General features: G+C 70.3%; 46 protein-coding genes (2 of these 46 only partly in view). 21 read left to right on the top strand and 25 right to left on the bottom strand.

What is annotated here, in order from left to right; all coding sequences use genetic code 11:
• Window positions 1-968, bottom strand: partial view of an adenylosuccinate lyase gene (gene purB, locus ASE76_RS14415; protein WP_055840743.1) — the 5' portion only. Its footprint begins 427 nt before the window's first position; 968 of the gene's 1,395 nt are visible here — the first part of the coding sequence; it begins with the start codon at window positions 966-968; the stop codon falls past the left edge of the window.
• A gap of 120 nt (window positions 969-1,088) precedes the next feature.
• Here purB and ASE76_RS14410 point away from each other — a divergent pair, with 120 nt between their 5' ends.
• The gene (locus ASE76_RS14410) at window positions 1,089-1,706 is read left to right on the top strand and encodes a glutathione S-transferase family protein (protein ID WP_055840740.1); all 618 of its coding nucleotides are present in this window, start codon (window positions 1,089-1,091) and stop codon (window positions 1,704-1,706) included.
• A 468-nt stretch (window positions 1,707-2,174) separates the two neighbouring features.
• On the opposite strand, the gene ASE76_RS14405 is transcribed toward ASE76_RS14410, so the two are convergent.
• Entirely contained in the window at window positions 2,175-2,798 is a 624-nt protein-coding gene (locus ASE76_RS14405) for a glutathione peroxidase (protein ID WP_082448556.1), read from the bottom strand.
• A 200-nt stretch (window positions 2,799-2,998) separates the two neighbouring features.
• Between ASE76_RS14405 and ASE76_RS14400 the strand changes: the two genes are divergently transcribed.
• Complete coding sequence (locus ASE76_RS14400) at window positions 2,999-3,877, top strand: hypothetical protein (RefSeq protein WP_055840737.1); 879 nt, start codon at window positions 2,999-3,001, stop codon at window positions 3,875-3,877.
• Window positions 3,878-4,020: 143 nt separating this feature from the next.
• Here the strand turns inward: ASE76_RS14400 and ASE76_RS14395 are convergent, their stop codons facing one another.
• The 8 genes from ASE76_RS14395 to ASE76_RS14360 form a co-directional block, all read right to left on the bottom strand.
• Window positions 4,021-5,241, bottom strand: coding sequence for an HD-GYP domain-containing protein (locus ASE76_RS14395; RefSeq protein ID WP_055840734.1), 1,221 nt, complete (start codon window positions 5,239-5,241; stop codon window positions 4,021-4,023).
• Window positions 5,242-5,345: 104 nt separating this feature from the next.
• The gene (locus tag ASE76_RS14390) at window positions 5,346-7,574 is read right to left on the bottom strand and encodes a TonB-dependent siderophore receptor (protein ID WP_055841395.1); all 2,229 of its coding nucleotides are present in this window, start codon (window positions 7,572-7,574) and stop codon (window positions 5,346-5,348) included.
• Window positions 7,575-7,818: 244 nt separating this feature from the next.
• Window positions 7,819-8,418: a Uma2 family endonuclease gene (locus ASE76_RS14385; RefSeq protein WP_055840731.1), complete on the bottom strand. Its 600-nt coding sequence runs from the start codon at window positions 8,416-8,418 to the stop codon at window positions 7,819-7,821.
• A 36-nt stretch (window positions 8,419-8,454) separates the two neighbouring features.
• Window positions 8,455-11,571 carry an efflux RND transporter permease subunit gene (locus tag ASE76_RS14380; RefSeq protein ID WP_055840728.1) on the bottom strand — a complete coding sequence of 1,039 codons (3,117 nt, stop codon included), beginning with the start codon at window positions 11,569-11,571 and terminating at the stop codon, window positions 8,455-8,457.
• A gap of 48 nt (window positions 11,572-11,619) precedes the next feature.
• Window positions 11,620-12,846, bottom strand: coding sequence for an efflux RND transporter periplasmic adaptor subunit (locus ASE76_RS14375; RefSeq protein WP_082448621.1), 1,227 nt, complete (start codon window positions 12,844-12,846; stop codon window positions 11,620-11,622).
• Between the two features lie 77 nt (window positions 12,847-12,923).
• Window positions 12,924-14,588 (bottom strand): efflux transporter outer membrane subunit, encoded by a 1,665-nt coding sequence (locus ASE76_RS14370; protein WP_082448619.1) that lies wholly within the window; start codon window positions 14,586-14,588, stop codon window positions 12,924-12,926.
• A 5-nt stretch (window positions 14,589-14,593) separates the two neighbouring features.
• On the bottom strand, window positions 14,594-15,415 hold the full coding sequence (locus ASE76_RS14365) for a CerR family C-terminal domain-containing protein (protein WP_082448554.1): 822 nt from the start codon (window positions 15,413-15,415) through the stop codon (window positions 14,594-14,596).
• A gap of 81 nt (window positions 15,416-15,496) precedes the next feature.
• Window positions 15,497-16,387, bottom strand: a complete 891-nt coding sequence (locus ASE76_RS14360) for a LysR family transcriptional regulator (protein WP_055840725.1) — start codon at window positions 16,385-16,387, stop codon at window positions 15,497-15,499.
• A gap of 80 nt (window positions 16,388-16,467) precedes the next feature.
• Between ASE76_RS14360 and argC the strand changes: the two genes are divergently transcribed.
• Window positions 16,468-17,409: an N-acetyl-gamma-glutamyl-phosphate reductase gene (argC, locus tag ASE76_RS14355; protein WP_055840721.1), complete on the top strand. Its 942-nt coding sequence runs from the start codon at window positions 16,468-16,470 to the stop codon at window positions 17,407-17,409.
• Here argC and ASE76_RS14350 read toward each other — a convergent pair.
• The 5 genes from ASE76_RS14350 to ASE76_RS14330 form a co-directional block, all read right to left on the bottom strand.
• Window positions 17,406-19,202: a methyl-accepting chemotaxis protein gene (locus ASE76_RS14350; RefSeq protein WP_055840718.1), complete on the bottom strand. Its 1,797-nt coding sequence runs from the start codon at window positions 19,200-19,202 to the stop codon at window positions 17,406-17,408. The genes argC and ASE76_RS14350 overlap by 4 nt on opposite strands.
• Before the next feature lie 327 nt (window positions 19,203-19,529).
• On the bottom strand, window positions 19,530-21,194 hold the full coding sequence (locus ASE76_RS14345; RefSeq protein WP_055840715.1) for a response regulator: 1,665 nt from the start codon (window positions 21,192-21,194) through the stop codon (window positions 19,530-19,532).
• Window positions 21,195-21,199: 5 nt separating this feature from the next.
• Window positions 21,200-22,714 carry an ATPase domain-containing protein gene (locus tag ASE76_RS14340; RefSeq protein ID WP_055840712.1) on the bottom strand — a complete coding sequence of 505 codons (1,515 nt, stop codon included), beginning with the start codon at window positions 22,712-22,714 and terminating at the stop codon, window positions 21,200-21,202.
• Window positions 22,715-22,873: 159 nt separating this feature from the next.
• A complete protein-coding gene (locus ASE76_RS14335) occupies window positions 22,874-24,127 on the bottom strand; it encodes a multifunctional CCA addition/repair protein (RefSeq protein ID WP_055841392.1) in 1,254 nt (417 codons plus the stop codon).
• Between the two features lie 8 nt (window positions 24,128-24,135).
• On the bottom strand, window positions 24,136-24,822 hold the full coding sequence (locus ASE76_RS14330) for a glutathione S-transferase family protein (RefSeq protein ID WP_055840709.1): 687 nt from the start codon (window positions 24,820-24,822) through the stop codon (window positions 24,136-24,138).
• 117 nt (window positions 24,823-24,939) lie between these two features.
• Here ASE76_RS14330 and ASE76_RS14325 point away from each other — a divergent pair, with 117 nt between their 5' ends.
• Window positions 24,940-26,823: a diguanylate cyclase gene (locus ASE76_RS14325; protein WP_082448552.1), complete on the top strand. Its 1,884-nt coding sequence runs from the start codon at window positions 24,940-24,942 to the stop codon at window positions 26,821-26,823.
• Between the two features lie 32 nt (window positions 26,824-26,855).
• On the opposite strand, the gene ASE76_RS14320 is transcribed toward ASE76_RS14325, so the two are convergent.
• Window positions 26,856-27,428 carry a 5-formyltetrahydrofolate cyclo-ligase gene (locus tag ASE76_RS14320; protein ID WP_055840703.1) on the bottom strand — a complete coding sequence of 191 codons (573 nt, stop codon included), beginning with the start codon at window positions 27,426-27,428 and terminating at the stop codon, window positions 26,856-26,858.
• A gap of 10 nt (window positions 27,429-27,438) precedes the next feature.
• Between ASE76_RS14320 and ASE76_RS14315 the strand changes: the two genes are divergently transcribed.
• The 8 genes from ASE76_RS14315 (at window position 27,439) to ASE76_RS14280 (ending at window position 37,715) form a co-directional block, all read left to right on the top strand.
• Entirely contained in the window at window positions 27,439-29,523 is a 2,085-nt protein-coding gene (locus ASE76_RS14315) for a lytic transglycosylase domain-containing protein (RefSeq protein WP_055840699.1), read from the top strand.
• A gap of 178 nt (window positions 29,524-29,701) precedes the next feature.
• Window positions 29,702-30,670 (top strand): LysR substrate-binding domain-containing protein, encoded by a 969-nt coding sequence (locus tag ASE76_RS14310; protein WP_055840697.1) that lies wholly within the window; start codon window positions 29,702-29,704, stop codon window positions 30,668-30,670.
• 345 nt (window positions 30,671-31,015) lie between these two features.
• Complete coding sequence (locus tag ASE76_RS14305) at window positions 31,016-31,918, top strand: transporter substrate-binding domain-containing protein (RefSeq protein ID WP_055840694.1); 903 nt, start codon at window positions 31,016-31,018, stop codon at window positions 31,916-31,918.
• Window positions 31,919-32,049: 131 nt separating this feature from the next.
• On the top strand, window positions 32,050-32,778 hold the full coding sequence (locus ASE76_RS14300) for an amino acid ABC transporter permease (protein ID WP_055840692.1): 729 nt from the start codon (window positions 32,050-32,052) through the stop codon (window positions 32,776-32,778).
• Between the two features lies 1 nt (window position 32,779).
• Window positions 32,780-33,445, top strand: a complete 666-nt coding sequence (locus ASE76_RS14295; RefSeq protein ID WP_055840689.1) for an amino acid ABC transporter permease — start codon at window positions 32,780-32,782, stop codon at window positions 33,443-33,445.
• Between the two features lie 14 nt (window positions 33,446-33,459).
• Window positions 33,460-34,197, top strand: a complete 738-nt coding sequence (locus tag ASE76_RS14290; protein ID WP_055840686.1) for an amino acid ABC transporter ATP-binding protein — start codon at window positions 33,460-33,462, stop codon at window positions 34,195-34,197.
• Window positions 34,198-34,469: 272 nt separating this feature from the next.
• Complete coding sequence (locus tag ASE76_RS14285; RefSeq protein WP_055840684.1) at window positions 34,470-35,270, top strand: MetQ/NlpA family ABC transporter substrate-binding protein; 801 nt, start codon at window positions 34,470-34,472, stop codon at window positions 35,268-35,270.
• A 240-nt stretch (window positions 35,271-35,510) separates the two neighbouring features.
• Window positions 35,511-37,715, top strand: a complete 2,205-nt coding sequence (locus ASE76_RS14280; RefSeq protein ID WP_055840680.1) for a diguanylate cyclase domain-containing protein — start codon at window positions 35,511-35,513, stop codon at window positions 37,713-37,715.
• Between the two features lie 37 nt (window positions 37,716-37,752).
• Here the strand turns inward: ASE76_RS14280 and ASE76_RS14275 are convergent, their stop codons facing one another.
• From ASE76_RS14275 to ASE76_RS14260, 4 genes are all read right to left on the bottom strand, one after another.
• Complete coding sequence (locus ASE76_RS14275) at window positions 37,753-38,793, bottom strand: DctP family TRAP transporter solute-binding subunit (RefSeq protein WP_055840678.1); 1,041 nt, start codon at window positions 38,791-38,793, stop codon at window positions 37,753-37,755.
• Between the two features lie 193 nt (window positions 38,794-38,986).
• Window positions 38,987-40,285, bottom strand: a complete 1,299-nt coding sequence (locus ASE76_RS14270; protein WP_055840675.1) for a TRAP transporter large permease — start codon at window positions 40,283-40,285, stop codon at window positions 38,987-38,989.
• The gene (locus tag ASE76_RS14265; RefSeq protein ID WP_082448550.1) at window positions 40,282-40,863 is read right to left on the bottom strand and encodes a TRAP transporter small permease; all 582 of its coding nucleotides are present in this window, start codon (window positions 40,861-40,863) and stop codon (window positions 40,282-40,284) included. Before ASE76_RS14265 ends, ASE76_RS14270 begins: the two co-directional genes overlap by 4 nt.
• 202 nt (window positions 40,864-41,065) lie before the next feature.
• On the bottom strand, window positions 41,066-41,983 hold the full coding sequence (locus tag ASE76_RS14260; RefSeq protein ID WP_055840673.1) for a MurR/RpiR family transcriptional regulator: 918 nt from the start codon (window positions 41,981-41,983) through the stop codon (window positions 41,066-41,068).
• 101 nt (window positions 41,984-42,084) lie between these two features.
• Here ASE76_RS14260 and ASE76_RS14255 point away from each other — a divergent pair, with 101 nt between their 5' ends.
• From ASE76_RS14255 to ASE76_RS14225, 7 genes are all read left to right on the top strand, one after another.
• Complete coding sequence (locus ASE76_RS14255; RefSeq protein ID WP_055840670.1) at window positions 42,085-43,254, top strand: M20 family metallopeptidase; 1,170 nt, start codon at window positions 42,085-42,087, stop codon at window positions 43,252-43,254.
• 53 nt (window positions 43,255-43,307) lie between these two features.
• The gene (locus tag ASE76_RS14250; RefSeq protein WP_055840667.1) at window positions 43,308-44,306 is read left to right on the top strand and encodes a tripartite tricarboxylate transporter substrate binding protein; all 999 of its coding nucleotides are present in this window, start codon (window positions 43,308-43,310) and stop codon (window positions 44,304-44,306) included.
• A 46-nt stretch (window positions 44,307-44,352) separates the two neighbouring features.
• The gene (gene pyrC, locus ASE76_RS14245; RefSeq protein ID WP_055840664.1) at window positions 44,353-45,396 is read left to right on the top strand and encodes a dihydroorotase; all 1,044 of its coding nucleotides are present in this window, start codon (window positions 44,353-44,355) and stop codon (window positions 45,394-45,396) included.
• Window positions 45,397-45,400: 4 nt separating this feature from the next.
• Window positions 45,401-46,339, top strand: a complete 939-nt coding sequence (locus tag ASE76_RS14240; RefSeq protein WP_055840661.1) for an NYN domain-containing protein — start codon at window positions 45,401-45,403, stop codon at window positions 46,337-46,339.
• A complete protein-coding gene (locus ASE76_RS14235) occupies window positions 46,339-47,151 on the top strand; it encodes a DUF3025 domain-containing protein (protein ID WP_055840659.1) in 813 nt (270 codons plus the stop codon). The genes ASE76_RS14240 and ASE76_RS14235 overlap by 1 nt, the downstream gene beginning before the upstream one ends.
• Window positions 47,152-47,307: 156 nt before the next feature.
• Window positions 47,308-48,180 carry a protease HtpX gene (htpX, locus tag ASE76_RS14230; RefSeq protein ID WP_055840656.1) on the top strand — a complete coding sequence of 291 codons (873 nt, stop codon included), beginning with the start codon at window positions 47,308-47,310 and terminating at the stop codon, window positions 48,178-48,180.
• A gap of 167 nt (window positions 48,181-48,347) precedes the next feature.
• On the top strand, window positions 48,348-48,701 hold the full coding sequence (locus ASE76_RS14225; protein ID WP_055840651.1) for a YXWGXW repeat-containing protein: 354 nt from the start codon (window positions 48,348-48,350) through the stop codon (window positions 48,699-48,701).
• Window positions 48,702-48,713: 12 nt separating this feature from the next.
• Here the strand turns inward: ASE76_RS14225 and ASE76_RS14220 are convergent, their stop codons facing one another.
• Window positions 48,714-49,331, bottom strand: coding sequence for a flavin reductase family protein (locus ASE76_RS14220; protein ID WP_055840649.1), 618 nt, complete (start codon window positions 49,329-49,331; stop codon window positions 48,714-48,716).
• A gap of 163 nt (window positions 49,332-49,494) precedes the next feature.
• Here ASE76_RS14220 and ASE76_RS14215 point away from each other — a divergent pair, with 163 nt between their 5' ends.
• On the top strand, window positions 49,495-51,075 hold the full coding sequence (locus ASE76_RS14215; RefSeq protein WP_055840647.1) for a methyl-accepting chemotaxis protein: 1,581 nt from the start codon (window positions 49,495-49,497) through the stop codon (window positions 51,073-51,075).
• A 57-nt stretch (window positions 51,076-51,132) separates the two neighbouring features.
• Here the strand turns inward: ASE76_RS14215 and ASE76_RS14210 are convergent, their stop codons facing one another.
• From ASE76_RS14210 to cysK, 3 genes are all read right to left on the bottom strand, one after another.
• Window positions 51,133-52,815 carry an NAD(P)/FAD-dependent oxidoreductase gene (locus ASE76_RS14210; RefSeq protein WP_055840644.1) on the bottom strand — a complete coding sequence of 561 codons (1,683 nt, stop codon included), beginning with the start codon at window positions 52,813-52,815 and terminating at the stop codon, window positions 51,133-51,135.
• 220 nt (window positions 52,816-53,035) lie between these two features.
• Window positions 53,036-54,127 carry an SDR family oxidoreductase gene (locus ASE76_RS14205; RefSeq protein ID WP_055840641.1) on the bottom strand — a complete coding sequence of 364 codons (1,092 nt, stop codon included), beginning with the start codon at window positions 54,125-54,127 and terminating at the stop codon, window positions 53,036-53,038.
• A 49-nt stretch (window positions 54,128-54,176) separates the two neighbouring features.
• Window positions 54,177-55,106 (bottom strand): cysteine synthase A, encoded by a 930-nt coding sequence (cysK, locus tag ASE76_RS14200; protein ID WP_055840639.1) that lies wholly within the window; start codon window positions 55,104-55,106, stop codon window positions 54,177-54,179.
• Between the two features lie 162 nt (window positions 55,107-55,268).
• Here cysK and ASE76_RS14195 point away from each other — a divergent pair, with 162 nt between their 5' ends.
• Window positions 55,269-55,706: a DUF2141 domain-containing protein gene (locus ASE76_RS14195; RefSeq protein WP_055840636.1), complete on the top strand. Its 438-nt coding sequence runs from the start codon at window positions 55,269-55,271 to the stop codon at window positions 55,704-55,706.
• 5 nt (window positions 55,707-55,711) lie between these two features.
• On the opposite strand, the gene ASE76_RS14190 is transcribed toward ASE76_RS14195, so the two are convergent.
• Window positions 55,712-56,398, bottom strand: partial view of a polyprenyl synthetase family protein gene (locus ASE76_RS14190; RefSeq protein WP_201781870.1) — the 3' portion only. It continues 231 nt past the right edge of the window; 687 of the gene's 918 nt are visible here — the last part of the coding sequence; the start codon falls outside the window, past its right edge — the gene reads right to left on this strand; it ends in the stop codon at window positions 55,712-55,714.

The following is a 56,398-nucleotide window of genomic DNA, read 5'->3' as shown; positions in this document are numbered from 1 at the left end:
AGGTTGCCTTCGGCGTTCTCGAAGTCGATCGGGTTGACCTTGTGCGGCATGGTCGACGAGCCGATCTCGCCCTCTTTCAGCCGCTGCTTGAAGTAGCCCAGGCTGACGTAGCCCCAGACGTCGCGCGACCAGTCGATCAGGATGGTGTTGGTGCGGGCCAGCGCGTCGAACAGCTCGGCCATGTAGTCGTGCGGCTCGATCTGGATGCTGTAGGGCTGGAAGGTCACGCCCAGGCCCAGCGGCTCGGGCGTCTCGATGACCTTGCGGCTGAAGGCTTCCCAGTCGAAGTCGGGCCAGGCCGAGAGGTGCGCGTTGTAGTTGCCGACGGCGCCGTTCATCTTGGCGAGCAGCTTGACGCCCGCGATCTTCTCGCGCGCCGCGGCCAGCCGCACCACCACGTTGGCGATCTCCTTACCGACGGTCGTGGGGCTGGCGGTCTGGCCGTGGGTGCGCGAGAGCAGCGGCACGTCGGCATAGGCGTGGGCCATGTCGCGCAGCTTGCCGACGATGCCGTCGAGCGCCGGCAGCATGACCTGGTCGCGCGCGGCCTTCAGCTGCAGCGCATGGCTGGTGTTGTTGATGTCTTCGCTGGTGCAGGCGAAGTGCACGAACTCGCTGGCCGACTGCAGCTCCGGCCGCGCTTCGAACTTGCCCTTGATCCAGTACTCGACCGCCTTCACGTCGTGGTTGGTGGTCTTCTCGATCTCCTTGATCGCCAGCGCGTCGGCTTCGGAAAAATTCTTCGCGAGGCCCAGCAGGTAGGTGCGGGCGCCGGGCGTCAGCGGCTTGAACTCGGCGAATCCGGCGTCCGACAGCGCGATGAACCAGACCACCTCGACCTGCACCCGGCGGTGCATGAAGCCCTGCTCGCTCATCAGCGGGCGCAGTGCGGCGAGGCGGTTGGCATAACGGCCGTCGAGCGGCGAAAGGGCGGTGACGGCGAAATGGGCGGCAGGGGAGGGGCTCATGGCCGGGATTGTAGGTGCGGGCCTGCACCGCACCGCGCCGCAGCGACAGCATGCCAACGGTGCGTGCCGATAGAATCGCCCCTCCGCCGACCTCCGGCCGCTCTCCCATTTTTCTTTTCCATGAAACTGATCGGATCCAACGCCAGTCCCTACGTGCGCAAGGTTCGCGTCGTCATGGCCGAGAAAAAGCTCGACTACCAGTTCGTGCTCGAGAACGTGTGGGCCGCCGACACGGCCATCTCCGCCTCCAACCCGCTCGGCAAGGTGCCCTGCCTGGTGATGGAGGGCGGCGAGGCGGTGTTCGATTCGCGCGTCATCGTCGAATATCTCGACACCCTGTCGCCGGTCGGCAAGCTGATCCCGTCCTCGGGCCGCGAGCGCGCCGAGGTCAAGACCTGGGAAGCGCTGGCCGACGGCCTGCTCGACGCCGCGCTCCTGGTCCGCCTGGAGCAGGGCGGCTTCGCCGGCCGTGCCGAGAGCGAGCGCAGCCAGGTCTGGACCGACCGCCAGCTGGCCAAGGTGCATGCCGCGATCAAGGCGATCGCCAAGGGCCTGGGCGACAAGCCGTTCTGCAGCGGCATCCACCTGAGCCTGTCCGACATCGCCGTCGGCTGCGCGCTGCTGTGGCTGGAGTTCCGCTTCCCCGACATCGGCTGGCGCGCCGAGCACGCCAACCTGGCCCGGCTGGCCGACAAGCTGTCGCTGCGCCCGAGCTTCGCGGACACGCGGCCTTCCTGAGCGGTCCCGGCGGGCGCCGCACCGCGCCCTTTTCGAACGAAAAGTGTCCGTGGCCGGCGGTCTGCGCCGGCCATGTGCTATTGATTCGATAGCAATGTCGTATCGGCAAAACCTCGGGCGCCCGAAGCAGCCCCTGATCGGCCGACCGTCGCGGCGCGCCTGCTGCGATTGTCGAGTGGAGAAATGGGAGGCCGTCGGGCCGAAGGGCCGGTCGCGCCCTCCAGGCGACCGTCCGAATACAAAATTGCCGCGAAGCGCCCCGACACGAAGGAGGGAGGGAGGAGGGAGGAGAAGAGTCGCCTCGGGATTGCAGTCCGATCACGGGGACCGGAAGGCTTCGCAACAAAAAACCGGTGGGCGGTGTCTGCCGCCCGTGCTCTGTATGAGCGGGAGCGAGCACCCGGGTTCCGCCGCCACCGATCCGTTTGCGTAAGCCTTTGTAAGCTGGCTGTCAGGAAAGAGCCGGGTTCAATTCTTCGCCGCCAGCAGCTTCTCCACGTCGCGCACCAGGTCGCGGCTGTCGGGCGAGGTCATGCTGCTGTAGCTTTCGACGATGCGGCCGTCGCGCCCGACCAGGTACTTGTAGAAATTCCACTTGGGCGCGGTGCCGGTGGCCTGGGCCAGCTGCCGGAAGAACGGATGGGCATCGGCGCCGCGCACTGCCGTCTTGGTGAACATCGGGAACTGCACGCCGAAGGTGTTCTCGCAGAAGTCGGCGATCTCCTTGTTCGACGCCGATTCCTGCGCGAAGTCGTTGGACGGGAAGCCCAGCACCACCAGCCCGCGGTCCTTGTATTTGGCATGCAGCGCCTCCAGCCCCTTGTACTGCGGGGTGAAGCCGCAGAAGCTGGCGGTATTGACTACCAGCAGCACCTTGCCGCTGTACTGGCAGAGCGACTGCGGCTTCTCGTCCTGCAGCCGGTCGAAGGTGTAGCGCAGCGTGGCGGGGCAGGCGGCCGGATAGGCCGTGGTGGCGGCGGCATCGGGTGCGGCCGTGGCGGCAGGCGTCGCGGCATGGGAGGGGCCGGCGGCGCAGAACGCCAGGGCGGCCAGGAAGCCGGGGAGCCGGCGAGCGCGGGTCAGGATGTGCATGGTGGGCGGATGGTGCGGCAGAACACGCCGTCTGTCGAGTGGAGGCGGCCGGCCGCCGCCCGGCTCGCGGCTTGTAAGACACCGTCCCGCGGCCGCGAAAGCCGCGGGCGCGAACGGCTTGCATCTCCCTTGCGGCGGTGCCGCTTAAGGCGATTCCACCCGGGGGCGCCGCCTAAAATTGAGGCATTACAAGGACTGCCATGCTCTACCCCGAACTCTTCAAGCAACTCGAATCCGTGCGCTGGGACATGGACCGGGACATTCCGTGGGACACGTTCGACGCCTCGCTCCTGACCGACGAGCAGGCCGAGACGGTCAAGATGAACGCGATCACCGAATGGGCGGCCCTGCCGGCCACCGAGATGTTCCTGCGCGACAACCGCGACGACAGCGACTTCTCGGCCTTCATGTCGATCTGGTTCTTCGAGGAGCAGAAGCACTCGCTGGTGCTGATGGAGTACCTGAAGCGCTTCGCGCCTCAACATGCGCCGACCGAGAAGGAACTGCACGACATCCGCTTCGATTTCGATCCGGCACCGCCGCTCGAGACGCTGATGCTGCATTTCTGCGGCGAGATCCGCCTCAACCACTGGTACCGCCGCGCGGCCGAATGGCACACCGAGCCGGTCATCAAGCAGATCTACACCACCCTAAGCCAGGACGAAGCCCGCCACGGCGGCGCCTACCTGCGCTACATGAAGCGGGCGATCGCCAAGTCGGGCGACGAGGCCAGGCTGGCCTTCACCAAGGTCGGCGTGCTGATGGCCAGCGCCCGGCGCACCGCGCAGGCGCTCCACCCGACCAACCTGCACGTCAACAAGTCCCTGTTCCCGCGCGACACCATCCAGAGCCGCATGCCCGATCCGGAATGGCTGGAGCACTGGCTCGACACCCAGATCAAGTTCGACGCCGCCTGGGAAGGCAAGGTGGGCGAGCGCATCCTGCACAACCTGAGCCTGCTGCTCGGCCGCACCTTCGCCACGGTGCAGGAGTTGAACCGCTACCGCAAGGAACTGGGCGCATCGGTCGCCGCCGCGTCGCCGGCCATCACACCCGCCGTCAGCGAACAGCCGGTCTGAGCGCCGCCACCTGGCGGAATCGCCCAGGCTGACAGTCGGCGGTCTTCATTTCAGGGGTGCCGTGGGTCCGGCTCCGCCGGCCCACCGGCACTGCCCCCGGAAGGGGGTAGGCGAAGACGCGAAGCGCGCAGCCCGGGGGAGAGCTAGATCATCCCCAGCATGCGGTCGAGCTGCAGCTTGACCTTCACCTCGCCGTGCGTCACGCCGGCGGTGATCTTGTAGGCGGGCTGCATCGTGTCGCGTACCACCATCTCGCCGATCGGCGACCCCTGGCGGTTCAGCACCACCGCCACCTTCGGCGTGGTGCCGGTGCGGCCGCGCTTCAGGACGATGGCCGTCTCGTTACTCGCCAGCTTGACGAAGCACCCCGGCGGATACACGCCGATGGCGCTGAACAGCGCCTTGCCGGCCTCGTCGACCTTCTGGTCCTGGTCGAGGTAGCTGGCCCGCATCGCGACGGCCGCCGGCATGGCGGTGCGCGACACCCGCGGCGACAGGCGCGCCGCGAAGATGTCGGCCCGCTCGATCAGCCGGGCCAGCCGTTCGGCCGGCTGCATGTCCTGCAGCGGACCCGAAGGCGGCTCGTGGTGCAGCCGCACCGCGTCGAGCCACAGCGGATCGGTGATGCCCTGGCGCTCCAGCAGCCCGGCCGAGCCGTGGGCATGCACTGCGATCACCGCCATCTGGTTCTCGTTGGGGCGGGCGGTCTGCTGTGCCAGCTCGTCCTGCAGCTCGGTCATGCTGATGTTCATCGTCAGCGCGGCCTTGCCGACCGTCTCGACCGTGGACGGCTCCCATTTGAGGGTGTCGCGGGCGGCCATGATGCAGACCACCGCCACCAGCATGCCGTGCGTCGCGCTGTACATCTCCAGCTCGCTCGAGGCGAAGTGGATCAGGGCGAAGAGCGTGGCGTCGGGCATGCGGCGCGACAGCACGTCCAGCTCGGCGTGCAGCCGTCCCAGGCGGGACAGGAAATCGGGGGCCTTGGCATCGCGCAGCAGGGCGGTCGCGCGGATCTGCATGTCGTGCCAGTCGGGCGGCGCGCTGCGCAGGGTCTCCTCGGCCCGGGTCCGCAGGTCGACCGTCGGCAGCCCGGCGTCGATCCGGGCGGTCGCGATCTGGCCGATCGTGTGCTCCTTGCGCACCAGCACGTCGAGCTGGCCCATGAAGGCCCGGTGCTGCTCCGGCGATTCGGCGATGTCGACGCACAGCGTGCCGCCGCGCGTGGCCATCGTCTGCACCTGGTCGCGGGTCTGGAAGACGAAACCCTTCGACGCCAGCAGCGTGCCGCTGGTGGTCCGTATCGAAAACGGCAACGGCTTGCCGATTCGGATCGAGTCGAGGTTGAGCGGGATGAGCTTCATGGGGAGCCCGAGATTATCCGGCGTTTGTATGCAACCGTATCACGCAGGCGATAAGCACCCCCCAAGAAATGCGGGGGCAGTCCCGGACCCCGCCTCGGCCGTTGCTAGAAGTCTACGGAAGCCGTCAGCGAGAAGGTGCGCGGCGCGCCCAGCACCAGGTAGCCGGCACCGGCATAGCCGCCGACCGAGCCCCAGTAGTTGCGGTCGGCGACGTTGTCGATGCGCCCGCGCAGCGTCACCAGCCTGCCCTGCACCTCGGTGGTGTAGCGGGCGCCGATGTCCACCCGGGCCCAGCCCGGCACCCGCAGGGCGTTGGCCGCGTCGGCATAGCTGCTGCGGGTCGCGGTGGCCCGCGCATTGAGCGCCAGGCCGCGCACGCCCGGCACGTCCCACTCGGCGCTCACGCTGCCTTGTGCGTCGGGCACGCCGATCACCTTCTTGCCGTCGGTGGCGGTGCTGCCGGTGGAGCGCTGCTTCGCGTCGAGCAGGGTGATGCCGCCCAGCACCTTCAGGCCGCGCACCGGCTCGCCGAACACGGTGGTCTCCAGGCCCTGGTGGCGGTCTTCGCCCTGCGAGCCGAAGATCTGGTTGACGACGATGCTGCGCGGGCGGTCGGTGCTGAAGAGCGCTGCACTCGCGCCCAGGCGGCCGCCGTCGTACTTCACGCCGACTTCCTTCTGCTTGGCGACATAGGGTGCGAGCTGCGCGCCGTTGTTGAGCACCGGACGGCCGCCGGAATTGGCGGGCGCGGTCTCGCCGGGGCTCAACTGCTCGATGTAGTTCGCGTAGACCGACAGTTCCTTGCGCAGCTTGAACACCACGCCGGCCGCAGGGCTGGTGCGGCTCTGGTCGTAGACCGACACGGCGCCGCCAGGGCTGGTGAGGGTGCTTCCGTTGAAGGTGCGGTAGCCGATGGTCGTGCTGTTGACCGTTTGCCGGCGCACGCCCAAGGTCAGCAGCAACGTATCGTCGAGGAACGACAGCGTGTCGCCGAGCGCGAAGCTGTTGAGCTGGCTTCGGCGCTGCAGGGCGGGACCGTCCGGGTTGCCGCTGCCGGCTGCGGCACTGAAGGCAGGAAAGGGCGACAACACCGGGTTGTAGAGGTTCGTCGCCTGCTGGCGGCTGAAGTCGAACGTGTAGGAGTTGTCGCGGTCCAGGCCGAAATACGCCATCGACGCGACCAGCGCATGCTTGACCGGGCCGGTCTCGACCTTGGCCCGCACCCCGATCTCGCCGGTCTTGACCGTTTCGCGGCCGGTGTTGTCGAAGCGGTAGGTGGTGCCTGCTCCGGCATTGTTGGCAAGCGCGAAGTTGGCCAGGGAGTTGGCCTCCGACCCTTTGCGCGCGCCGGCAGCGAACCACGCCGTCACCTGGTCGTTGAGGTCATATTCGCCGCGCACGGTGCCGAAGGTGTCGCGCTCGTTGGAGTAGGACCAGGGCTGCGCCCAGTTGGTCGAGGCGTCGGGCGCACGCGGGATGGCGGTCAGCGTGCCGCCGGGCGTCACGTTGGTGCGGGTCGCGTCCAGGCGGTGGTTCTGGTAGCCGATGTCGCCCGACAGGCGCAGGTTGCTGCTGCGCCAGTCCAGGCCGAGCGACACCACGTCGAGGGCGACCTTCTCGCGGTCGATGCCGGTGCCGCCCTCGCGGTGGGCCGCGTTCAGCCGGATGCCGGTGCTGTTGTCGGGCCCGAAGCGGCGCGACAGATCGACCGCGCCGTACTTCTGCGAACCGCTGGCGCCGCCCAGGGTCACCTGCGACAGCGGCTCGTTGGTGGCGCGCTTGGGCAGCAGGTTGACCGTGCCGCCGATGCCGTCGCCGCCGGGCGTGATGCCGGTCAGGAAGGTGCTGGCGCCGTGCAGCACCTCGACCCGCTCGAACAGCTCCGACGAGATGTACTGGCGCGGCAGCAGGCTGTAGAGCCCGTTGTAGGCCACGTAGTCGGAGCTGAGCAGGAAGCCGCGGATGAAGTACGACTCCTGGAAGTTGCCGAAGCCGCGGGCCACCCGGATCGACGGATCGTTCTGCAGCACGTCGCCGACGCTGCGCGCCTGCTGGTTCTGGATCAGTTCGTTGGTGAAGCTGGTGACGGCGAACGGCGTCTCCATGTTGTCGCGGTTGCCCAGGATGCCCACCCGGCCGCCGCGCGCGACCTGGCCGCCGGCGTACGGCTGGGTCAGCCCCTCGGCCGACGCGTCGGCGCTGGCCTCCACGTTCACCGCGCGCAGGGTGCCGGCACTGTCGGCCGGGGCGGCGGTCTGCGCCTGGAGCGGCAGGGCGGATGCGGCGGTCAGGGCCAGGGCGAGGGGGGCGAGCGGGAAACGGGTACGGGACATAGGGCGCCGGTAGAGGTTGGAATGCGAATGCATCGCAATTTCGACCGCAACGGGTCGAAGCCCTAGCGAAATGAGGACGCATGCCACCGATCTCGCGCCCGCGTTGCAAGGCAGCAACGGAAGCAGGGTCGGTTTGTCATGCGACCCTCGGTGGTGCGCGGAAAGAGAAAAAAGCCGGATTTCGCATGAAATCCGGCTCTGGCCGGCGTCCTGGGCCGGCATCGTGCTATCGATTCGGGAGCGTCTATTCTGTGCCGCCGTCTCCGTCCGCAGCGGCGACAGGCGGCTCGATCTCCGCATACAGCTCCTCGGCCGGGACCGTCAATGCCACGCTGGCCAATTCCACCGCCTGTGCGCCGATGAACGGGTGCAGCACCCACAGACCGTCGGTGCCCTTGCGGTAGACGTCGGCGGTGCGCAGCCCGACGTCCACCAGCACGTATTCCTGCAAGGACGCGATCTGCCGGTAGTGCGCGAACTTCGCGCCGCGGTCGAAGCTGCTGGTGCCCGGCGACAGCACCTCGCACAGCAGGACCGGTTCCGATTTCGACAGGCTGCTCGCATGGTCCGCATCGCTGCAGGTGACCATCACGTCGGGATAGAAGTAGGCGTTGGAGGCCTGCACTTGCAGCCGCATGTCGCTCATGAAGGTGCGGCAGCAGCTGCCGCGCAGGTGGCTGCGCAGCGCGATGTAGAGATTGCCGGTCACCGTCACATGCCGGTCTTCCGCCCCCGCCATCGCGAAGGCCTCGCCGTCGATGTATTCGTGCCGCTCGGACTGCTGTGCCTCCCAGGCCAGGTAGTCGTCGGCCGTCATGTAGTTTTGCTGCTGCGGTCGGGCCATGGAATCCTCGTGCGGTGGACAAGATGGTGCCGGCGATTATCCGCCGCGGGCCTCGTCCGCCCGCCGGCCCCGCACCTTGCGCATCGCCCATTGCCCCAGGTCGTCGATGTAGGTGAAGACCGGCGGAATCACCAGCAGGCTGAGCACGGTCGAGGTGATCAGGCCGCCGATCACCGCGACCGCCATCGGCGAGCGGAAGCTCGAATCGGCCGCACCCAGGCCGAGGGCGATCGGCATCATGCCGGCGCCCATGGCGAGCGTCGTCATGATGATCGGCCGGGCGCGCTTGTGGCAGGCGTCCAGCAGCGCGTCCCAGCGGCTCATGGCCGGGCGGTCGTGCACGTCGGCATCGCCGCCGGCGTGGCTCTGGCCGCGGCGGGCCAGGATCGCGTACTCCACCAGCAGGATCGAGTTCTTGGTCGCGATGCCCATCAGCATGATCAGGCCGATCAGGGAGGGCATCGAGAAGCTCTTCTGCGCGATCAGCAGGCCGACGAAGGCGCCGCCGAGCGACAGCGGCAGCGCGGCCAGGATGGTCACCGGGTGCAGGAAGTCCTTGAACAGCAGCACCAGCACGATGTAGATGCACAGCACCCCGGTGAGCATCGCCAGGCCGAAGCTCGCGAACAGCTCGCCCATCACCTCGGCGTCGCCCACCTCGGTCACCCGCACGCCGGGCGGCAGGTTCTTGACCGAGGGCAGCTCGCGCACCAGGGTGGCGGCGTCGCCCAGCGGCACGCCCGACAGCTCGATCTCGAAGTTGATGTTGCGCGCCCGGTCGTAGCGGCTGATGACGGCCGGGCCGCCGGCCACCTCCAGCGTGGCGACGTCGCCCAGCATCACCGGGCCGCGGGTGCCGGGCACGGTCAGGCGCTCCAGCACGGCCAGGTCGGTGCGGGCCGCGTCGCCCAGGCGCACCACGATCGGCACCTGCCGCGTCGCCAGGTTGAGCTTGGGCAGCGCCACGTCGTAGTCGCCGACGGTGGCCACGCGCAGCGTCTCGGCGATGGCGGCGCTGGTCACGCCCCGGTCGGCGGCGCGGGCGGAGTCGGGCCGCACCGCGATCTCGGGGCGCACCAGGCTGGCCGACGAGCCGATGTTGCCGAAGCCCGGCACGCTGCGCAGGTCGCGCTCCACGTCGCGGGCGGCGGTGGTCAGGGCCTGCGGATCGTCGCCGGCCAGCACCAGGATGTACTTCTCGTTGCCGCCGGCCAGGCCCACCTTCATCCGCACGCCGGGCTGCGATTCCAGCGCGGTGCGGATCAGGGCCTCGGTCACCTGCTTGCGCGGCCGCTCGCCGCGCGGCACCAGCTGGATGGTCAGGGTGGCCTTGCGCGGCTCGGCCGCGGCGCTGCCGGCGAACGGGTCGGCGCCGGCGCTGCCCGCGCCGACGGTGGTGTAGATGCTCTTGATGTTGTCGAGCTTCATCAGCCGCAGGCGCGTGTCCTCGGCCGCGGCCATCGTCTGCTGCAGGGTGCTGCCGGGCGGCAGCTCCAGGTACACCTGGGTCTGCGAGTTGTCGTCGGGCGGAATGAAGCCGGTCGGCAGCAGCGGGATCAGCGCGATCGAGCCGACGAAGAACACCATCGCCAGCGCGGTGGTCGCCAGCCGGTGCTTCAGGCACCAGGTGACCCAGCGCATGTAGGCGGCGAGCCAGCGCGGCTCCTTCTCGGCATCGACGATGGGCTTCAACAGGTAGGCCGCCATCATCGGCGTGAGCACCCGGGCGACGACCAGCGAGGCGAACACGGCGAGCGCCGCCGTCCAGCCGAACTGCTTGAAGAAGCGGCCCGCGATGCCGCTCATGAAGGCGGTCGGCAGGAACACCGCGATCAGGGTGAAGGTGGTCGCGACGACCGCCAGCCCGATCTCGTCGGCCGCCTCCATCGCCGCCTGGTAGGGCGACTTGCCCATGCGCAGGTGGCGCACGATGTTCTCCACCTCGACGATCGCGTCGTCCACCAGGATGCCGATCACCAGCGACAGCGCCAGCAGCGTGATCACGTTGACCGAGAAGCCCAGCGCGTACATGCCGATGAAGGCCGGGATCACCGACAGCGGCAGCGCCACCGCCGAGACCAGCGTGGCCCGCCAGTCGCGCAGGAACAGCCACACCACGATCACGGCCAGGATCGCGCCCTCGTAGAGCAGGTGCATCGAGCCTTCGTACTCCTCGGCCACCGGCTGCACGAAGTTGAAGGCCTCGGTCAGGGTGATGTCGGGATGGTCGGCCTTCAGCTGCTCCAGCACCTTCTGCACCTGCGCACCCACCTCGACCTCGCTGGCGCCGCGGCTGCGGGCCACCTCGAAGCCGACCACCGGCTTGCCGTTGAGCAGGGCGGCGGCGCGGCGCTCGGCCACCGTGTCGGTGACGGTGGCGACCTGGTCGAGCCGCACGCGCTGCCCGCTGGAGAGCGAGAGCTGCAGCGCGCCCAGTTCGGCTGCCGACTTGACGGTGGCCAGGGTGCGCACCGGCTGCTCGCTGCCGCCCAGGTCGGCCCGGCCGCCGGCGCTCTCCACCTGCACCTGGCGCAGCTGGCGCGAGATGTCGGCCGCGCTGCCGCCGAGCGACTGCAGCTTGTTGGCATCGAGCGCCACCCGCACCTCGCGCTGCACGCCGCCGACGCGGTTGACCGCGCCCACGCCGGGCACCGTCAGCAGGCGCCGGGCGATGGTGTCTTCCACGAACCACGACAGGCCCTCGTCGTCGAGCTTGGTGGACTGCACCGTGTACGCCAGCACCGGCGTGCCGGCCAGGTCGACCTTGGTGATGATCGGGTCGCGCAGGTCGGCCGGCATGTCGGCGCGGACCCGGCTGACGGCCGAGCGCACGTCGTCCACCGCTTCCTGCACCGGCTTCTCCAGGCGGAACTCGGCGAGGATGGTGACGGTGCCGTCCTGCACCGTGGTGGTGATGTGCTTCAGGCCCTGCAGGGTGGCGATCGAGTTCTCGATCTTGCGGGCCACGTCGGTCTCCAGCTGGCCCGGCGCGGCGCCGGGCAGCAGGGCGGTGACGTTGACCAGCGGCAGGTCCATGTCGGGGAAGTTCTGCACCTTCATCGCCTTGAAGGACAGCATGCCGGCGAAGGTGAGCAGCACGAACAGCATCACCGCCGGGATCGGGTTCTTGATCGACCAGGACGAGACGTTCATGGCCGGGCTCCGGCGAGGGGTGGGCAGTGGATCGGCATCGTCTGCTCCTTATTTCGTAGCGGCAGGCCGTGGCGCATCGCCGGCTGCAGGTGTTTTCTGTTCGGATTCCTGCACCACCTTGACCAGGTCGCGGTCGTTCAGGAAGCCCGCGCCCTGCACCACGACCGGCGTGTCGGCCGCCAGGCCCGCGGTGATCTCCAGCCGGTCGCCCACGCGCCGGCCGGTCTGCACCTTGCGTTGCGACACCCGCTGGTCCTGGTCGACCGCGAAGACGTAGCTGAACGCCTCGCGCACCACCACCGACTGCTGCGGCACCGTCAGCGCGTCGGTCTGGCCCAGCACGAAGTCGCCGCGCGCGAACATGCCCGCTTTGGCCGGAATGCCGTTGCGGCTGGTGGCCGGCAAGTCGACGTACACCAGCCCGTTGCGGGTCTGCGGATCGACCGTCGGCGCCACCATCCGCACCTTGCCCTCCAGCGCCGCGCCGCTGGCGGCCACGATGTTGGCGACCGTGCCGGGCTGGATGCGGCCCAGCTCGGCCGAGGTGACCTCGGCGCGCCATTCGAGCCGGCCCTTCCTGACCATGCGGAACAGCTCGGTGCCGGCGCCCACCACCGAGCCCACGGTCGCGGTGCGCGCCGAGATCACGCCGCTGTCGGGCGCGCGGACCGAGGCATAGCCCAGCCGCACCTGCTGCGCGTTGTAGGCCGCCCGGGCCGCCTCGACCCGGGCCTTGGCGGTCTGCTCGGTGGTCTGGTACTGGGCGATCTGGGAAGCGCTGAGCGCGCCGCTCTTCTCCAGCGTGCGGGCGCGCTGGGCATTGGCCGCGGCGTCGGCGGCGGTGGCCTCGGCCTCCAGCACGCTGGCGCGCGACTGGGCCAGCTCGGCCTTGACCGTCTCGGCCGAGAAGGTGGCCAGCACCTGGCCGGCCTTGACCGTGTCGCCCACGTTGACCAGCACGTCGGTCAGCCGCAGGCCGTTGGCCTCCGATCCGATGATCGCCTCCTGCCAGGCGGCGATGCTGCCGTTGGCGGCGAAGCTCACCGGCAGCGAGGTTTTCTGCGGCAGCACGGTGGTCACGCTCAGCGCCGGGCGCGGTGCGGCCGGCTTGTCGGCGGCGTTCGCGCGGTTCAAGCCGAAAAGGCCTGCAGCCGTTGCCAGGCCAAGGCCACCAGCTATCGAAAGAAGAGCAAGCCTGCGCCGGGCAGGCTGGGCCAGGGTGGCGGGCAGCAGGCGGGCGGCGAGGGTGTCGGCGGTGCGGAGGGCAGGGTGCATGGCGGTGTCCGGCAAGGGGCGGAAAGCGGTGGGCAGGGCGCGCGAAGGGGCGGCGGGGCGGGGATCGGGCGGGGCCATCAGCGGGCCGCTCCGGAAGACGAAGGCGCTGCGGGCGGTGCGGACGGCGAGGACGGTGCCGGCGCTGCGGCCGACGGCGTGCCGGCCGCGCCTGCGCTGGCGACGGCCGTGCCCGGCGCGCCCGGCACCGGCCCGGTCTGCGAGAACGCCGGATCGCCCGGCGCTGCGGCCGCCGGCTCCCAGCCGCCGCCGGCGGCGCGGTACAGCGCGATCCAGGCGGCCATCCGTTCGCGCTTGAGGTTCACCCGGGTGGTTTCGGCCGCCAGCGCGGTGCGGCGGGCGTCTTCCAGCTGGATCTGGCTGGCCAGGCCCGCGTCGTAGCGCGCCTGGAAGCCTTCGAACGAGGCGCGGTAGCCGGCCGCGGCGGTCTCGGCGTCGGCGTTGCGGTCGGCGGTGGCGCGCAGGTTGACCAGCGCCTCCTCCACCTCGCGCACCGCCTGGCGCAGGCGTGCGCGGTAGACGGCGACCGCCTCGTCGTACTTGATGCGCGCCGCGGCGGCGTTGGCGACGCGCCGGCCGCCGTCGAACAGCGGCAGCGACAGCTGGATCGGACCCAGCGTCCAGACGTTGCTGCTGCCCGAGATCGACGGCGCATCGACATAGAAGCGGCCGATCGATCCGCCGATGGTCAGCCGCGGGTAGCGCTGCGCATCGGCGTTGCCCACGTCGGCGCTGGCGGCCACCACGTCGCGCGCGGCCACCGCGATGTCGGGCCGCTGGGCCAGCACCTGGGCCGGCAGCTCGGCGATGGAGAACAGCGCATCGGGTGGCGGCTGGGCCGGCGTGGCGGCCAGCTTCTGCCGCAGCAGGTCTTCGTCGAGCGCGGTCAGGGCGACGAGGCCCTTCACCGCCACGTCGCACTGCGCCTGCTGCTGCAGGAGGCGGTTGCCGGCATCGGCCGCGCTGGCACGGGCCAGCGCGTCGTCGGCCGGCGCCTGGAAACCGGCCTGGGTGCTGAGCGCCGAGAGCCGGGCGCTTTCGCGGCGCGACCGGGCGTCGCTGCGGGCCACCTCCAGCTGCTCGCGGCAGGCGCGCAGGGCGCTCAGCTGGTTGGCCGTCTCGGCCGCGACCGAGACGCGCGCGTCGTGCCAGCCGGCCTGCGCGCCTTCGAGCCGGGCCTGCGCCGCATCGCGCGCCGCACGGTTACCGCCGAACACGTCGGGCTCCCACGAGGCCTGCAGGTTGCCCTGGGCCGAGGTGGCGACCGCGAAGAACTGCGGCTGGAAACCGCGGCTGATGTTGGCGGTGGCGTCCAGCGTCGGGCCCAGCGCCGCGCCGGTGGTGATGCGCTGCGCGCGGGCCTGGCCGATGCGCGACGCCGCCTGCGCCAACGTGGGGCTGGCTGCGTTGGCCGCATCCACCAGTTCGACCAGCAGCGGATCGCCTGCGCCTTCCCACCAGCGTGCCAGGCCGGCCGGGGTGCCGCCGTGGGGCAGCGACGGATCGACGGCGGAAGTGGCGGAAGTGGCGGAAGTGGCGGGCGCGGCGCCGGTCGGCACCGGCGGCAGCGGTGCGTGCCAGGCGGTCGGCACCGGCGCCTCGGGCGCGGCGGGCGGCCGCGGCAGGGTGCAGGCGGCCAGCGCCAGGGGCAGCAACGCCAATGCGAAGCGGCCGGTGCGCCCCGCGGCGGTGGTGCCTGGGGCGACGGGGCGTGGAAAGAACATGTAGGTCATGGAACGGGCTTCCGGGTCTTGCGGTCGACGGGGGCGCGGGGCGGTGCGGCGGGCGCTGCGGGCAATGCGGCACGGGCCGGTGCGCGGGATGTGGGGTTCGGGGCGGGTGCGGCGCGGCCGGCCGCCGCGCGCGCCGCGGCGGGCACCCGCGCCGCGGCGGCACGGCGCCGGCGCTCGGCGGCGACCAGCGCCAGGCCGTCGTCGGTCAGCCGGTCGGCCCAGGTGTCGATGGCGGCGGTGCTGCCCAGCAGGCCGGGCCGCAATGCCTCGACGATGTCCTGCGCCACGAAGAGGTGGATCGCCAGCCCGTCGAGCGCGAAGGCCAGGCGGTGCAGGTCGTCGTCGTCGCGGTGCAGGCCCAGGTGGCGGCGCAGCACCTCCAGCAGCGCCGCGTGCGGGGCCACCACGTCCTGGCGCATCTCCTCGGCCCACTGGTTGGTCGGCTCCAGCATCTCGCGGATGTGCAGCCGCAGGCACTGGCGGGCCAGCTCGCCCTGTTTCAGCGGCTCCACGAAGAAGGCGTAGTAGGCGTGCAGCGCCTGGCGCAGCGAGAGGTGCGGCGGGCTGATCAGCGGGATCACGTCGCGCGCCGCGCCCATCGGCTCGGTGAAGGTGGCGGCGTAGAGGCCCGCCTTGTCGCCGAAGTAGTAGCGGATGGCCGCCAGGTTCACCGACGCGGCCTGCGCGATCTCGCGGGTCGAGGTGCGGGCGAAGCCCTTCTCCGAGAAGAGGCGCAGCGCGGTGTGCAGCAGGCGCTCGCGTGCCTCGGCGCCGTCGGTGCGGTGGGCGACGGTCGGGTCGGGCAGGGTCGGATCCATCGGCCGCGATTACAACACGACTTCAATCGGTCGATTGAATTGTGTTCGCAGATCGTCGCGCGGCGCAACACCGCCGAAGCGTCAGGTGGCCGAGGCCAGCTCGGGCAGCAGCGCCTCCCGCACGAACCGCGTCGGGCCGGCCGCATCGGGGTCGCGCACCGCCACCCCCAGTTGCCGCCACAGCGCGGGGCGGAGCGGCCGCACGGCGATCCGCGGATCGCGAGCCGGGTCGTACGACTCCTGCGGCAGCAGGGCCGCGCCGTAGCCGGCCGCCACCAGCGTGCGGATCGCGTCGTTGTAGTTGAGCTCGATGCGCGGCCTGCAGTGCACGCCGGCGGCGGAGAACCATTCCGCCGTCTGCCGGTAGAGGCGGGTGGAGGCGTCGTTCATGATCAGCGGCCGCTCGGCCAGCCACTGCGGCGTGAGGCGGCGCGGCGCCTGCCAGGCCGCGGGCAGGAAGGCGACCACCGCTTCGCGCCGCAGCGCGGTCACCTGCACGCCGCGCACCGGCGCCTGCGGCAGCGCCACCACCGCCAGGTCGAGGCTGCCGGCCGCGAGCCGGGCCATGCTCTCGTTGGAGGTGAGCACCTGCACGTTCACGTCGATGCCGGGGTGCGCGCGGGCCAGGCGCTCCAGCGCCGGCGGGAGCAGGTGGGCGATCGCGCCGGTCGAGGCCCCGACCCGCACCCGGCCGGTCTGGCCGGCCAGCTGGCGCCGCACGTCTTCCACCGCGTCGTCGGCATCGGCCAGCAGCCGGCGGGCCCGTGCGATGAAGCCTTCGCCCAAGGCGGTCGGCTGGGCGGGCCCCCGGCCGCGCACCAGCAGCTGTCCGCCCAAGCGCGATTCCAGCTCGGCGATCTGCACGGTGACGGTCGGGGCCGCCAGGTGCAGCGCCCGCGCGGCGTTGGCGAGGGAGCCCAGGTCGGCGATGGCCACCAGGGTGCGCAGATGGTCGAGGCTGAGTTCACGCATCGCCGCAATTTACCTTTCCTGAATCCGGCGTTCCGGATATTCAACTGGAGCTATCGCGGCCGCGTGCCTAGGATCGTGGCATGGACCTCCACCTCTTCATCGACGGCGACCAGGGCACCACCGGCCTGGACCTGCAGAACCGGCTGCGCGGCAGCGAATTCCGCATCTGCACCCTGCCGGACCACCTGCGCAAGGACAGGGCCGCCCGCCGCGACGCGCTCAACGAAAGCGACATCGCCATCCTGTGCCTGCCGGACGCCGCGGCACGCGACGCGGTGGCGATGGTCGACAACCCCGCGGTGCGGCTGATCGACGCCAGTTCTGCGCATCGCACCAGCGCGGGCTGGGTCTACGGCCTGCCCGAGCTGGAGGCGGGCCAGGCGGCGCGCATCGCCACGGCGCAGCGGGTGACGAACCCCGGCTGCTACCCGACGGCGGCGGTGGCGCTGCTGCGGCCGCTGACCGATGCGGGCCTGCTGCCGGCCGACTACCCGCTGGCGATCCACGCCGTCTCAGGCTACTCCGGCCAGGGCCGTGCGGGCGCCGAGGTCTACGAAGCGGGGGCCGGCGCGCATGGACTGAAGGTCTATGGCCTGGCGCTGGAGCACAAGCACGTGCCCGAGATCGCGGCCTATGCCGGCCTGTCGGCGCCGCCGATCTTCGTGCCGGCCTACGGCAGCTACCGGCAGGGCATCGTGCTGACCATCGGGCTGCATGCCCGCCTGCTGGGCGCCGGCGCCACCGGCGAGCGCATCCACGACTGCCTAGTGGAGCGCTACCGTGGCGCAGACCATGTGCGGGTGCTGCCGATGGCGGCGGATGCGCCGACCGAGCGCGATCCGAAGGTCTGCAACGGCACCAACGACATGCACCTGGCCGTGGCCTGCAACCCGCGCACCGGCCAGGTCGTCCTGAGCGCGGTGCTCGACAACCTGGGCAAGGGCGCGGCCGGTGCGGCGGTGCAGAACCTCCGGCTGATGGCCGCGGCCGGCCGGACGGACGGCGGCTTAGCCGCGGTTTAGAAGCTTTCCCAGTCGTCTGCGCTGCCGGCCGGCGCCGGCTGCGCCGCTTTCGCCGAGGCGGGCGCTGCAGCGGCCGGACGTGGGGCCGGCTTCGCGGCGGCCGGCGCAGGCTGGGCCGACAGGCGCCGCACGGCGACCGGGCTGGTGGCCGGCGGGCGGGCGATCGCGGGCGCGGCTGCAGGTGCCGGCACGGCCGGCGCGGCGGCCATGGCACGGCGTGCGGCCATCGCACCATGGTCCAGCTGGAACACCGCGACGGTGTCGACCAGTTGCTGGGCCTGCTGCTTCAGGCTGGCGGCAGCGGCGGCGCTTTCCTCGACCAGGGCCGCGTTCTGCTGGGTGACCTGGTCCATTTGGATGATCGCCTCGCCGACCTGTGCGACGCCCTGGCTCTGCTCGGTGCTGGCGGCGCTGATCTCGCCCATGATGTCGGCCACCCGGCGGATGGAATCGACCACCTCGCGCATGGTGGTGCCGGCCTGGTCGACCAGCGCGGTGCATTGCTCGACCTGGGTGACGCTCGACGAGATCAAAGACTTGATCTCCTTGGCCGCATCGGCGCTGCGCTGCGCCAGGCTGCGCACTTCCGATGCCACGACGGCGAAGCCGCGGCCCTGCTCGCCGGCACGGGCGGCTTCCACCGCGGCGTTGAGCGCGAGGATGTTGGTCTGGAAAGCGATGCCGTCGATCACCGAGATGATGTCGGCGATGCGCTTGGAGCCTTCGTTGATGCCGCGCATCGTGTCGACCACCTGGCCGACCACCGCGCCGCCGCGTTCGGCCACGCTGCTGGCGCTGACGGCCAGCTGGTTGGCCTGGCGGGCATTGTCGGCGTTCTGCCGCACGGTGGAGTTGAGCTGCTCCATCGACGCGGCGGTTTCCTCCAGCGCGCTGGCCTGTTCCTCGGTGCGCTGGCTCAGATCGGCGTTGCCCTGGGAAATCTGCGCGCTGGCGGTGGCGACGCTCTCGGCATTGCCGCGCACGTCGGCCACCACACGCGAGAGGCTGTCCTGCATCCGCTTCAGCTGGGCCATCATGCTGTGGTCGTCGCCGGCGCGCAGGTCGATCGGCACCGACAGGTCGCCCGCCGCGACGCTGCGGGCCAGGCCGGCGGCGCTGGCCGGCTCGCCGCCGAGCCGCCGGGTGACCGAGCGCACGATCGTCACCGCCAACAGGGCGGCCGCCGCGCAGACGAGTGCGAGCAGGCCGATCACCCAGTTGCGCGCGCCGTCGTAGCTGCTTTTCGCGGCGCCGGAGGCCGCGGCTGCGCCCTTGTCGTTGGTTTCGATCAGCTGCTCAAGCGATTGCATGGTCTTGCCCAGCGCGGTGCGGGATGCGCCGCGGTACATCTCCTTGGCCTGCGGCAGCGTGCCTTCGCCACCGCGCGAGAGCGTCAGCAGACCCGGCTGCACGGCGAAGTACTCGCCGAGACCGGTGCGGAAGGCGTCGTACTGCGTCCGCTCGTCGGCCGTGGTGATCATCGGCTCGTAGGCGGCGGACTGCTGGGCCAGCGTGGTCTTGGCGGCGGCGATGCGCTGGTCGATCGCGTCCATCTCGCGGTCTTCGAAGGAGAGCAGGTGGTCGCTTTCCGCGCGGCGGATCTGGTTGACACTGGCGCGCATCTTGCCGAGCACATTAACGCTGGGCAGCCAGTTGTTGGCGATGTCGTCGGTGCGGGCATAGATGCCCGACATCTGGGAAATGGCGAAAACGCCGAGTGCGAAAGTGAGGGCTACGACCGAGAAAAAAGCGGCACCGAGTTGGGTGCCGAGCTTGGCGTTAGACAAGGACATGGACGTAGAGGAAAAGACTGAGGAATACCGGTTGCCAAAACAGCCGGTGCAGAGCGTGTGGAAACACAAAAAATTATTTGTTACGGAAAACTAGGTGAGGTGTAGGACGATATCCCATAAACATGGGTAAAAACCCTGTTTCGTGACGTCGTATTGCGTGATATAGAAGTGCACGACACAGCTTCGCTATTGATTTCGGAGCAAAAGGTCGAAGACTGTCCTGGGCGGGGCGCCCATCGGCCGCATCTCGTTGCCGACCACGCTCTGTTGTTGTAGGCGCGATGTAGAAGAAGCCGTTCCGAGCAAGCGCCGAGCAGCAGCGATTTTTCAGCTGCGCATCGCCAGCGCCACGGCATCAAGCAGGGTCGAGATGTCGAAAGGTTTGACCAGGATCGACTGGGTGCCCAGCACCCGCCCGACCTCGACCATGTCGGCATAGCCGGTGGCCAGGATCACCGGCAGACCGGGGATTTCCAGCCGCGCATGCTGGATCACCTGGGCACCGTTCATCAGCGGCATCGCGTAGTCAACGATCAGCAGGTCGGGCGTGTGCGCGGCCAGGGCGGCCAGTCCGGCATGGCCGTCGGCCGCGTCGGTGACGATGTGGCCGGCCATCTGCAGGCTCTCGACGATCACCCGGCGCACGTCGGCATCGTCCTCCACCACCAGGATGCGGTGGCTCAGGCCGGGCTGCGGCGGTGCGCTGGCCTCTTCGGGCGGCGCCGTCTCCGGGCGGTCGTCGAGCAGTGGAAAGCACATCTCGACCACCGTGCCCTGGCCCGCTTCGCTCTCGATACGGGCCAGGCCGCCGGACTGCTGCGCGAAGCCGTAGACCTGGCTCAGCCCCAGGCCGGTGCCGCTGCCGACCGGCTTGGTGGTGAAGAACGGGTCGAACACCTTCTGCAGGAGCGATGCGGGAATGCCGGGACCGTTGTCTGCCACCGACACCACCACATAGGTGCCAGGCGGCAGCGCGGGGTCGGGTGTGGCCTCGGCCCGCCGGGTGGACAGGGTCAGCTTGCCGCCCGAATCCATTGCGTCCTTGGCGTTGACCGCCAGGTTCAGCACCGCCATCTCGAGCTGGCTCGAATCGAGCTTGGCCCAGAGCGGCTCCTCCGACAGTTCCCACTGCAGCTGCACGCCGGCGCCGACCGAGACCGCGACCAGTTCCTGCATGCCCAGCATCAGCGCGTTGATATCGGTCAGGCGGGGCAGCAGCGACTGGGCGCGGGCGAACGACAGCAACTGGCCGGTGAGCTTGGAACCCCGGCCGACCGCGCGCTTGGCCTGGGCTGCGACCTTGGCGACACGCGGCTCGGGCGCCAGGCGGGCCAGCAGGTCGAGGTTCATGCTGACGACGTGCAGCAGGTTGTTGAAATCGTGCGCGATGCCACCGGTGAGCCGGCCGATCGCCTCCATTTTCTGCACGTGCACCAGCGCGGCCTGGGCGCGTTCCCGTTCGGAAATTTCCGACATCAAGCGGTCGTTGGCCCCGGCCAGTTCGCGGGTGCGGGCGGCGATGCGGCCTTCGAGCTCGCCGTTGAGCCGCTCGACCGTCGCGCGCGCCTCGCCGAGTTCCTCGAGGTTGCGGCGGGTCGCGTACTGGCGGTTGCGGGCGCGCACCGCGGCTTCGACGGCGCTCGCCAGCGTCTCCGCGTTCACCGGGCGCTCCAGCAGCACCACGTTGCCCAGCGCGTGCAGCGAGGCGGCGGCGCGCACCGAGCGGCGGGTGGTCTGGCGCGTGGTCAGCACGATGAAAGGGAAATCCGACCAGCTCGGCTGCTGCCGCAGCCAGTTGTCGAGTGCGCCCCCGGGTGTCACGCCGAACGCCTCTTCGGTCACCACTGCGGCGGCTGCACCCTGTATCAGCCCCGCCAGCATCTCGTCCTGCGACTGGCAGACCTGGGCGGGAATGCCGCGCCCGGCCAGCACTTCCTGCACCACATTGGCATCGCGCCCCCGTGGCGCGTGCACCATCACCCGGCGTTCCATGGCGATCAGGGCTTGTAGATGGCGGGACCGTCGCTCAGCAATGGCTGGGCGCCGCGGTAGGTCGACACGCCACGCATCACGCCTTCGAAATCGTTCAGCGCCGCGCCGACCTGGATGCCGTCGGCGCCCATGCGGAACTCGCGGATGGTGAGCTCGTGGTGCCGGGTCCGGCTCTTGACCACCGACACCGCCTTCAGCAGGTTGCCGCGCGCCTCGAAGAAGCGGAACAGCAGGATCGCGTCGCTCAGGTAGCTCAGGTCCACGTCGCTGCCGCCCTCGCCGAACAGGCCGTGCTGGTTCAGCACCAGGATGGTGGCGATGCCGCGCTGGTTGAGGTAGGTCAGCAGCTCGTGCATCTGCAGCAGCAGGAACTTGCCGCCCGGCATCGCCTGCAGGTAGGCGTTGAGGCTGTCGATGCCCACAACCGACGCGCCGCGCTCCTCCACCGCCCGGCGCACCCGGCTCGCGAACTCGCCCGGCGAGACCTGCGCCGGATCGAGCGGAACGATCTCGAGCAGTCCGGTGGCGATGTGGTGCTCGATCCCGATGCCGAGCGCCTGGCAGCGTGCCATGAGCGTGCCCAGTCCCTCGTCGAACAGGTAGTACGACACCTTCTCGCCGCGGTCGAGCGCGGCCGCGATGCAGGACATGGCGGTGGTGGTCTTGCCGACACCGGAAGGCCCGGCGAAGAGCGTGTTGCTGCCGTAGGTCAGGCCGCCGCCGAGCATGGTGTCGAGCGCCTCGGTGCCGCTGCTGCCCACCCGGTGCGAGAAATCCACCCGGTGTTCCGACGCGATCAGCCGCGGATATACCGACAGGCCGCCAGTGTCGAGCTTGAAGTCGTGCTCGCCACCGCGGAACTTGGCGCCGCGCAGCTTCGACACCCGCAGGAAACGCTTGTCGTCCCCGTACTCGCCGACCGTCTGCTCCAGGCTCAGCACGCCGTGGGCGATGCTGTGCAACTGCAGGTCGGTCGCCTGGGCCGAACGGTCGTCGAGCATCAGTACGGTGCAACCGGCCTTCGAGAAGAAGTGTTTGAGCGCCAGGATCTGGCGGCGGTAGCGCAGCGGGTCCTGGGCCAGCAGCCGCATCTCGGACAGGCTGTCGAACACCACGCGGTGCGGCCGGGACCGCTCGACCTCGGCCATCACCCCGCGGGTGGTCTCGCCCAGTTCGACCTCGGACGGGTGCAGGATCGACTGCTCCAGGTCGGGGCTCAGGCCCTCGAGGGTGACCAACTCGAAGATCTTCAGTCCGTCGAGCGTCCAGCCGTGCGACGCCGCTACGGTGCGCAACTCCTCGGCCGTCTCCGACAGAGTGACGTAGAGCGCGCTTTCGCCCTGCGCGACGCCCTGGAGCAGGAATTGGATGCCGAGGGTGGTCTTGCCGGCACCGGGCGATCCTTCGATCAGATAGAGATGGTGCGAAGGCAGACCGCCCCCCAGGATGTCGTCGAGCCCGGCGATGCCGGTGGAGGACCGGGCCTGCGGGGGACTGATGAAGGAAGGAACAGAGGTCATGGGGGTGGTGGTCGGGCTGCCGCAAATGCCGCAAGAGCGCCCCCGGTCGAGGGCGCGGCGCCTGCGGGCAGCATACCTGCTCGGGGTGCCTCCCATCCACCGAGGATGTACGAATACGCCCCTGTCGGCGGTGTATTGCGGCCCGCTGCTCGCGGCGGCTCAGCCGGCGGCGGTGCAACCCCCGGCTGCGGCGCCTATCGCGCGGGCCCGTGCCTGCTGGATCCGCTCGCCGATTTTGGGCCCGCGGGCGCCCTCCCGGGCGGCCTGGGCGGCGACGGCGGCGGTGTCGACCGCCTGCGCCGCCTGCAGCGCGGCCCGCAGCCGGTCGCGCTGGGGATAGGGCGCGTCTTCCTTGCCGCCGCGGCCGCGGGCATCGCATTCGCAGGCGAGCAGCACTTCCTCGAAGCGCTGCGGCCGGCGCCAGGCGTCGCAGCGGTCGAGCAGGCGCACCAGGGCGGCGGGGTTGAGCTCGCCGCTGCGGTGGATGTTGCCGTGCTCCCGCGCCACCACGTCGGCCAGCTCGCGGCATTCCACCGGCACCCGCAGCCGCTCGCACACGCCCTGCAGCAGCCGGGCGCTGCGCTGTTCGTGGCCGATATGGCGCGGCAGCACGTCGGCGGGGGTGGTGCCCTTGCCCAGGTCGTGGCACAGGCAGGCGAAGCGGACCGCCAGCGGTGCCTGCAGCCGGGCGGACATGTCCATCACCATCGCCAGGTGCACGCCGGTGTCGACCTCGGGGTGGTAGTCGGCGCGCTGGGGCACGCCCCAGAGCCGGTCGACCTCGGGCAGCAGCCGGGCCAGCGCGCCGCAGCGGCGCAGCACCTCCAGCATGCGGGAGGGCGCCGGCTCCATCAGGCCGCGCGCCAGTTCCTGCCAGACGCGCTCGGGCACCAGGGCGTCGGCCTCGCCGTCGTCGACCATCGCCCGCATCAGGGCCTCGGTCTCGGGGGCGACGGTGAAGTCGGCGAAGCGGGCGGCGAAGCGCGCGAGGCGCAGGATGCGCACCGGGTCTTCGCGGAAGGCGTCGGTCACGTGGCGCAGCACCCGGCCCTCCAGGTCGCGCCGTCCGCCGTAGGGATCGACCAGGCCGGCGTCGCCCACCGCGTCCGGCGGCTGGGCCATGGCGTTGACCGTCAGGTCGCGGCGGGCCAGGTCTTCCTCCAGCGTCACCTCGGGCGCGGCCTGCACCGCGAAGCCGCGGTAGCCGCGCGCCGTCTTGCGCTCGGTGCGGGCCAGCGCGTATTCCTCGCGGCTGCGCGGATGCAGGAACACGGGGAAGTCGCGGCCCACCGGCAGGTAGCCGTCGGCCTCCATCGCCTCGGGCGTGGCGCCCACCACCACCCAGTCGGTGTCGTGCACCGGCAGCCCCAGCAGCGCATCGCGCACCGCACCGCCCACCTTGTAGACCTGCATCGGCATGCTCAGCGGGCGAGCCGGTAGGGCTCTTCGAAGTCCCGGAAATCCTGCTCGGCCAGGGCGCCGTCGATCCAGGCGGCGACGCCGGGCAGTGCGGCCACCCGCTCCACGTAGTCGGCTACCGCCGGCGGCACCGGCAGGGCGTAGGTGCGCAGCCGCATGCAGACCGGAGCGAAGAAGGCGTCGGCCGCGCTGAAGCTGCCGAAGAGCATCGGTCCGGCGTAGCGCTCGAGCAGGCCTGTCCAGAGGGCGCAGAGGCGCTCGACGTCGGCGCGCACGCCGGGCTGGTCGCGCCAGATCAGGGCGCCCACCTCGGGCAGCCGAGCCTCGATGTTCATCGGGCAGTGGCTGCGCAGCGCCTGGAAGCCGGCGTGCATCTCGGCGCAGGCGCTGCGGGCGGTGGCCCGGGCGACCGGGTCGGCCGGCCAGACGCCGTGCTGCGGGTACTGCTCGGCCAGCGTCTCGGCGATCGCCAGGGTGTCCCAGACGACCAGACCGTCGTCGCCGAGCAGCACCGGCACCTTGCCGGTCGGGCTCACGCCCTGCAGGCTCTGCTTGAAGCCGGAGCCGGCACCGAAGCCGTCGAAGCGCACCATGCGCTCCTCGAAGACGATGCCCGCCTGGCGCATCAGCACCCAGGGGCGCATCGACCAGGAGGAGTAGTTCTTGTTGCCGATGACGAGGACGGGCATGGCGGTTCTTTCGGTGTGGCGGCCCCGTGGAAGGGGCGGATCGGATGGCCTGCGCGGTGACCGGGACATGCGCGGCGCTTACGTTTTTGCCCGGGCTTCGGCGTTACACTTTTTAGCATGCACACCCCAGCGGCGAGCGGTTATTTTCGCCGCCGCCTCACCCATTTCTGGAACCGCGATGGGCGAGCCATCCTGTGGATGGCGTTGGCCTGGGCGCTGGGGCTGTGGTTTTTCCAGATCGTGGCAGAGAAGGCGGCGGTGCGCCAGGCGGTGGGCAGCTTCCACGCCGGCGCGCCGATACCGCTGCAGCGCCTGGCGGGCGGGCAGGGCATCGGCGGCAAGCTGGGCTTTCTGGTCGACCGCACCGGGGAACTGCAGATCGAGCAGATCGTCGCGGCCGATCCGCAGGACCCGCGCTTTCGCTTCCGCTACCCCGGCGACAAGCAGCGGCTGGGCGTGGGGCTGGGCCAGGGCGTGGTGTGGGCCAAGTTCCAGTTCAGCGTGGCCGAGCGGGTGCGCGATGCGCGCTGGCTGATGGTGATGCCCTCGGTGGCGGCGCGGGACATCCAGTTCCACGGTCCGTACGACGCCGGCGGCACCCGCACGGCGGCGCCGCAGGTGGCCGGAGCCGACCATCCGTTCTCCTCCCGGCCGGCGCCGACCGAGCGGATGTCGTTCCCGTTCCGGGTGCTGGAGCCGGGGCTCTACACCGTCTACTTCCGGGTGCGGTCCGACGTCATGCAGGTCTACGCACCCCGGCTGTGGAACGAGACCGACTACCTCGTCTCCACCGACGGCAAGCGCCTCTTCGACGGCCTGACCTACGGCATCCTGCTGGGCATGCTGGTCTACAACCTGCTGCTGCTCTCGATCTTCCGGGAGCGGATGCATGCCTACTACCTGGTCACCTGCGCCTGCGCGGTGCTGACGCTGGCCAGCTTCAATGGGCACCTGGCCCGCTACCTGTGGCCCGATGCGCCCGCCCTGCCGCAGTACCTCTACACCACGGCGCCGCTGCTGTGGACCCTGTTCGCCAGCCAGTTCGGCCGCCATTTCCTCAACCTGCGGGCCCATGCGCCGCGCATCGACCAGGTGCTGGCGTCGCTGGCCCTGGTGCTGGCCTGCATGTGGGGGGCGGTGACCGCGAGCGGCGACCTGTCGCTGCAGGTGCGCTGGCTGTCGCGGGCGACCGAGGTGGTCGCGGTGCTCGGCCCGCCGCTGCTGGCGGTCGGCGGGGTGCGGGCCTACCGCGCCGGTTTCAAGCCGGCGATGCTCTACCTGGGCGGCCTGGCGATCCTGGTGCTGTCGGCGCTGCTGCTGATCCTGTCGAACTGGGGCGTGCTGCCCTGGAGCGGGCTGCAGCTCAACCTGCTGCAGCTGGGCGCCGCGGCCGAGTTGGTGGTGCTGTCGGTGGCGCTCGGCAGCCGCATCCGGTCGCTCCGCCGGGCGCAGCAGGAGCTGCACGCCCGCGCCGACAGCCTGGTGACCCAGGCCGAGACCGATCCGCTCACCGGGGTCGCCAACCGGCGCGGCCTGCAGCGCCGCGCCGACCGGCAGTTCGCCACCGGCGCGCCGCAGGCCCTGCTGCTGCTCGACCTGGACCGCTTCAAGCCGATCAACGACCGGTTCGGCCACCACGCCGGCGACCGGGTGCTGGTGGAGCTGGCCCGGCGCCTGCGCAGCGAGCTGCGCGACATCGACACGGTGGCGCGCCTGGGCGGCGACGAGTTCGTGGTGCTGGTGAGCGGCGAGACCGACCGGGGGGCGCTATCGGCGATGGCCCACCGCATGGGCGAGCAGCTGCGCGCGCCGGTGGACTACGAAGGCCGGGCGCTGATGGTCACCGCCAGCATCGGCATCGCGCGGTTCCCGAAGGATGCGCGCGACCTGGCCGGCCTGCTGCGGGCGGCCGACGCGGCGATGTACCACAGCAAGCAGCAGCGCCACTCGGACTTCGCCTTCCCCGAGGACATGCAGCCGGCCGCCCAGGCGGCGGGTTGAGCGCCGCTACCGGCGCCGCGGTGCCGACGCGCCTACTGTGGCCAGACCACGCCGTTGTCGTTGAGGATCGCGTCGAGCGGCTGGTCGTGCGCCTCGGGCTCGAAATCGGGCAGGAAGCCCTGTCCGAATCCCAGGCCGACGGTGAACGGCCGGGGCTGCAGGGATGCCAGCGTCCGGTCGTAGAAGCCGCCGCCGTAGCCGAGCCGGTAGCCGCCCGCGCCGTAGCCGACGCAGGGCACGAAGAGCAGGGTGGGCACCACCACCTCGGTGTCCTTCGGCTTGGGGATGGCGTAGGCGTCTTCCTCCATCGGGCAGCCGGGGTACCAGACGTGGAAGGTGAGCGTGCCGGCCGTCTTGTCGACCACCGGCAGGCCGATCTGGCGGCGCTGCGGCGCGCCCTGCAGCTCGCCGTCTTCCTTCCAGCGGTGCAGCGCCGGCAGCGGATCGAACTCTCCCTTGATCGGCCAGTAGGCGCCGATCACCGCGTCGGGCCGGCCGATGAGCCAGATGCGCATCACCCGCTGGAGCTGGTCGGAGCGCGAGAGGCGGTCCGGCAGATTCAGTCTTTCTTCGATCAACGCCCTGCGAATGGCTGACTTGTCCATAATTCCTTCGATGAAATTCCAGAAGATTCTGACATCTGCGCTTGCCTTCGGGCTGCTGGCCGGCACCGGGGCCGCCGCGCAGGCCCAAGGCACGCCCGCCGGGCGAGGGGACGATGTCCTGCTGGAGATGAACCAGGCCTTCAAGCGCGGCGACCGCGCCCGCCTGGCGGCACTGCTGCCGATGGCCCAGGGCCACGCGCTGGAGCCGTGGGCCGCCTACTGGGAACTGCGTGCCCGGATCGACTCCGCCCAGCCCGAGGAGATCGAGGCCTTCTTCGTCCGCTGGTCCGGCACCTACCAGGAAGACCGGTTGCGCAACGACTGGCTGCGCATCCTGGGCCAGCGCCGCGACTGGCAGCGCTTCGCCGACGCCTACCCGCTGTTCCGGATGAACGACGACCGCGAGGTGCGCTGCTACGCCGTCGTGGTCGAGCGGCTGCGCGGCACAGGCCCGCTGCCGGCGGCCACCGTCGACGAAGTGCGCCGCAACTGGTACGGCATGCGCGAATCGGACGACGGCTGCACCCTGGCCGCGGCCGAACTCTTCGCCGCGCGGCAGTTCACCGCCGACGACGTCTGGCGCAAGGCGCGCCTGGCGATCGACGCCAACCGGCCGCGGGTGGCCCGCGCCGCGGTCGAGATCGTGGCGCCCGAGGAATCGGCCCTGGTCGCGCAGATCGGCGACAACCCGGCGCGCTTCCTGGCCGCGAAGGCCACCGCCGGCAACCGCACCCGCAAGGAGCTGGTGACGCTCGCTCTGCTGAAGATGAACGCCTCCGACCCCGACGCGGCCGCCCAGCAGCTCGACAGCAAGTGGAGCGTGCAGATGACGCCCGAGGAGCGCAACTGGGTCTGGGGCGCCATCGGCCGGCAGGCGGCCTCGCGCCTGTCGCCCACCGCGCTCGAGTACTTCGCCAAGGTCACCCGCGATGCCGACCTGCACGGCGAGATGCTGGCCTGGAAGGCCCGCGCCGCGTTGCGCGCCGGCAACTGGAAGGAGGTGCTGTCGGCGACCACCGCGATGGACGATGCGCTGCGCGTCGACAGCGCCTGGGTCTACTGGCGCGCCAAGGCCCTGCTGGCCGGCGGCCCGCTGGGCGCGGCGCCGGCGGCCGCGGCCGCGGTGCAGCCCGAGAGCGCCTCGCTGCCCGCAGCCACCGCCGCGGCCGGCCGCGTCTCCGACCGCCAGCGGGGCGAGGCGCGCCAGCTGCTCGAAGGCATCGCCAGCCCGCGCGGCTTCTACGAGCAACTGGCGCTCGAAGAGCTCGGCCTGCGCATCGCGATGCCCGAGCGTCCGGCGCCGCCCACCATGCAGGAACGCGAGGCGGCCCGCACCAACCCGTCGCTGGCCCGCGGCCTCTACGCGATCCTGCTCGGCCTGCGCAGCGAAGGCGTGCGCGAGTGGAACTACGCCACCAACCTGCACGCGACCGGCGGCATGGGCGACCGCGAACTGCTGGCCGCCGCCGACATGGCCTGCCAGAGCGAGATCTGGGACCGCTGCATCAACACCAGCGAGCGCACCAAGTCGGTCTTCGACACCGGCCAGCGGTTCCCGATGCCGCACCAGGCGGCGGTGGTGATGCGCAGCCGCCAGATCGGCCTGGACCCGGCCTACGTCTACGGCCTGATCCGCCAGGAGAGCCGCTTCATCACCGATGCCCGCTCGGGCGTCGGCGCCTCCGGCCTGATGCAGGTCATGCCCGCCACCGCGCGCTGGACGGCCAACAAGATCGGGATGGGCGGCTTCCGGCCGGAGCAGATCAACGACCGGGACACCAACATCACCATCGGCACCGCCTACCTGAAGCTGGCGCTCGACGACTTCCAGGGCTCGATGCCGCTGGCCGCCGCCGCCTACAACGCCGGCCCCGGCCGGCCGCGCAGCTGGCGCAACGGCCCGGTGGTCGACGCGGCGATATGGGCCGAGAACGTGCCCTTCGCCGAGACCCGCGACTATGTGAAGAAGGTGCTGGCCAACACCACCAGCTACGCCGCAATCCTCGGCGGCCAGCCGCAGTCGCTGCGCGCGCGGCTCGGCACCGTCGGCCCGAAGGACCCGAACTTCGTCGAGCCGAACAAGGACCTCCCTTGAAGCGGTTTTGTGGGCGAAAAGGGGCCGGGGCCGGCGTACCGCGCCGGCCTCCAGCTATTTAATTAATAGCAACGCCCGGGTTGGAAGTGCGGGGCGTCGCGGGCGGTCGCGATTGCACCCGTGTTATTTCTCGCCGCGGCCGGCATAGCGGGCCTGTGCCGTCCCCATAATCCGCGCCATGGAAACCAAGTGGCTCGAGGATTTCGTCAGCCTGGCCGAGACGCGCAGCTTCAGCCGCTCGGCCCAGCTCCGGCATGTGACCCAGCCCGCGTTCTCGCGGCGCATCCAGGCGCTCGAGGCCTGGGCCGGGTCCGACCTGGTCGACCGCAGCTCCTATCCCACGCGGCTCACCGCCTCCGGCGAGACGCTGTACGCCCAGTCGCTCGAACTGCTGCAGGCGCTGCAGACCACCCGCGCGATGCTGCGTGGCCGCGGTACCGCGGGGCAGGACGTGATCGATTTCGCGGTGCCGCACAGCCTGGCCTTCACCTTCTTCCCGACCTGGATCTCGTCGCTGCGGCAGGGCTTCGGTCCGGTGCGCAGCCGGCTGCTGGCGCTCAACGTGCACGACGCGGTGCTGCGCCTGATGGAGGGCAGCTGCGACCTGCTGATCGCCTATCACCACAGCGCCCAGCCGGTGCAGCTCGACGCCTCGCGCTACGAGATGGTGGCCCTCGGCGAGGAGACCGTGGCCCCCTACACCCGGCCCGATGCCGAAGGCCAGCCGCTCTTCACCCTGCCCGGCCGCGCCGGCCAGCCGCTGCCCTACCTGGGCTACGGGCCGGCCGCCTACCTGGGCCGGGTGGTGGAGCGGCTGCTCAAGGACTACGGCACCGCGATCCACCTCGACCGTGTCTACGAGACCGACATGGCCGAAGGCCTGAAGGCGATGGCGATCGAGGGCCACGGCATCGCCTTCTTGCCGCAGAGCGCGGTCCGGCGCGAGCTGCGCGGCAGGCGCCTGGTGAGCGCCCAGCCGGCCGGCATGCCGCCGCTGGAGGTGACGATGGAGATCCGCGCCTACCGCGAGAAGCCGGTGGTGCGCAGCGCCGCATCCGACCGCCCGCCCGCCCGTGGCCGTGGCGCGGCGCACCGCCCGGCCGATGCGCTGTGGGAGTACCTGCAAGCCCACGCCCCTGCCGCGTGACATGACGGTTCGGAATGAGTTGAGTCGCGTTATGCAACTTTTGCATGCGGCTGCACGCACACGGCATTGGCTTCGGGCGCCGCGCCCCCCTACATTCCGTTCGCATGCCACCGGCGACGGTCGAGGCTGCCTGCGGCGGCACTGGGCACGGAGCTTGCATCGACCTTCGACGGTCCGATACGGAGCCCGGCCATTTGTCACCGGCCATGAAACTTTTGTGAACCCGTGTACGACGGACGCGCGCCACCATGCGGCCACCCCCTCGGGTGTAACCCAGGGCGGCCGCCCCGGAAATCCGTTCTAGACTCACCCCTGTTCCATTCGCATGAATTCAAGGAGATTTGCATGAAGAAGCAATTGCTGACGATCGCCATCCTGGCCACCATCGCTGGAGGCGCATCGGCGCAAGCTACCGACACCCTCGCCAAGATCAAGGCATCGGGCGTGATCACCGAAGGTGTGCGCGAATCCTCCGGCCTCTCCTACACCCTGGGCGACGGCAAGTACACCGGCTTCCACTACGACGTGTGCGCGGCCATCATCAACGACATCCAGAAGAACCTGGGCCTGTCGAAGCTCGAGACCAAGTACCAGCCGGTCACCTCGCAGAACCGCATCCCGCTGGTCCAGAACGGCACCGTCGACCTGGAGTGCGGCTCCACCACCAACAACGCCACCCGTGCCAAGGACGTGTCCTTCGCCGTGACGACCTACGTCGAGGAAGTCCGCATCGCCACCAAGGCCAGCTCGGGCATCAACGGCATCAAGGACCTGACCGGCAAGACGATCGCCACCACGACCGGCACCACCTCCGTGCAGACGCTGCGCAAGCACAAGCGCGCCGAGAACGTGCAGTTCAAGGAAGTCTTCGGCAAGGACCATTCCGACAGCTTCCTGCTGCTGGAATCCGGTCGCGCGGACGCCTTCATCATGGACGGCTCGATCCTCGCGTCGAACATCGCCAAGTCGAAGGCCCCGGCCGACTACAAGATCGTCGGCGAAGTGCTGTCGGTCGAGCCGATCGCGATCATGATGCGCAAGGACGACGCCGCCTTCAAGAAGGTGGTCGACGACAGCATCAAGGCGCAGATCGCCTCCGGCGCGATGGCCAAGCTCTACGACAAGTGGTTCATGCAGCCGGTGCCGCCTGCCAACGTGAAGATCGGCCTGCCGCTGTCGGCCGCCACGAAGGACGCGTGGGCCAACCCGAACGACAAGCCGATGGAAGAGTACGCCGTCAAGGAATAAGGCGGGGACTTGCCGCAAGCACCAACGCCCACCGCCCCGGTGGGCGTTGTCTTGTGGAGGGCGGTGCACCGCCCCTGCGGCACGGGCCGCAGGCGCTGATCGACATAACAGCTTGAGAAGGAATCCCCATCATGGGATCGAATTGGGATTGGCAGGTATTCCTGCAAGACCCTGGAGGCGAGCATCCGACCTACCTCCAGTGGCTGATGTCCGCCTGGGGGTGGACGGTTTCGGTATCGCTGCTGGCGCTGGTGGTGGCCCTGGTGCTGGGCTTCGCCATCGGCACCCTGCGCACGCTGCCCGACAACCCGTTGTGGGTGAAGCTCGGCAACGCCTGGGTGGAGCTGTTCCGCAACATTCCGCTGCTGGTCCAAATCTTTCTCTGGTACCACGTGGTGCCGGCGCTCTTCACGCCGATGCGCAACCTGCCGGGCTTCGTGCTCGTGGTGCTGGCGCTCGGCTTCTTCACTTCGGCCCGTATCGCCGAGCAGGTGCGTTCGGGCATCCAGGCCCTGCCGCGCGGCCAGCGCTATGCGGGCATGGCGATGGGCTTCACCACGCTGCAGTACTACCGCTTCGTGCTGATCCCGCTCGCGTTCCGCATCATCCTGCCGCCGCTCACCAGCGAGACGATGAACATCTTCAAGAACTCGTCGGTCGCGTTCGCTGTGTCGGTCGCCGAGCTCACCATGTTCGCGATGCAGGTGCAGGAAGAGACCTCCCGCGGCATCGAGGTGTACCTGGCCGTGACCGGCCTCTACATCGTGTCGGCCTTCACCATCAACCGGGTCATGGCGTACTTCGAGAAGCGGGTCCGCATCCCGGGCTTCGTGGTAGCCGGCGGCGGCGGAGGCCACTGACATGAATCTCGACTTCGCCTTCCTCAACTGGGAACTGATCCGCGCCTTCGTCCTGAAGGGCTTCTGGTTCAGCATCGGCCTGACGATCGTCGCCACCATCGGCGGCGTGCTGCTGGGCACCGTCCTGGCGCTGATGCGGCTCTCGGGCAAGCAGCTGCTGGTCGTGCCGGCCACCCTCTACGTCAACGGCATGCGCAGCATTCCGCTGGTGATGGTGATCCTGTGGTTCTTCCTGCTGGTGCCGTTCCTGATCGGCCGTCCGATCGGCGCCGAGGTGTCCGCGTACGTGACCTTCATCGCGTTCGAGGCGGCCTACTTCAGCGAGATCATGCGGGCCGGCATCCAGTCGATCCCGCGCGGCCAGGTGCATGCCGGCCAGGCGGTCGGCATGAGCTACGGGCAGAACATGCGCCTGGTGGTGCTGCCGCAGGCGTTCCGCAACATGCTGCCGGTGCTGCTGACGCAGACCATCATCCTGTTCCAGGACACCTCGCTGGTCTACGCCATCGGCGCCTACGACATGCTTAAGGGCTTCGAGACCGCCGGCAAGAACTACGGCCGGCCGATCGAGGCCTACCTGACCGCCGCGGTCGTCTACTTCGTGATCTGCTTCGCGCTGTCGTGGCTGGTCAAGCGGCTCCACAAGAAAATCGCCATCATCCGTTGAGCGGAGAGTCAAACATGATCGAACTCAAGAACGTTTCCAAGTGGTACGGCAGCTTCCAGGTGCTGAACGACTGCTCCACCAACATCCAGAAGGGTGAGGTGGTGGTGGTGTGCGGACCTTCGGGCTCCGGCAAGTCGACCCTGATCAAGACCATCAACGCGCTCGAGCCCTTCCAGAAGGGCGAGATCTACGTCGACGGCACCGCGGTGCACGATCCGAAGACCAACCTGCCCAAGCTGCGCAGCCGGGTCGGCATGGTGTTCCAGCATTTCGAGCTGTTCCCGCACCTCTCGGTCACCGAGAACCTGACGATCGCGCAGATCAAGGTGCTCGGCCGCAAGCCCGACGACGCCAAGGTGCGCGGCCTGAAGATGCTCGACCGGGTGGGCCTCACCGCGCACAAGGACAAGTTCCCGGGCCAGCTCTCCGGCGGCCAGCAGCAGCGGGTGGCGATCGCCCGGGCGCTCTCGATGGACCCGATCGTGATGCTGTTCGACGAACCCACCTCGGCGCTCGACCCCGAGATGGTCGGCGAAGTGCTCGACGTGATGGTGGGCCTGGCCAAGGAAGGCATGACCATGATGGTCGTGACGCACGAGATGGGCTTCGCCCGCAAGGTCTCCAACCGGGTGATCTTCATGGACGTGGGCGGCAAGATCCTCGAGGACTGCTCGCGCGACGAGTTCTTCAACAACTCCGACGCCCGCCAGCCGCGGACCAAGGATTTCCTGAACAAGATCCTGCAGCACTGATCCGCTGGCGTTTACGCGAAGGGGCCGCAGCACCGTGCTGCGGCCCTTTCGCATTTCTGCGCCGGGGTCCGTGGTGACGCGGCGTGGCTGCCGGACAGGCCGTGCCGCCCACCCGTACCGACGGAATCCGCATAAGCAAGCCCATATTCGGTTGCAGCGCGAACGCCGCATGCGGCTAATCTGCGGGCGGCCGACGACGTGCCGATGCGTCGGTGGCCGTGCTCACGCCCTCCCTCCGGGCCCATCCAAAGAAAAAAGGGAAAGAAGAAACCATGAACAAGCTCCGACGCGCCCTCTCCGTCGCCGTGCTCTCCGCCGCCGGTCTGGGCGGCGGCCTGCACGCCCAGGAGGTGCTTCGCATCGCCGCCTCGCCGGTGCCGCACGCCGAGATCCTCGAATTCGTCAAGCCGGCGCTCAAGGCGCAGGGCGTGGACCTGCAGATCAAGGTCTACACCGACTATGTGCAGCCCAACCTGGCGCTGGAGGACAAGGGCGTCGACGCCAACTACTTCCAGACGCGGCCCTACCTTGAGACCTTCAACAAGGAGCGCAAGACCCATGTGGTGCAGGTGCCCGGCAGCGACGTGCACATCGAGCCGTTCGGCGCCTACTCGTCGAAGGTCAGGAAGGTGGCCGACCTGAAGGAAGGCGCTCTGGTCGCGATCCCGGCCGATGTATCCAATGTCAGCCGGGCGCTGGCGCTGCTGGCCCAGGGCGGACTGATCCAGCTGAAGGATCCGAAGAACCTGCTCTCCACCGCCCGCGACATCGTCTCCAACCCGAAGAAGCTGAAGTTCCGCGAAGTCGAATCGGCCCAGCTGCCGCGCCTGCTGCCCGACGTGGACCTGGCGCTGATCAACACCAACTACGCGCTCGAAGCCAGGCTGGACCCGGGCAAGGACGCCCTGCTGCTGGAGAAGGGTGCCGATTCGCCCTATGCCAACTTCATCGCCGCGCGGCCCGACAACGTGAACGCGCCGGCCCTGCGCAAGCTGGTCGCGGCGCTGCACGCGCCCGAGGTGAAGAAGTTCATCCAGGACAAGTACAAGGGCGCGGTGCTGCCCGCGTTCTGATCTTCCCCGTTTTCGAGGTTCGAATAGGCCCGCAGCCGGCGCCGGATGCGGGCCTATTGCTATCTAAATGATAGCTGTTGCTTTCGATCGACGCCGGGGGTTGTCGACGCGGGTTCGCGCCCGTATCGCCTGCCTCGGCCGACCGCTCCGGGCACCGGGCCGCCCCGGAAACCGCCGCGCCCCAACCGCTTTGCCGCATACTGTCGGGCTCGCCTTACCGGCGCCGCGGGCGCATTTCCCATGGCAGCAGTCTTCCCCGAAAACGAAGCGCAGCGCATCGCCGGGCTGCACGGTCTGCACATCCTCGACACGCTGCCCGAGGCCGACTACGACGACCTGGCACGACTCGCCTCCGAGATCTGCAGTGTGCCGGTGGCGCTCATCACCTTGATCGACCGCGACCGCCAGTGGTTCAAAGCCCGCGTCGGCACCGAGGTCGTCGAGATCCCGCGCGAGATCACCTTCTGCGGCCACGCGATCCTGACACCCGACCGCATGATGGTGGTCGAGGACATGCTGCTGGACCCGCGGTTTTGCGACAACCCCCTGGTCACCGGCGAGCCCAAGGTGCGCTTCTATGCCGGTGTGCCGATCGTCCTCGCGGACGGCAGCGCGCTCGGCACGCTCTGCATCGTCGATACCGTCCCGCGCGGTCTGCCGCCCGCGCAGGCGCGCGCGCTGCAGACCCTGGCGCGGCAGGTGGCGGTGCTGTTCGAACTGCGCCGCCGGGTGCTGCAGGTGGAGCAGCAGTCCGCCGATCTGCAGGCGCTGTCGGAACGCCGGCTGGCCGAGCAGCGGCACAGCGCCGAGCGGCTGGAGCTGGTGCTGCGCGGCGGCAATCTCGGCTTCTGGGAACTGGACCTGCCGGGCGACCGCTGGACGGTGAACGCGCGGGAGTTGGAACTGCTCGGCTACACCGAGGACGACGCCCGGCCCGGCCGGCTGCGCTGGCGCAGCCTGGTGCACCGTGCCGACTGGCGGACCCTGCGTGCCGCGCTCGACGCGCACCTCGCCGGCGAGAGCGCGTACTTCGTCTGCCAGTACCGGTTGCGCCACCGCGCCGGCCACTGGGTCTGGGTGCAGGGCCATGCGGTGGTGACGTCGCGCGACGCGCACGGCCGGCCGGCGCGCATCGTCGGCACCCACATGGACATCACCGGCCGCCGCCGGGAGCGGTCCGCGCTGGAGCATGCGCGCGACCTGCTGGGCCGCACCGGCGCGATGGCCCAGGTCGGCGGATGGGAACTGGACGTGGCCAGCCAGCGGGTGCACTGGTCCGACGAGGTCTACCGCATCCACGAGGTGGAGCGGGGCAGCGACCCTTCGCTGCACGATGCCCTGGCCTTCTATGCGCCCGAGGCCCGGCCGGCGATCGAGGCCGCGCTGGCGCGCGCCCTGGAGGACGGGACGCCCTGGGACCTGGAACTGCCGTTCGTCACCGCCCGGGGCCGCCCGCTGTGGGTGCGCGCCCAGGGCATGGCGGTGCACCGGCGCTATGGCCGCACCACGATGCTGGCCGGCGCCTTCCAGGACATCACCGACCGCAAGCGCGCCGAACTGCGGGTGGCCGAGAGCGAGACCCGCCTGCGCACCATCACCGACAACCTGCCGGTGCTGATCGCCGAGTTCGACACCGAGCAGCGTTTTCGCTTCTGCAACGCCACCTACCGCGACTGGCTGGGTGCCGATCCGGAAAAAATGCTGGGCCGCACGGTGCAGGAATCGGTCGCGCCCGAATACTTCGAGCGCCGTCGCGTCTACCTGGCACGCGCGCTGGCGGGCGAGAAGGTGAGCTTCGAACAGACGCTCGACCTGCCGATAGGCCTGCGCACGCTGCAGAGCACCTACCTGCCGCAGCGAGACGCCGACGGCCGGGTGACCAGCATCTACGCGCTCACCACCGACATCACCGCGCTCAAGGACACGCAGCGCCTGCTGGATGCGATGGCCCGCACCGACCTGCTCACCGGCCTGCCCAACCGGCGGCATTTCGACGAGCGGCTGGCCGAGGCGGCGGCCCGCAGCCGCCGCACCGGCAGCGCGCTGGCGGTGCTGTACCTGGACGTCGACCGCTTCAAGGCGATCAACGACACGCGCGGCCATGCCGCCGGCGACGACGTGCTCTGCGGCCTGGCGCAGCGGCTGCGGGCCTGCCTGCGCGAGACCGACCTGGTCGCGCGCCATGCGGGCGACGAGTTCGCCATCCTGCTCGAAGGCGCCGCGGTGCCGGCCGATCTGTCGGTGGTGGGCGCCAAGCTGCTGGAGGCGATGGAGAAGCCGCTGGCGGTGCAGGGCGAGCCGCTGACCGTCGGCATCAGCATCGGTGCCACGGTGTACCGCGGCGGGGAGGGATCGCCCGACGAACTGCTGCAGCGCGCCGACCGGGCCCTCTACGTGGCAAAGACCGAAGGCCGCGGCCGCTTCCACCTGGGCGACCGCGCCTGATCCGCGCGGGCCCGGCCGACCCCGCGCGTCGGACGCCTCAGCGCTTGCGCGCGGCGATGGCCTGTTCGGCCTTGGTCACCAGGTCGGTGCCGACCTGCTTCTTCCACTTCTCGTAGACCGGCTGCGTGGCCTTGGTGAAGGCGTCGTGCTGGGCCGGGGTGAGCTGGGTCACCGTCACGCCCAGGCCGGTCAGTTCCTTGACCAGCGGCTTGTCGGCCTCGACCAGGCCCTTGCGGGCGATGCCGACCTGCTCCTTGCCGGCATCGACGGCGGCCTGCTTGACGATCTCGCGGTCGGCCGGCGTCCAGCTGTTCCAGATGTCCTTGTTGACCACGAAGATCAGCGGATCGGCCACGTAGCCCCAGAGCGTCAGGTATTTCTGGCCCACGGTGTGCAGCTTGGCCGCGGTGTAGACGGCCATCGGGTTCTCCTGGCCGTCGACCGCGCCGCTGGCGAGCGCCGGCTGCGCGTCGGCCCAGCTCATCTGGGTCGGGTTGGCGCCCAGGGCGGTCATCGTCTCCAGGAACAGCGGCGAGCCGACGACGCGGATCTTCAGGCCCTTCAGGTCGGCCGGCGACTGGATCGCATGCTTGCTGTTGCTGATCTCGCGAAAGCCGTTCTCGCCCCAGGCGAGCGGCAGCACGCCGGCCTGGTCCACCGCCTTGAAGATGTCCTGGCCCACCTCGCCCTGCGTCAGCGCGTCGATCGCGGCGAAGTCGGGCATCAGGAAGGGCAGGGCGAAGAGATTGAGCTGCTTGACCTGCGGCGACCAGTTGATGGTGGAGCCCACGGCCAGGTCGATCACGCCCTGGCGCAGTGCGGTGAACTCCCGCGTCTGGTCGCCCTGCACCAGCGAGGTGCCGGGGTAGAGCTTGATGTTGATCCGGCCCTGGGTGCGCTCCTTGACCAGGTTGGCCCAGATCTCGCCGCCTTTGCCCCACGGGTAGGCGGGGCCCAGCACCAGCGAGAGCTTGTACTCGGCCTTGTAGTTGGCCGGCGCCTGCGCTGCCGCGCCGAGGGACAGGCCGAGGGCCGAGGCGGCCACTGCGAGGGCCAGGAGGGAACGGCGGAAGGTCATGGTGGTGTCTCCTTGGATAAAGCGTCTACGGGAAAACGGATAACGGAAAGGACGGGCGGTGGCAGCGCACCAGAAGATGTGAAAGAACCGTAGCGAGCAAGCCCGAGTGTGCGTCGAGGACCGGAGCCGTACTCTCGTACGGTGAGGACCGCAGGCGCGCAATCGGGCTGCGCAGTAGGTTCTCTCGCATCTTCTAATAGCCCAGCCTGCGCGGCAGCCAGAGTGCCAGCTCGGGCCAGGCGATCACCGCCACCATCACGAGGAACATGGCGAACAGCATCCAGCCGACCCAGCGCACGGTCTCCTCCATGCGCACCTTGGCGATGCGGCAGGACACCATCAGGTTGACCGCCAGCGGCGGGGTGAACTGGCCCAGCGCCACCTTGAGCGTCAGGATCACGCCGAACCACACCGGATCCCATTTGTAGAACTGCACGATCGGCCAGAGCAGCGGCACGAAGATCAGGAAGATCGAGACGCCGTCGAGGAACATGCCCACGGTGATCAGCAGCAGGATCAGCAGCGCCAACACGCCGTATTCGCCCAGGCCCGAGGCGACGATGGCGCGGGTGATCGGGTCGATCACGCCGAGGGTCGAGAGCGAGTAGGCGAAGATGCCCGCCAGCGACACCACCAGCAGGATCACGGCCGAGAGTTCGCCCGATTCGCGCAGGATGACGAACAGGTCGCGCACCCGGATCGTGCGGTGGATGCACATGCCGACGAAGAGGCCGTAGAACACCGCGACCACCGCCGCTTCGGTGGGGGTGAACCAGCCGGCGCGCATGCCGCCCAGGATCAGCACCGGCGCGGCCAGGCCCCACACCGCCTCCCGCAGGCTCTTCCAGAACGCGGGGCGCGGCATCGTCGCTTCCAGTGCGCCCATGCCGTGCTTGCGGGCCATCCACACCGCCGGCACGATCAGCGCGATGCCGGCCAGGATGCCGGGAACCATGCCGGCGGCGAACAGCGCCGGCACCGAGGCGCCCGGCACCAGCACCGAGTACACGATGAAGGCCACCGAGGGCGGGATCAGGATGTCGGTGGCCGCCGCCGCGCCCACCACGCTGGCCGAGAAGCTGGCCGGGTAGCCGGCCCGCGACATCGCCGCGATCATCACGCCGCCCACCGCCGCCGCGTTGGCCGGCCCCGAGCCGGAGATGCCGCCGAGGAACATCGCCACCACGATCGCCACCAGCGGCAGCATGCCCGGGCCGCGGCCGACGATCGCCACCGCGAAGTTGACCAGCCGCAGCGCCACGCCCGAACGGTCGAAGATCGACCCGACCAGCACGAACATCGGGATCGCCAGCAGCGGGTACTTGCCCAGGCCCGCGTAGAAGTTCTGCGGCACCGCCATCAGGCCGAACCACTGGGTGTCGAGGTTGGCCAGCGCGATGGCGGCGGTGCCCGCCAGGCCCAGCGCCGCGCCGATCGGCACGCCCGCCAGCATCATCACGACGAAGGCGGTGAAGAGCAGGGTGGCGATCATGCGCCGTCTCCGCCCGCGGCATCTCCGGCGGCCGGCCGGCCGCGCCGCAGGAACAGGCCCATCGCCCGCAAGGCGATGCCCAGCGCGATCACCGGCAGCCAGACCGAGTACCACCACTGCGGCACCCCGATGCCGGGCGAGGTCTCGCCGAAGCGGTAGTCGTCCCACACCATGCGGGTGCTGAGGATCGCGATCGCGAAGAAGAGCAGCGCCACCATCAGCGCGCCGAATTGCGCGAGGCGCCTGCGCCGCGCCATCGAGCCGCCCTCGGCGAAGTATTCGATGCGGATGTGCCGGTCGCGCGCCACCGCGGCCGAGCCGCCGACCAGCGACAGCACGATCATCAGGAACACCGAGAACTCCTCGGTCCAGGCGAACGAGCTGTCGGTGAAGTAGCGCACCAGCACGTTGGCGAAGGTGATCAGCGCCAGCGCCGCCATCACCAGCACCGTCAGCCAGTCCTCGATCGCCAGTGGCACGCGGGTGGGTTCGTCGGAGGCCGGAGAGGACAAGGGGGAAGGCTCGGGCGCCGGGCTGGCGGCATCCAGCAGGGGGCTGGACTCGGGAGATGGCGGCATGGTGCGACGGCGAAAAGCGGGAGGCGGGGAGGGATCGATGGCACGGCGGGAATCGGGTCGCCCGGGCGGATGCTGCGGCCCGGGTGCCGCGCGATGCTAGGGCGCCGCACCGGGCCCCGCATCGGGAGTTTCCGCAGCCCCGCAGGCCCTGCCGGCGGCGAATTTCGTGGTAGCCGCGAAGGCGCTCGGGCGGCCCGGCGCGTCAGGGCCTGCCTGGTCGGCACCCGGGGCCGGCATCGGCCAGCAGGTGCGCCTCGACGTCCTGCCAGAGCCGGTCGCGCTGGGCCAGGGCTTCCGACACCGCCTCGTGCCGCAGCTGCGCCACCGCCGATACCAGCGCGTTGCACAGGAAAAACGCCGCGGTGTAGGAGTTGAACGGCGATGCGTTGGAGGTGCGGACCAGCAGCCGGTGGTCCGCCAGCATGGCCAGCGGCGCGGAGGTGCTGTCGGTGATCGCCAGCACCCGGCCGCCGGCCGCGCGGAAGCGTTCGGCCACCTTCACCGGGCCGCTCGCGTAGCGGCGGATGCTGAAGGCCAGCAGTAGGTCGCCCGGCTGCACCCAGAGCAGTTGATCGGTGGCGGCCACCGCTCCCACGCCCAGCTCCTGCACGCCGGGACGGCACATGTTGAGGTGCAGGGTCAGCCAGGCCGCCACCGGCGCGCTGTTGATCTGCGCCAGCACGAAGACGCGGCCGGTGTCCTGCGCCAGCAGCGTCGCCATCGCCTCGAAGGCGGCCATGTCCAGGCCGTCGTGGGTGGCGGTGATGTTGTGCTGGTCGTGCAGCAGCGCATCGTCCACGCACTGCTGCAGGCTGCGGCGGGTGCCGATGGTGACGGGTGCGCGCTGGCCGGCGGTCTGCAGCAGGGCGGTCATCTCGGCGCGCGCCTCGCGCTGAGCCTCGGCGTAGCTGCCGTAGCCCAGCTTGGCGAAGAGCCGCACCACGGTCGAGGCGCTGGTGCCGGTGCGGGCTGCGAGCGCCGTGGCCGATTCCAGCAGCGCGTGCGGATAGTCCCGCTCCAGCGCGCCGGCCAGCGTGCGTTCGCTTGCGGTCAGGCCCGCGTCGGGATGGGCCAGGCGTTCGGGCAGCAGGGCGGTCGGGTTCTGCAATGATGATTTCATAACGTCTTATTTATGCAATGTATATTGCAAACGGTTTGCCTGCGTGTGACACTTTGACAAACATACCTCCACCGCCTCGGCTCCCTACCGGAAGGATTCCCATGCAGGATACGCTCGACCCCACCTCCGTTCAGACGCGCACACGGATCCTCGACTGGCTGGCGGGCCAGTCGCAGGCGATGCAAGACCTGTTGCAGGAAGTGGTCAACATCGACAGCGGCAGCCGCGACGAGGCCGGCATCGCGGCAGTGGCGGGCGTCTTCCGCAAGCGGCTGGAGGAGGCCGGCGTGGCGGTCGAGCTGGTGCCCGTCTCCGGTTACGGCCTGCTGCTGCAGGCTCAGGTGCCCGGCCCGTCCGAAGGCGCCCCGATCCTGCTCATGGGCCACATGGACACCGTCTACCCGGGCGGTACCGCGGCCGAGCGGCCCTTCCGGGTGGAGGAGGGCCGGGCCTACGGCCCCGGCGTGGCCGACATGAAATCGGGCCTGGTGATGAACGTCTTCGTGGCCGAGGCCTTCGCCCGCTGCGGCGGCCACCGGGCGCCGCTGCGGCTCTTCTTCTCCTGCGACGAGGAGATCGGCTCGCCCGCCACCCGCGAGAGGATCATGGCCGCGGCGCAGGGCGTGCGCGCGGTGTTCAACGCCGAGCCGGCCCGCGTCACCGGCAACCTGGTGACCAGCCGCAAGGGCTCGATGGCGATCGAGTTCGAGGTGGAGGGTGTGGCCGCCCATGCCGGCGTCAACCATGCCGCCGGCGCCAGCGCGATCGGCGCCCTGGCGCACAAGATCGTCGCGCTGCATGCGCTGACCGACGCGGCCAGCGGCATCACCACCAACGTCGGCGTGGTGGCCGGCGGCGTGGTGCCCAACATGGTGGCACCGCTCGCCAAGGCCGAGCTCGACGTGCGCTACACCGCCGACACCGATCCCGACAAGCTGTTCGGCAAGGTGCGCGCCATCGTCGAGGCGGAAGACGTGCCCCGCACCCGCGGCCGCATCACTGCGGTGCGCCGCACCCTGCCGATGAAGCCGACGCCCGACGCCCTGCTGGCGCTCTACCAGCGCGGCGCCGAATCGCTCGGCTTCGCGGTGAAGGGCGAGTTCACCGGCGGCGCGGCCGACAGCGGCCTGACCGCCTCGGTCGGTGCGCCCACGCTGTGCGGCACCGGCCCGGTCGGCGGCCACGCCCACACCGAGCGCGAGTACTGCGAGCTGGCCACCTTCGTGCCGCGCGCCCAGGCGCTGGCCCTGGCCATCCTCGACCACCCCTGAACCCGTTTACCCCTCCATCCTCGTTTTTCCGACCTCGACCTGAGAGAAGCCCCATGCCATCCACGCAGAACCGCCGCCGCCAGATCCTCCAAGCCGGCCTCGGGCTGGGCCTCGCCGGCCTGGCGCCGCTCGCCGCCCAGGCCCAGGAGAAATACCCGTCGCGCCCGATCACGCTGGTCGTGCCGTTCCCGCCGGGCGGATCGGTCGACATCATGGGCCGCCAGTACGCCGATCCGCTGTCGCGCATCCTGGGCGTGCCGATCGTGGTGGACAACCGGCCCGGCGCCGGCGGCTCCGTCGCCTCGCTGGCGGTGGCACGGGCCAAGCCCGACGGCTACACCCTGGTCGTCTCGTCGCAGAGCAGCCACCTGGCCAATCCGCTGACCCAGCCCAAGGTGGGCTACGACCCGGTGAAGGACTTCGAGAACATCGCGATCCTCGGCCGCCAGCCCAACGTGCTGGTGGTGCACGCGAGCCTGCCGATCCACACGGTCAAGGAGTTCGTCGACTACGCCAAGAAGAACCCCGGCAAGCTCAACTACGGCAGCGGCGGCGTCGGCAGCATGGGCCAGCTGAACGTCGAGATGTTCAAGGCCGTGACCGGCATCTACACCACCCACATCCCGTACCGCGGCGGCACCCAGCTGATCACCGCGGTGCTGGCCAACGAGGTGCAGTTCATCCTCGACAACCTGGTCATCATGCTGCCGCACATCCAGTCGGGCAAGGTGCGCGCGCTGGCCGTGGCGGCCGATACCCGCCTGCCGCAGCTGCCCGACGTGCCGACGATGGCCGAGGTGGGCTATCCGCAGCTCAACCTCACCTCCTGGACCGGCCTGGCCGCGCCCGGCGGCACGCCCGATGCGATCGTGCAGACGCTCTACAAGGCGGTGCGCCAGGCCGCCACCGCCCCGGCGATGGTCGCCAGCCTGAAGGAGCGCGGCGTGATCGTGCCCGAGGAGATGCCGCCCGCCGCCTTCGAGCAGATGATGGCCGAGCGGATGCTGAAGTTCGGCGACGTGGTGCGCAAGGCCGGCATCACGGCCGAATAAGGGCCGCGTCGCGGTGGCGGCCGCCGCAATGGGACAATGCCGCCCCATGACCGCAGCCGCCCCCGACACCCTCACCCTGATCCGCCCCGACGACTGGCACCTGCACGTGCGCGACGGCGCCGCCCTGCAGGCCGTCGTGCCCGCCACCGCCCGCCAGATGGCGCGCGCGCTGATCATGCCCAACCTGCGCCCGCCGGTGACCACCGCGCAGCAGGCGGTCGACTACCGCGACCGCATCCGGGCCGCGGTGCCCGCCGGCAACGCCTTCGAGCCGCTGATGGCGCTCTACCTGACCGATCGGTTGCCGCCCGAGGAGATCGCCCGGGCCAAGGCGGCCGGCGTGGTCGCCGTCAAGCTCTATCCGGCCGGCGCCACCACCAACAGCGATGCCGGCGTGACCGACATCCGCCTGGCCTATCCCACGCTGGAGGCGATGCAGAAGCACGGCCTGCTGCTGCTGATCCACGGCGAGGTGGCCGACGCGACGGTCGACGTGTTTGATCGCGAGGCCGCCTTCGTCGACCGGGTGCTGATCCCGCTGCGCCGCGATTTCCCCGAGCTGAAGATCGTCTTCGAGCACCTCACCACCAAGGAAGGCGCCGACTACGTGCGCGGCGCCGACCGTTTCGTCGCCGCCACCATCACCCCGCAGCACCTGCTCTACAACCGCAATGCGCTCTTCACCGGCGGCCTGCGTCCGCACTTCTACTGCCTGCCGATCCTGAAGCGCGAGCTGCACCGACAGGCGCTGGTCGAGGCCGCCACCAGCGGCAGCCCCAAGTTCTTCCTGGGCACCGACAGCGCGCCGCACGCCGCCCATCTCAAGGAGCACGCCAGCGGCTGCGCCGGCTGCTACAGCGCGCTCGCCGCGCTGGAGCTCTACGCCGAGGCCTTCGACAACGCCCACGCCCTCGACAAGCTCGAAGGCTTCGCCAGCCTGCACGGCCCCGATTTCTACGGCCTGCCGCGCAACACCGACACGGTGACGCTGCGCCGCCAGACCTGGACCGTGCCCGAGACAGTGCCCTTCGGCGACGCGACGCTGAAGCCGCTGCGCGGCGGCGACACGCTGGCCTGGAAGCTGGACTGATCCGGTGACTGCCGCCGCCGCGGCTCCCGTCGGCTCGGCGCAGCCCGCGGCGCTGCTGATCGACGCCGACAACTTCGGCGATCCGGCCCACATCCTGGATGCGTACAACCGGCTGCGCCAGCAGGTGGGCAGCGTGCAGGTCTGCCGCGCCTACGGTGCCGCGGCCCGTCTGCAGGCACTGAGCGCCGTGTGGCAGAAGATCGGCGCCCGCACATTCCCCAACCTGGCGCTGGAGAAGAACACCACCGACGCGGCCCTGATCGCCGACGCGGTGGCACTGCATTTTCAGCAGGGCATCCGCCTGTGGGCCATCGCATCGGGCGACGCCGATTTCGCGCCGCTGGCGGTGCGGCTGCGGGAATGGGGCGGCACCGTGTGGTGCTTCACCGTCGACGGCATCGTGTTCGCCGGTGCGGCGGCCTACTACGCGAAGGTGGTGCGTTTCGCGCCGTCCAAGCCGTCGGCGCCGAAAGCCCCGGCAGCGCCCGCGGCGCCTGCCGCGCCGTGCGCGAAGCGGCCGCCGGCGGCGGTGGCCAAGCCCGCGCAGGTCCCGTCGAAACCGCCGGCCGGCGTGCCGAAGCCGCCTGTCGCGCCATCGCCGGCGCTTGCGGCGAATGCCCTGCCGCCCATCCCGGCCGAGCTGCCGATCACCTTCCGCCGCCAGCACACCGTGCCCCTGCAGCGCCCGGAAATCCACGCCCTGCGCATGGCGTTGCGCGACCTGTCGGTCGACCGCATCTGCGTCGCCGACGTGTTGCGGGCCGTGCCCGAGTTGCTGCAGCGCAAGCCGCTGCTGCTGAGCGGCGTCTACAGCCGCCTGCGTGAAACCGGCCTGCTGCTGCCGAGCGCATCGGGCCTGCCGATCTTCCAGCGCCACCCTGCGGTCTTTCACCTGCGACCCGGCCAGGGCGCGACCGGTCTGTCGGTGGTCTACCGCGGCTGATGGCGGAGGCAGCCTCGGCGCAGGACGCGGTGCTGCCGGGTGCGGCATGGCCGGCGCTCGACTGGGCTGCCCCGTGGTGGGAGGACTGGCGGGATACCGGCCATGCGGCCGAGGCCCGCGTGCTGCACGGCGCATCGGTGGCCGATGCGTTGAACGAGGTGCGGGCCGCCCCGGTGCGCTTCGTCCCGCAGGGCGCGCCCCTGGCCGCCGGCCACTACGAGTCGGGCATCCGGGCCAGCGGCAGGGTTCCCACCCGCGACAACCTGCACGACTTCTTCAACGGCCTGGTCTGGCACCGCTATCCGCAGGCGAAGGCGCAGCTCAACCGGGTGCAGGCCGAGGCGATCGCCGCGGACGGCATCGGCGGCCGGCGTGGTCCGGTGCGCGACGCGGCCACCGTGTTCGACGAGAACGGCGCAGTCTTCGCCGGTCCCGAGGTGCTGTGGCAGGCGCTGGCGGCGCGCGATTGGCAGGCCCTGTTCGTGAACCACCGCGCGGCCTGGGCAGAGGCCCGGCTCGAACTCTTCGGCCATGCGCTGCTGGGAAAGCTGGTTTCTCCTCGAAAAGGCATCACGGCCCACGTCCTGCGCCGACCACTAGCTATCGAAAATATAGCAAGCGATCCGGTCGTCGCGGCGAACGCCACCGACGCATGGCTGGCCGGCCACCTCACCCCGGCGCGCCTCGCCGCCAAGCCCTTCGTGCCGTTGCCGGTACTCGGCGTGCCGGGCTGGTGGCCGGCCAACGAAGCCCCGGCGTTCTACGACGATCTGCGCGTCTTCCGGCCGGCCCGCAAGCCGCCCAGCCCCTGAACTTTTGCTCCTATCATCGCTCCCATGCAAGTCCCTCGCAGGGCAGCACCAGAACCAGACAACACAGCGAATCTGCGACGTGGCACGGCTTGAAGGGCGGCACCGCTGCCTCCATCTGCCGCGCAATGGACATGCAAGTCCACCCACGGAGAATCCATGAAACGCATCGCCTTGTTCGTCCTCACCAACCTCGCTGTCGTGGTGGTGCTGGGCATCGTCGCCAGCCTGCTGGGCGTCAACCGCTACCTCACGCCCAACGGGCTCAACCTCACCGCGCTGCTGGGCTTCGCGCTCGTCATGGGCTTCGGCGGGGCCATCATCTCGCTGCTGATCAGCAAGCCGGTGGCCAAGTGGAGCTCGGGCGTGCGGGTGATCAACCAGCCCGCCAACGCCGACGAGGCCTGGATCGTCGAGACGGTCCGCAAGTTCGCCGACAAGGCCGGCATCGGCATGCCCGAGGTCGGCATCTTCGAGGGCGACCCCAACGCCTTCGCCACCGGCGCCTTCAAGAACAGCGCGCTGGTCGCCGTCTCCACCGGCCTGCTGCAGGGCATGACCCGCGAAGAGGTCGAGGCGGTGATCGGCCACGAGGTGGCCCACATCGCCAACGGCGACATGGTCACGATGACGCTGATCCAGGGCGTGATGAACACCTTCGTCGTGTTCCTGTCGCGCGTCATCGGCTACGCGGTCGACGGCTTCCTCAACAAGAACAACGAGAGCCGCTCCGGCCCCGGCATCGGCTACTGGGTGACGACCATCGTGCTCGACATCGTCCTGGGCTTCGCCGCCGCCATCGTGGTGGCCTGGTTCTCGCGCCAGCGCGAGTTCCGCGCCGACGCCGGCGCCGCCCAGCTGATGGGCCGCAAGCAGCCGATGGTCAACGCCCTGGCCCGCCTGGGCGGCATGGTGCCCGGCGAGCTGCCCAAGAGCGTGCAGGCGATGGGCATCACCGGCGGCATCGGCAAGCTGTTCTCGACGCACCCGCCGATCGAGGAGCGGATCGCCGCACTGCAGGCCAACGGCTGAACCCGCCGCCCGCCCGGGCGGATCTCCCACGGCGCCGCGCCCTCGCAAGAAGGCGCGGCGCCGTCGCATGGCGGGTGCGCCTTTACCGGCGCTTGACGTGGCGGCGTCAACATCGCGCCGTGCTCGCCGTTGAGAGCACTCCCCGGTACTTTCGATGGAGCATTCGTATGGCTGTCAGTCTCTTTTCACCCCGTGCCTCTCGCACGGCCGCGGCGGTCGCCGGCGCGGTCCTCGCCCTAAGCGGTTGCGTGGTCGCGCCGCCGCCGCGCGTCGTGGCCGCCGGCCCGGTCGTCTACGCGCCGGTGGCACCGCCGCCGCCGCCGGTCGAGGTGGTCACCGTGGCGCCGTCGCCGGTGCATGTGTGGGTGGGTGGCGGCTACTACTGGGAGGGCGGCCGCTATGCCTGGCGTCCGGGCCGGTGGGCCGCCCCGCCGCGGCCCGGCTACGTCTGGGTGCCGCACCGCTGGGAGGCCGGCCCCGGCGGCTGGCGGATGCACGAAGGGCACTGGGCCCTGCGCTGAGCGCCTGCGCCGTCAGCGCGGCCGGTGCATCTGGAACTGGGCCTCGGCGCCGATCTCGAAGTAATCGGCCGGCCCGCCGCCCCGCAGGATCGGCCGGGCCGCCGCCGTCTGGTAGATGCCGTCCTGCAGCAGGGCGCGGTCGATGTGCACGCCCACCACCTCGCCCAGCACCAGCCAGGTATCGACCGGCGTGCCGGCGGCGCTCTGCAGGCGCAGCACCTGGCTCAGCTTGCATTCGAACGACACCGGGCTCTGCGCCACCCGCGGCACCGCGATGCCGCGCGACGGCACGGGCGTCATGCCCGACAGCGTGAACTCGTCCACCTCGGGCGGCACCGCGGCGCAGCTGGCGTTCATCGCCTCGGCCAGCGGGCGGGTCGCCAGGTTCCAGGCGAACTCGCCCGTCGCCTCGATGTTGCGCACGCTGTCCTTGTAGCCGATGCTCGCGAAGCCGACGATCGGCGGCGTGTAGTTGAATGCGTTGAAGAAGCTGTAGGGCGCCAGGTTGAGACGGCCCTGCGCGTCGTGCGACGAGATCCAGCCGATCGGCCGCGGGCCGACGATGGAGTTGAACGGATCGTGCGGCAGGCCGTGGCCGTCGGCAGGGCGGTAGTAGTGGAAATCGGGCACGGGGAGGCTCCTGCGGTGGGGGCGGTGGTCGAGGGCGTCGGGGAGGCTACCTTACATCCCCGCCATCAAGTCGGGCCGCAGGATGCCGATATTCCACGGGAGCGGCACCGATGCGTGCGCCAGTCCCTCGCAGAGGGCCGATTCCTCGACCGGTGATCTTCCCATGTTCCTCTCTCGTTCCCGACTCGCACCGCGGCTGGCCCTGGCTTTCGGCCTGGTCTGCGTCGTCATGGCGCTGGCCGCCGGCATCGGCATCTGGCGGCTGACGCAACTCCAGGGCCTGGCGGACGACCTGGGCGGCGATTCTGCCGAGCGGGCGCTGCTGGCGCGGGAGCTGCACGCCATCGTCGTGATCAGCGCGAGCCGCGCCGAGACGCTGCTGGAGATCGACAACCCCGCCTACGCCAAGCGGATCGACGCCGACCGCAAGCTCACCTCGGCCCGCTCCGAGCAGGTGCGAAAACGCCTGGACGAACTGACCGGCGACGAGGCCTCCAACAAGCTCTTCGCCGCGATCGACACCGCCGGCAACCGCTTCCGCAGCGTGCGCGACGGCTTGGTCAAGCGCCGCCAGGCCGGCGAGACGCTGCCGGCCGATGCGGTCGCCACGCAGCTGCGGCCGGCCGCAGACGCCTACGCCGCATCGGTCAACGACCTGGCCGAGCTGCAGCGCCAGCGGGTGGTCGAGGCCCGCTCCGTCGCGCACCACAGCGCGCAGACCGGCACCGTGCTGCTGGTCGCCGGCTCCCTGCTCGGCCTGGCGATCAGCGTGTTCGGCGCCTGGCTGCTGGCACGCTCGATCCTGCAGCCTCTCTCCCACGCGTCGGGCCTGGCCGGCCGGATCGCCCAGGGCGACCTCACCTCCAGCCTGCCGCCGGCCCGGCCGGGCAGCCGCGACGAGGTGCAGGCCCTGCTGGTCGACCTGGGCGGCATGCAGTCGCGCCTGGTGGGCCTGGTGACCGACCTGCGCGGCGCCAGCGCCGCCGTGGCCGGTGCCAGCGCCGAGATCGCCACCGGCAACAACGACCTGGCGGCGCGCACCGAACAGACGGCGTCCAACCTCGAGGAGGTGGCGGCCAGCATGGAGCAACTGCTCGCCACCGTGCGCCAGACGGCCGACGCCGCCCGCCAGGCCAACGCGCTCGCCGGTTCGGCCGGCGGCGTGGCCGACAGCGGCCGCGAGGCGGTGGCCCGGATGGTCGCGACGATGGAAGGCATCGCCGGCTCGTCGCGCCGCATCTCGGACATCACCGGCGTGATCGACAGCATCGCGTTCCAGACCAACATCCTGGCGCTCAATGCGGCGGTGGAGGCGGCGCGGGCCGGCGAGCAGGGCCGCGGTTTCGCGGTGGTCGCCAGCGAAGTGCGCAGCCTGGCCCAGCGCTCGGCCACCGCCGCCCGCGAGATCGGCGGCCTGATCGCCGAGAGCGTGCGCCAGGTCGAAGACGGCACCCGCCAGGCCCAGTCGGCCGGCGCCACGATGGGCGAGATCGTCGATTCGGTCGGCCGGGTGACGGCCATCATCGGCGAGATCTCCGTCGCCACCGGCGAGCAGAGCACCGGCCTGGGCCAGGTGAGCGAGGCGGTCACCCAGCTCGACCAGATGACCCAGCAGAACGCCGCGCTGGTGGAGGAGTCGTCGGCCGCGGCCGAAGGCCTGAAGGCGCAGGCGCAGCACCTGGCAGACCTGGTCGGCACCTTCCGGCTGCCGGCCGGCGCATCGAACGCACTGGCGCTGCGCTAGGACATTCGCGAGAGAGCCTGCCGCGCGGCGCGACAGGTTCCCGCCGTCTCACGCGTTTCAGGCCGTGGCGACGCTCCGCGCCACGGCTTCGGCCACCTTGATGCCGTCCACGCCCGCCGACAGGATGCCGCCGGCATAGCTGGCGCCTTCGCCGGCCGGAAACAGGCCGCGCACGTTGAGGCTCTGCAGGTCCTCCCCGCGGGTGATGCGGATGGGGGACGAGGTGCGGGTCTCGACGCCGGTCAGCACCGCGTCGTACTGGTCGAATCCCCGGATCTTGCGGGCGAAGGCGGGGAAGGCCTCGCGCATCGCGGCGATGGCGTAGTCGGGCAGGGCCTCCTGCAGGCTGCCCAGCCGCACGCCGGGCTTGTAGCTGGGCTGCACCGCGCCGAAGGCGGTGGAGGCGCGGCCCGCGACAAAGTCGCCGACCAGCTGGCCCGGCGCCTCGTAGGTGCTGCCGCCCAGCACATAGGCGTTCGATTCCAGCCGGCGCTGCAGCTCGATGCCCGCCAGCGGATGCACACGTCCCTGGGCTTCCTCGGCCACGTCGATGTGGCGGTAGTCGGTCGGGTAGTCGGCCGGGTCGATGCCGACCACGATGCCCGCATTGGCGTTGCGCTCGTTGCGCGAATACTGGCTCATGCCGTTGGTGACGACGCGGCCCGGCTCGCTGGTGGCGGCCACCACCGTGCCGCCCGGGCACATGCAGAAGCTGTAGACCGCGCGGCCGTTGCTCGCGTGGTGCACCAGCTTGTAGTCGGCCGCGCCCAGCAGCGGATGGCCGGCGTGCTTGCCCCAGCGCGCCCGGTCGATCAGGCCCTGCGGATGCTCCACCCGGAAGCCGACCGAGAACGGCTTGGCCTCGATATGCACGCCGCGGCGGTGCAGCATCTCGAAGCTGTCGCGTGCGCTGTGGCCGAGCGCCATCACCACGTGGTCGGTGCGCAGTTCGTGCACCGCGCCGGTGGCCTGGTCGAGCACCGTCAGGCCGCGCACCTGGCGGCCGGCGGGGCCGTCCTCGATCAGCACGTCGGTCACCTTCTGCTCGAAGCGGATCTCGCCGCCCAGCGCGACGATCTGCTCGCGGATGTTCTCGACCACTTTCACCAGCTTGAAGGTGCCGATGTGGGGCCGCGCGACGTAGAGGATCTCGGGCGGCGCGCCGGCCTTGACGAACTCGTGCATCACCTTGCGGCCCAGGTGGCGCGGGTCCTTGATCTGGCTGTAGAGCTTGCCGTCGGAAAACGTGCCGGCGCCGCCTTCGCCGAACTGCACGTTCGACTCGGGCGTGAGCGTGCTCTTGCGCCAGAGCCGCCAGGTGTCCTTGGTGCGCTCCCGCACCGTCTTGCCGCGCTCCAGCACGACCGGCTTGAGCCCCAGCTGCGCCAGCACCAGCGCCGCGAAGATGCCGCACGGGCCGAAACCCACGACGACCGGCCGGGCCGGCGTGGCGAAGGGCGCACCGGCCGGCGGGTACCAGGCCATGTCGGGCGTCGGGGCGATGTGCGGATGGCCCGCATGGCGGGCGAGCAGCGCGGCCTCGGCCGCCGGGTCGGCCAGCGTCACGTCGGCGATGTACACCTGCAGCAGTTCGGCCTTGCGCGCGTCGAAACTGCGCTTGTGGACATGGACGCCGGCGATGTCGCGGACGTGCACGAGGCCCAGGGCGGCGGCGGCGGCCCGGGGCAGGGCGTCTGCCGCATGGTCGAGCGGCAGCTTGATTTCGGAGAGGCGGATCATGGTCGTCGGGCCCGTGGTGATCGGGCAAAAACGGGTCGCAGGGGGCGCACATGATAGGGGAGGGCCGATGCCCCGTTCAGCGCAAGGCCGGCGCTCTCCGGTCGCCGCGCCTGTCCGCCCGCAGCCGGTTGCTATCAATTATATAGCTAGAGGTCGGCTCCGTACGCCGGCTACAGCCCTCTTTCGTTCGAAAACGGCCCTCGTGCGCTCGGCAGGCCGGTCAGCGGGCTGGCGCACCGCCCGGCACCGGCGGGATCAGCTTCTCCGCTTCCAGCCGCTGGAACAGTTCGACGAATGAGTCGGGCGTGCTCTGGTAGTCGGTGAAGCCGGCCTTGCGGCTCTTGGTCATGTCGGCCAGCACCTCCATCGGCCGGCCCAGGTCGGCGTCGGTGTGCCACCAGGAGGCCAGCCGGTCGAGCGATGCCTCCCGCAACTGGTACTTCTGCGCCAGCGCGGCCCACTGCGGCGCTGCGCCTTGCATCCGCTCGGCCAGCGGGCGCACCGTGCCGTCGAAGGGGGCGGCCTCGATCCCGAAGTAGTCGGCCAGCCGCGGCCACAACCATTTCCACCGGAAGACGTCGCCGTTGACCACGTTGAAATCCTCGTCGCGGGCGCCGGGCGCCTCGGCCGACCAAGCCAGGTGGCGGGCCAGCAGTCCGGCCCCGGTCATGTCGGTCAGGCCGTCCCACTGCGCGGCCGAGCCGGGGAAGACGAATGGCTCGCCGTGCTCGCGGCACAGGCTGGCGTAGGCGGCCAGCGTCACGCCCATGTTCATCGCGTTGCCGACCGCGTAGCCGATGATCGTGTGCGGCCGGTGCACGCTCCAGCCGAAGCCGTGCCGCGCGGCGGCGGCGAACAGCTCGTCCTCCTGCGCGTAGTAGAAGTTGTCGACCGGCTGGCGGCCCTGCTCCTCGCGGAAGGGCGTGATCGGCACCGCGCCGGTGGCGTAGGCCTCGAAGGGGCCGAGGTAGTGCTTCAGGCCCGTCACCAGCGCCACATGGCCGCCCGAAAGGGCCGGCCCCACGGCCTCCAGCACGTTGCGCACGATGGCGCCGTTGACCCGGATGTTCTCCTTCTCGTTGGCCTGCCGCGACCAGGCGGTGAAGAACACGTTCTTGACCTGCAATTCGCCGAGCGCCGCCCGCAGTTCGTCGGGCCGGGTGAGGTCGGCCGCGATCGGGATGCAGCCCGAGGCCACCGGCGTGCGGCCGCGCGACAGGCCGTAGACCGTCCAGCCCTGGCCGAGCAGGTGCTCCGACAGTGCGTTGCCGATGACGCCGCTGACGCCGACGATGAGTGCTGTTCTTTGCATGGAATCCTAGTGGAGAGTGAAGGCGGGGCGGGGCGCCGCCGCCAAAGGGTCAGGCCGGCAGGAAGCCGTCGACCGAGAGGTAGCGTTCGCCGGTGTCGTAGTTGAAGCCAAGCACCACCGCGTTTTCGGCCAGCGTGGGCAGCTTCTGCGCGATGGCCGCCAGCGTGGCACCCGAGGAGATGCCGACCAGCATGCCCTCCTCGCGGGCCGAGCGGCGGGCGTATTCGCGGGCGTCCTCGGCCTCGACCTGCAGCGTGCCGTCGAGCAGCGCCACGTCGAGGTTCTTCGGCACGAAGCCCGCGCCGATGCCCTGGATCGGGTGCGGTGCCGGTGCGCCGCCCGAGATCACCGGCGAGGCGCTCGGCTCCACCGCGAAGACCTGCAGCTTCGGCCAGCGGGCCTTCAGCACCTTCGCCACGCCGGTGATGTGGCCGCCGGTGCCGACGCCGGTGATCAGCGCGTCGATGCCGTCGGGAAAGTCGGCCGCGATCTCCTCGGCCGTGGTCCGCACGTGCACCTCGATGTTGGCGGGGTTCTCGAACTGCTGCGGCATCCAGGCGCCGGGCGTGGCCGCGACGATCTCCTGGGCGCGGGCGATGGCGCCCTTCATGCCCTTTTCCCTGGGCGTCAGGTCGAAGGTGGCGCCATAGGCCAGCATCAGCCGGCGCCGCTCGACCGACATGCTGTCGGGCATCACCAGCACCAGGGCGTAGCCCTTGACGGCCGCGACCATGGCCAGGCCGATGCCGGTGTTGCCCGAGGTGGGCTCGACGATGGTGCCGCCCGGCCGCAGCGCGCCGGAGCGCTCGGCGTCTTCGACCATCGCCAGCGCGATGCGGTCCTTGATCGAGCCGCCGGGGTTGCTGCGTTCGGACTTGATCCAGACCTGCTGGCCCGGCCGGGCGCTGCCCTGGAACAGGCGCTGGATGCGGACGTGCGGCGTGCGGCCGATGGTGGCGAGGATGGTGTCGGCTTTCATGGCGATCCTGGAAGTGGAGTTGACGCGATGCCCCATTCTGTCGCCGCCCGCGGGAGCCGAGGTATCCGAAAACCTCACGCGACTTTCCGGGCGACCTCGGAGGGCCCGCCGGCGTACAGGTGGTACCTTCTGCAGCCTTTTCACACCGGGAGCCTTTTCGCCATGTCCATCGCCCGCCTGCCGAGCCGCCTGGGAACCTGGGGGCTGCTCGCCGCCTCCGCCGTCGCCGTGTCGGCCCACGCGATGGACCTCACCGTCACGATCGAAGGCAAGGACCTCGGCAAGGGCGTGGTGCAGGCCGCGCTGTACCGCGGCGCCGAGGGCTGGCTGAAGGACAAGCCGGTCCGCGGCGAAACCGTCCGCGCCGGGGCGGACGGCCGGGCCGTCGTAGTGTTCCGCGGCCTGGAGCCGGGCCGCTACGGAATGTCGGCCTTCCACGACGAGAACGCCGACGGCAAGCTCGACACCTACCCGCTGGGCATTCCGCGGGAGGCCTACGGCTTCAGCCGTGATGCGCGCGGCCTGTTCGGTCCGCCGTCGTTCGACGCCTCTGCGGTCGATCTGCAGAAGGACACGGCCATCGCGGTGCAGGTCAAATAAGGCGGCTACAGCCCGAAGATCGACCGGGTGAGCCGGGGCAGCGTCCTGTCGGCGGGCATCGCCTGGGCCAGGCAGTGGCGGGCCCGCTCGACATGCGACTGCAGCCGCTGGCGCGCGGTGGCATGGCCGAGCAGCGAGACGAGGTTCGCCTTGCCCACGTCCTGGTGGCAGTCCTTGCCCAGCGCGGCCGGCTCCATCTCCACGTCGGCCAAGTCGTCGGCCAGCTGGAACGCCTGGCCCAGGTGGCCGGCGGCCTCGCGCATCAGGTCGCGGGTCTTCGGGGTGGCGCCTGCGGCCAGGCCGGCCAGCTCGAAGGCGGCGGCGAACAGGGCGCCGGTCTTCTGCTCGTTGGTGGCGCTGGCCGCATCGGTGGTGCAGGCGGTGCCGGCCTCGTGCAGGTCGCGGTACTGGCCGGTGACCAGGCCGTCGAGCCCGACCGCATCCGACAGCACGCCGACCATCTCGGTGCGCACCAGCGGCGCCACGTGCGGGGCGGTGGCGGTGGTGCGCCAGGCGCAGGCCAGCAGCGCCACGGCGGCGAGCATCGCCACGTCTTCGCCGAAGGCCACATGCACCGTCGGCTGGCCGCGGCGCAGCTGCGCGTCGTCCATGCAGGGCATGTCGTCCAGGAAGAGCGAGGCGGCGTGCACCATCTCCAGCGCGCAGGCCACGTCGACCAGCTTGTCCGGGTC

The organism is Xylophilus sp. Leaf220, from assembly GCF_001421705.1.
In the GTDB taxonomy this organism is placed as follows: Bacteria; Pseudomonadota; Gammaproteobacteria; order Burkholderiales; family Burkholderiaceae_C; genus Xylophilus.
The sequence above is the reverse complement of the archived record's forward strand: the minus strand, read 5'-3'. Positions and strand labels throughout refer to the sequence as shown.

Bases quoted from the DNA above. Each gene is read 5' to 3' on its own strand.
- ASE76_RS14365 (WP_082448554.1), bottom strand. From the start codon at position 15,415: ATGGATCCGACCCTGCCCGACCCGACCGTCGCCCACCGCACCGACGGC.
- ASE76_RS14405 (WP_082448556.1), bottom strand. From the start codon at position 2,798: ATGCACATCCTGACCCGCGCTCGCCGGCTCCCCGGCTTCCTGGCCGCC.
- htpX (WP_055840656.1), top strand. From the start codon at position 47,308: ATGAAACGCATCGCCTTGTTCGTCCTCACCAACCTCGCTGTCGTGGTG.
- ASE76_RS14235 (WP_055840659.1), top strand. From the start codon at position 46,339: ATGGCGGAGGCAGCCTCGGCGCAGGACGCGGTGCTGCCGGGTGCGGCA.
- ASE76_RS14295 (WP_055840689.1), top strand. From the start codon at position 32,780: ATGAATCTCGACTTCGCCTTCCTCAACTGGGAACTGATCCGCGCCTTC.
- ASE76_RS14345 (WP_055840715.1), bottom strand. From the start codon at position 21,194: ATGGAACGCCGGGTGATGGTGCACGCGCCACGGGGGCGCGATGCCAAT.
- ASE76_RS14310 (WP_055840697.1), top strand. From the start codon at position 29,702: ATGGAAACCAAGTGGCTCGAGGATTTCGTCAGCCTGGCCGAGACGCGC.
- ASE76_RS14360 (WP_055840725.1), bottom strand. From the start codon at position 16,387: ATGCGTGAACTCAGCCTCGACCATCTGCGCACCCTGGTGGCCATCGCC.
- ASE76_RS14370 (WP_082448619.1), bottom strand. From the start codon at position 14,588: ATGTTCTTTCCACGCCCCGTCGCCCCAGGCACCACCGCCGCGGGGCGC.
- ASE76_RS14260 (WP_055840673.1), bottom strand. From the start codon at position 41,983: ATGAAATCATCATTGCAGAACCCGACCGCCCTGCTGCCCGAACGCCTG.
- ASE76_RS14210 (WP_055840644.1), bottom strand. From the start codon at position 52,815: ATGATCCGCCTCTCCGAAATCAAGCTGCCGCTCGACCATGCGGCAGAC.
- ASE76_RS14340 (WP_055840712.1), bottom strand. From the start codon at position 22,714: ATGACCTCTGTTCCTTCCTTCATCAGTCCCCCGCAGGCCCGGTCCTCC.
- cysK (WP_055840639.1), bottom strand. From the start codon at position 55,106: ATGAAAGCCGACACCATCCTCGCCACCATCGGCCGCACGCCGCACGTC.
- ASE76_RS14350 (WP_055840718.1), bottom strand. From the start codon at position 19,202: ATGTCCTTGTCTAACGCCAAGCTCGGCACCCAACTCGGTGCCGCTTTT.
- ASE76_RS14385 (WP_055840731.1), bottom strand. From the start codon at position 8,418: ATGGCCCGACCGCAGCAGCAAAACTACATGACGGCCGACGACTACCTG.
- ASE76_RS14250 (WP_055840667.1), top strand. From the start codon at position 43,308: ATGCCATCCACGCAGAACCGCCGCCGCCAGATCCTCCAAGCCGGCCTC.
- ASE76_RS14305 (WP_055840694.1), top strand. From the start codon at position 31,016: ATGAAGAAGCAATTGCTGACGATCGCCATCCTGGCCACCATCGCTGGA.
- ASE76_RS14410 (WP_055840740.1), top strand. From the start codon at position 1,089: ATGAAACTGATCGGATCCAACGCCAGTCCCTACGTGCGCAAGGTTCGC.
- ASE76_RS14205 (WP_055840641.1), bottom strand. From the start codon at position 54,127: ATGCAAAGAACAGCACTCATCGTCGGCGTCAGCGGCGTCATCGGCAAC.
- ASE76_RS14400 (WP_055840737.1), top strand. From the start codon at position 2,999: ATGCTCTACCCCGAACTCTTCAAGCAACTCGAATCCGTGCGCTGGGAC.
- ASE76_RS14320 (WP_055840703.1), bottom strand. From the start codon at position 27,428: ATGGACAAGTCAGCCATTCGCAGGGCGTTGATCGAAGAAAGACTGAAT.
- ASE76_RS14380 (WP_055840728.1), bottom strand. From the start codon at position 11,571: ATGAACGTCTCGTCCTGGTCGATCAAGAACCCGATCCCGGCGGTGATG.
- ASE76_RS14300 (WP_055840692.1), top strand. From the start codon at position 32,050: ATGGGATCGAATTGGGATTGGCAGGTATTCCTGCAAGACCCTGGAGGC.
- ASE76_RS14390 (WP_055841395.1), bottom strand. From the start codon at position 7,574: ATGTCCCGTACCCGTTTCCCGCTCGCCCCCCTCGCCCTGGCCCTGACC.
- ASE76_RS14265 (WP_082448550.1), bottom strand. From the start codon at position 40,863: ATGCCGCCATCTCCCGAGTCCAGCCCCCTGCTGGATGCCGCCAGCCCG.
- ASE76_RS14275 (WP_055840678.1), bottom strand. From the start codon at position 38,793: ATGACCTTCCGCCGTTCCCTCCTGGCCCTCGCAGTGGCCGCCTCGGCC.
- ASE76_RS14255 (WP_055840670.1), top strand. From the start codon at position 42,085: ATGCAGGATACGCTCGACCCCACCTCCGTTCAGACGCGCACACGGATC.
- ASE76_RS14330 (WP_055840709.1), bottom strand. From the start codon at position 24,822: ATGCCCGTCCTCGTCATCGGCAACAAGAACTACTCCTCCTGGTCGATG.
- ASE76_RS14335 (WP_055841392.1), bottom strand. From the start codon at position 24,127: ATGCAGGTCTACAAGGTGGGCGGTGCGGTGCGCGATGCGCTGCTGGGG.
- ASE76_RS14270 (WP_055840675.1), bottom strand. From the start codon at position 40,285: ATGATCGCCACCCTGCTCTTCACCGCCTTCGTCGTGATGATGCTGGCG.
- ASE76_RS14290 (WP_055840686.1), top strand. From the start codon at position 33,460: ATGATCGAACTCAAGAACGTTTCCAAGTGGTACGGCAGCTTCCAGGTG.
- ASE76_RS14375 (WP_082448621.1), bottom strand. From the start codon at position 12,846: ATGCACCCTGCCCTCCGCACCGCCGACACCCTCGCCGCCCGCCTGCTG.
- ASE76_RS14315 (WP_055840699.1), top strand. From the start codon at position 27,439: ATGAAATTCCAGAAGATTCTGACATCTGCGCTTGCCTTCGGGCTGCTG.
- ASE76_RS14195 (WP_055840636.1), top strand. From the start codon at position 55,269: ATGTCCATCGCCCGCCTGCCGAGCCGCCTGGGAACCTGGGGGCTGCTC.
- ASE76_RS14225 (WP_055840651.1), top strand. From the start codon at position 48,348: ATGGCTGTCAGTCTCTTTTCACCCCGTGCCTCTCGCACGGCCGCGGCG.
- pyrC (WP_055840664.1), top strand. From the start codon at position 44,353: ATGACCGCAGCCGCCCCCGACACCCTCACCCTGATCCGCCCCGACGAC.
- ASE76_RS14395 (WP_055840734.1), bottom strand. From the start codon at position 5,241: ATGAAGCTCATCCCGCTCAACCTCGACTCGATCCGAATCGGCAAGCCG.
- ASE76_RS14215 (WP_055840647.1), top strand. From the start codon at position 49,495: ATGTTCCTCTCTCGTTCCCGACTCGCACCGCGGCTGGCCCTGGCTTTC.
- argC (WP_055840721.1), top strand. From the start codon at position 16,468: ATGGACCTCCACCTCTTCATCGACGGCGACCAGGGCACCACCGGCCTG.
- ASE76_RS14325 (WP_082448552.1), top strand. From the start codon at position 24,940: ATGCACACCCCAGCGGCGAGCGGTTATTTTCGCCGCCGCCTCACCCAT.
- ASE76_RS14285 (WP_055840684.1), top strand. From the start codon at position 34,470: ATGAACAAGCTCCGACGCGCCCTCTCCGTCGCCGTGCTCTCCGCCGCC.
- ASE76_RS14280 (WP_055840680.1), top strand. From the start codon at position 35,511: ATGGCAGCAGTCTTCCCCGAAAACGAAGCGCAGCGCATCGCCGGGCTG.